Source organism: Streptomyces nitrosporeus (assembly GCF_008704555.1).
Classification (GTDB): Bacteria; Actinomycetota; Actinomycetes; order Streptomycetales; family Streptomycetaceae; genus Streptomyces; species Streptomyces nitrosporeus.
The window spans coordinates 1,772,062-1,829,732 of sequence record NZ_CP023702.1; the positions used below are offsets into that span (position 1 = coordinate 1,772,062).

Consider the following 57,671-nt stretch of genomic DNA (forward strand, 5'->3'; position numbering starts at 1 on the left):
ACGCGTCACGGTCGTCTTGGCCGCGACGGTCTTGGTGGCGGTGCGCTTGACCGGGCTCTTCGCTGCGACGCTCTTGCGGGCGCGCTTCGGCGACTCCGCGGCACTGACCATCAGCGTCACACCCTCTTCCTCGAGGATCTGGTTGAGGCTGCGCAGAACGTTCTTCCACTGGGTTGGCGGAATCTGGTCAGCCTCGAAGGCCCGACGCACGTCGTCGCCGGCGATCTGCCCATCAGCCTTTCCCCGCTCGATGAGCGCCATCACAGACTCGGACTCGACGATCTCCGGCGGGAGCGTACGGGATGTGCTGGCCGACACGAACAACCTCTCGGAACGATGGAAACGGCTTCCGGCCCGGCCCCGGAGGGCTCGGACCGACGACCGGCGGCTGGGGATGTCGCCGACGGCGCGGGTTTGGCCTCAGAACTGCACAGCGCACTGCTCGGCTGCTGTATTCCTTCCGCGGCGGTCACCTCTTAAGTCATCGCACTGTTTCGAGGAGTGTTACGGCCAATTCGCGTGGCCCGAGTCACACCCCATACGCGACAAACTCAACCATGTGTCAGGTATCCGCACAATTGTGCCGCCGGGCAGGCAGCCCGGCGGCACATGATCCGCGCTCCCCGGCCGTACTGCGTCTCAGTGCTCGCGCGGCGCCGGAACGACGTGCTCCACTTCCAGGTGCCCGACGAGCAGCTGGCGCATGGCGGACTCCGCGCCGGTGGCGTCACCCACGGCGAGGGCGTCGACGATGCGGGCGTGGTGCCCGAGCGCCGCTTCCCCCGTCCGGTCGCAGCCCGTCACGGGGCCGCCGGAGACGTGCAGGGCCGCGGACACGATCCCGGAGAGGTGGTCGAGCATGCGGTTGCCCGCGGCCTGGATGAGCAGGGAGTGGAATTCACCGTCGGCGCGGGAGAACGTGATCGCGTCGCCCTGGGCCAGCGCGTGGCTCATGATCTCGATCATGTCGGCGAGACGCTGCTGGATGTCCTCACGCCCGTGGCCGGCGGCCAGCCTGGCCGCCAGGGGCTCGATGGTCCACCGCAGTTCGGTCAGCTCACGGCGCTGGTCATCGCGCTGAGGTCCGAAGGCGCGCCATTCGATGATGTCGGGGTCCAGCAGGTTCCAGTCACTGACCGGGCGCACCCGGGTGCCGACGTTGGGGCGGGCGCTGACGAGGCCCTTGGCCTCGAGGACCCGCAGGGACTCCCTGACAACGGTGCGGGAGACCTCGAACCGCTGGCCGATCTCCTCCGGAACGAGCGGACGGTCCGCCCCGAGGTCCCCGGAAACGATCATCTGGCCCAGCTGCTGGACCAGCTGGCCGTGGAGTCCGCGGCCACGGCCGGCCGCACCGCGCCGGCCCGTCCGTCCCAGTTCGGAATCGGCCCCGCCCCATGGGCGCAGGGCGGCGTGCTCACCGGCCGGCGGCTCCGTGAAGGGGTAGCGGTCGATATCGCCCGGTCCGGTCAGGCCGGAATCGGCGGAGCGGGCGGCGGTCGTCATGGTGTGCGCAAGGGTACTCACGCATCCTTTGTCGGCGCGGCTCGGCCAGCCCTTGAGGTCTTTGGTGAAAAGCACACGAAAGGGTGATCGTCACCCACCTCACAATTGACGCGTTTTCGGCACAAACTGCTTGTTTTCCAGGGAGTTGCGAACAGATGATCCTCTCGTCGCATCGCGGTGTTCACCAACGCGCCCGCCCGCGAAGGCCGGTGTACACGTACGCGCAGACCAGAACCGACAGGGACAGGGAGAGGGCCGCTCCGACGGGGCGAGTGACGATGTGCACGGCGGCCATGACCCACCGGTCCGCCTCATACGGCCATTGCATCCAGGCCAGTTCGCGCATTCTGGACGGCAGTCCGGCGATGGAACGGGCGGACGGCCCGGCAAGCAGCTTCTGCACCAGCGGCACCATGAGCACCGGAACGGCGAGTACCGCCGCCACCCCCGCGCCCGTCACCCGGAACACTCCGGCGGCGAGCAGTCCCGCCCATGCGCAGCCCACCGACAGGCCGGCCCAACTCGCCCCGAGTGTCAGGGCGTCCGGCGGGACACCTCCCAGGCCACCGCCGTACACGAGGCGCAGGACTCCGGCGTCCAGGAGGACGGCGAGCAGGGCGAGCAGCAGGGCGACGGCGCCGGACACCAGGAGTTTGGCCAGCAGGAGGCCGAGGCGGCGCGGCACCGTGCCCCGCCCCGCGGCGAGCGCCGGATAGCGGAACTCCTGGCCGAAGGAGAGCGCGCCGACGAGTCCGGCGCCGAAGGCGGCGGGCGGCAGCGGCAGGATGCCGGGCCAGGCGGCCAGCAGTTCGTGCGCCGGCGCCCGGCCGGAGCGGGCGAGCAGGACGGAGACCACGGCCGACACCAGCAGGACGGCCGCGATGATCAGAGTGGTCGACCTGACCCCGAAGAGGCGGCGCAGTTCGTACCGCAGGGGGCGCAGCGGTCCACGGGCGGGCCGTACGGAGATCGGGGGCGCGAGCTTCGAGACCGCCACCGCCGAGGCGGACCTCGGCAGCGCGCCGCCCGCAGGCGCGGGGTGCGGGCCGGGGTCGGCCGCCGGGCCGAGGTCGCCGGTCTCGTCGGCGAGTTGGTGGACGGGGACGCCGTGCCGGTACGCGGTGTCCCCGATCTCCGCGCAGCTGCTGCCGTAGACCGAGAGCCGGCTGCCGCTCTCGGTGACCACCTCGACGGAGCGCCGGGCGGCGCGGGCCTCCCGGTTGACGACGACGGCCAGGCGGGCGGCGTGCGGGGTCCGCACCACGACCCGGGGCCTCAGCCTCGTGCGGGAGAAGTCGGCGACGGCCTGGTCCGCGATCAGCCGCCCGCCGTCGAGGGTGACCACGCGGTCGGCCGTGGCGGCGGCCTCCTTGGGGTCGCTGGTGGTGTGCAGGACCGTACCGCCCTGTGCGGCATGCGCCCGCAGCAGACCGTGCATCCAGCTCCGCTCGCGCGGGGAGAGCCCGTGCGCCGGCTCGTCGAGCACGAGCGTGTGCGGGTCCCCCAGGAGTGCCGAGGCCAGGCCGAGCCGGCGGTCCATCCCCGCCGAGAGGGTTCTGATGCGCTGGTCCCCCAGCCCGGACAGGCCGACGACTTCGAGCAGTTCGTCCGCCCGCGTGGCGGGAACACCGGCGGCGGCACAGAGCATGCGGAGCTGGCCGCGCACCGTGCGGGCCGGATGGCCCGGTACATCGCCGAGGAGTACGCCGACTTCACGGGCGGGGTGGCCGATACGGTGCAGCGGCCGGCCACGGAAGTAGGTGACGCCCCGGCCGGATTCGAGCTCCAGCATCAGCCGCAGAGCGGTCGACTTGCCTGAGCCGGGGGCGCCCAGGAGTGCGGTGACACGGCCCGGCCGGGCCTCGAAGGTCAAGTCGTCCACGACCGGGGGCCGGTCGCGGCCGGGAGCGCTGGTGAGTCCGATGGCCTGGAGCATCGCTTCTCTCGCGGAGGGTGAGTCCGTTCGGCGGCTGGGCGGGTACCCCAGCAAGATAACTCGACATTTCAGACTTTTCGTGCAGCCGTGACACAGGGGTGTTCCTCTGTCCGGCCCCGGCGGCGGACCTCCCCCGGCCCGACCTGTACCGGCCCGGACAGGGACCCGCCCGTAGGCGGGCACACGGGCAGCCACGTCACCCGCGCGCCCGCAGGCGCGTTCCGCGGGCCGCTGAACGCGGATCACAGGCCGGGGATCGCGGTTCACGGGTCGCGGAACGCGGTTCGCGTACGGAGCCGCCGGGGAGGCGGGGCTTCCGGGACGCGCCCTCAGACCTCGGGCCGCAGCATCGGGGGGTTGAGCACCGTGGCGGAGCCCGCCCGGAACAGCTGGGCGGGCCGGCCGCCCTGCCGTGTGGTGGTGCCTCCCGACGGCACCAGGAAGCCCGGCGTGCCGGTGACCTTGCGGTGGAAGTTCCGGGGGTCCAGGACCACACCCCATACCGCTTCGTACACTCGCCGCAGCTCACCGACGGTGAATTCCGGAGGGCAGAACGCCGTGGCCAGCGAGGAGTATTCGATCTTCGAGCGGGCGCGCTCCACGCCGTCGCCGAGGATGCGGGCATGGTCGAACGCCAGTGAGGCCGACGGCTCGCCCTCGCCCCCGAAGCCGCCCTCCTCCGGACGCAGCAGGTCCTCGACCGGGGCCCAGCGGGCGCTGTTGGCGTCGCCACCGGCCCGGGGGGCGGGCAGATCGGGCGCCAGCGCCAGGTGCGCGACGCTGACCACCCTCATCCTGGGGTCCCGTCCGGGATCGCCGTAGGTCGCCAACTGCTCGAGATGCGCGCCGTTTCCCGCTGCCGGAGTGGTCGGGTCGTGCGCGCAGAGCCCTGTCTCCTCAGCCAGCTCCCGTGCGGCCGCCGCGCCGAGATCCTCGTCGGTACGGACGAATCCGCCCGGCAGCGCCCAACGGCCCTGGAACGGTGTCTCGCCACGGCGCACCACCAGTGCGCACAGGGCGTGGCGGCGCACGGTGAGCACAACCAGATCGACGGTGACGGCAAAGGGCGGGAAGGTCGACGGGTCGTAGGGGGCCATGCCGGAATCATAGTCGTCTTCCTGACGATAAACACTCCCTTCGTGATCTCGGACCCCGGAATCACCCCGGCTGCCCCGGCCACCCCGGCTGCCAGGGTGGCCGGCGGCCCGTCGCAGGACGGACCGCCGCGGCACGGGTCCGCCCTCTGGGGACGGGGCGTCGCGGGCGGGCCGGGCCCGGGGCGGGGCGCTGCGGGGCGGCTCGGCGCGGGGTGCCCAGGGCCCCGGGGTCTGTGGCGCGGTGCCTCGCGCCCTTGTCCGTCAGCGGTCGCTCCGGGTGCCGGGCCGCCGCGCCCGCCGCACCCGCATCCGGTGCCGGTCGCCGGTCGCGGCGGGGCCGGGCGTGCCGTACTCCTGTCGCCGGGCCGTCCCCCTCCGTGTGCCGCCCCGCGCCGGTACCGGGTGCCCGTCCGCCCGGTGGGGCGCGCGCCGCCGGGGCCCTGCGGCCCTCATGGGCCGGCCGGCCTCCGCCTGTCCGCCGCGTGGCTCCTCCCGCCCGTCACCGGGTTCCCCCGGCCGATCCCGCAGATCGCGTTCCTCACGGAGGCAGCGGCGCAGCGTCTCCGGGTCGAGTCCCCGGTTGCACGCCTGGTGCAGCAACTGCGCGAACGTGTATCCGGGATCGGCCCGGAGGGCGAGCCCCAGGGCGACCCTGGCACCGGCTTCGTCGCCGGTGGACCAGGACACCCAGCCCGCGAGGGTGAGCGGCGCGGCGGAGTGCTCCGCGTACGGGCCGGCGCAGCGGCGGGCCAGCGCCCGCCAGAGACGCAGTGCGGCGCCCGCGTCGCGGCCCTCCATCCACTCGGCCGCCCGGTCCCTGGTCTCCCTGTCCTGCAGGCCGAGAATCAGCGCCGCGGCCTCGTCGTGGCCGATCAGCCGGTCGTCCTCGGCGTCCGCCTCCCCCGGCCGGGAGGCCGGTGTCCGGCCGAGGCGTTCGATGAGCGATCCGGCGAGGGCGAGGGTCTCCGCGGACACCTGCCGCCGTCCTTCCGGATCGAGGATCCGGGACACCAGTGACGCCCCCGCGGCATCCAGGGCACGCTCCTGCCCGGCGGTGACGGACGGGTCCCCGGGCAGGTACCGCGTCTCCATGTCCCGCAGCGTTCCGCGCACCTGGATGCCCGCGTAGGCGGCCGCCGCGGCCATGACCGTCGTGCCCGGCAGGGCCAGCTGGTTGCCCTCGGCCGGGCAGCAGCGCGGGTCGGGACAGCAGTAGGACCAGTAGCGGCCGCCGGAGATGCAGAGCGCCTCCAGCACGGGGACGTCGTGCGCTCCACAGGCCGTGCGCAGATGCTGCGCGAAGGGCCTCAGCCGCTCCATCACCTGGTTGGCGCTCTCCCCTTCGGCGGGGTCCTGGCAGAGGAAGACGACGATCGCGTCGGGGCGCGAGTCCCGGAGTTCGCTGCCCTCGATCAGGCTCCGCGCGAGACGGCGGGCCACCGGGGCCCACTCCCCGGGTACCGGTGGGATCCCCATCCTCAGCCGCCCCCCGAAGCGGCCCCGGCCACCGTGGAGGGCCACCATCACGACGCTGTCGTCCGGATGAAAACCCATCAGGTAGGGCAGTGCGTCGGCCAGTTCGGCGGGTCCGCGCAGGGTGATCTGCTGCTCGTCGGAAGGCCCGGTGGATTCGGTCGATTCGGGGTGCTTGTTCATGGGACGACCGTCCCGCAGTCCGCTGTTTTCCGCGACCCCTGTGGATAACCGCCTTTATCCACAGGGGGACGCTGTCCACGGCACGGCCTCCGGGCCCGCCCGGCACGCCCGTTCCCGGGGCTTTCCGGGCTCTACGGCCCTGGCCGGGGCGGCCGTCCGGCCAGGACGGCCGCCCCCGCTCAGCCGGCCACCGCGAGCACCAGCGGGAGGACAGGCCCGGCTCCGGCCCGGCGGAGCAGCCGGGCCGCGACCGCGAGGGTCCAGCCGGAGTCCGTGAAGTCGTCCACCAGGAGCACGGGGCCGGCCGTGGCCGCCAGGGCGTCGGCCAGGTCCTCGGGGACCGTGAAGCTGCCCGACAGGGCCGCGAGGCGCTGGGCCGAGTTGCTGCGGCGAACGGCGTGCGTCCCGTCCGGCCCGGTGCAGGAGAGGGACCCCAGGAAGGGGAGCCGCCCGATGTCCGCGATGCCCCGGGCCAGGGAGCCCACCAGCTGCGGACGGACCGTGGACGGTACGGCGACGACTCCCACCGGCCGGCCCGTGGCGTCCGGGGCTCCTGTGCCGCCCGGGGTCTTTGCGCTCTCCGGGGCTCCTGGCGCCCAGCCCCCCGGAGAGCGCGACCAGTCGGCGAGGACCGCCACCGCCGCCCGCAGGACGTCGTCCGGGACCGGGCCGTCGGGCGCGTTCCCGGTGAGAAGCGGGCGCAGCCGGTTGCCCCAGCCGATGTCCGAGAGCCGCCCCAGGGCCCGCCCGGCGGAGCACTGCTCCTTGACCGGGATCCGCCCCTTGAGGTCGATGCCCAGCGCGGGCATCCCCGTCGGCCACATCCGGCGCGGCTCGACCTCCGCTCCGGGGCGGTCCAGTTCCTTCACCGCTCCCGTCAGCGTCTCCCGCGAGACCGAGGAGTCCGCCCACGCCCCCGCGCAGTTGTCGCACCGGCCGCACGGGGCGGCCCCCTCGTCGTCCAGCTGCCGGCGCAGGAACTCCATACGGCAGCCGGCCGTGCTCACGTAGTCCCGCATGGCCTGCTGCTCGGCGGCCCGCTGCCGGGCGACCCAGGCGTAGCGTTCGGCGTCGTACAGCCACTCGGCCCCGGTCGCCGTCCAGCCGCCCTTCACGCGCTTGACCGCCCCGTCCACGTCGAGCACCTTGAGCATGGTCTCCAGACGGGTGCGCCTCAGGTCCACCACGGCCTCCAGGGCGGGCACGGAGAGCGGCCGCCCCGCGCCGGCGAGCGCGGAGAGGGTCTGCCGGACCTGCTCCTCGGGCGGGAAGGCGGTGTCGGCGAAGTAGCGCCAGATCGCCTCGTCCTCCTTGCCCGGCAGCAGCAGTACATCGGCGTGCTCGACGCCGCGGCCGGCCCGGCCCACCTGCTGGTAGTAGGCGATCGGGGAGGACGGGGAACCGAGGTGGACCACGAAGCCCAGGTCCGGCTTGTCGAAGCCCATGCCCAGCGCCGAGGTCGCGACCAGCGCCTTGACCCGGTTCTCCTGGAGGTCGGTCTCGGCCTGGAGCCGGTCGGCGTTCTCCGTGCGTCCTGTGTAGGAGGCCACCGGGAAGCCGCGCTGCCGCAGGAACGCGGTGGCCTCCTCGGCGGCGGCGACGGTGAGCGTGTAGATGATGCCGGAGCCCGTCAGTCCGTCGAGGTGCTCGGCGAGCCAGGCCAGCCGGTGCGCCGCGTCCGGGAGCCGGACGACTCCCAGCCGCAGGCTCTCCCGCTCCAGCGGGCCGCGCAGCACCAGGGCCTCGCCCGCACCGGTGCCCAGCTGCTCGGCCACGTCGGCCGTCACCCGGGCGTTGGCGGTCGCCGTCGTGGCCAGCACCGGCACCCCGGGGGCGAGATCGGTGAGCATCGACCGCAGCCGGCGGTAGTCGGGGCGGAAGTCATGGCCCCAGTCGGAGATGCAGTGGGCCTCGTCGACCACCAGGAGTCCGGTCGTGGCGGCCAGCCGGGGCAGCACCTGGTCACGGAAATCGACGGAGTTGAGCCGCTCCGGGCTCACCAGGAGGACATCGGTCGCGCCCCGCTCGATCTCCTCGTAGACGGTGCCCCATTCCTCCGGGTTGGCCGAGTTGACGGTGCGCGCCTGGATACCGGCGCGCGCCGCGGCCTCGACCTGGTTGCGCATCAGGGCCAGGAGCGGTGAGACGATCACCGTCGGTCCGCAACCGCGCCTGCGGAGCAGGGCGGTGGCGACGAAGTAGACCGCCGACTTGCCCCAGCCGGTGCGCTGCACCACCAGCGCGCGCCGGCGCTCCTTCACCAGGGCCGCCACCGCCTGCCACTGGTCCTCCCGCAGCCGTGCCTCGCCCCGGGGCGCGCCCACGAGCTCGGCGAGAATCGTGTCGGCCTCACTGCGCAGCTCCACATCGTCCATGCCCCCATGCAACCCGATGACGAGGACGATCAGCCACTTTCCCCGCGTGACGACGGACTCATCCTCGTGCGCCGGGCCGGATCCGAGCCTGCTCCGGCCCGGTCCCGGGGTGCGTCCGCGGGCCGGCGCGGAGCGGAGCGGACGGACGGACTCCCCCGCCGGGAAACGGATGGACCCTCCCGCCGGGAATACGCGTCCGTCCCACCGGGAGTACGCGTCCGCCGCGCCGGGAGTACGTGTCCGCCGCGCCGGGAGGTAGGCGTCCGCCCCCGCCCCGCCCTCCGGCCGGGCCCGTCGGCGGCGGCCACACGAACGGGCAGGACTATTCATGCCATTCGGTCCGATACCAGTCAGCGGCCTCAATTGCTCGTTGCCGCCCGCCGGTACGCCAGGAAGAATTGGAGACGCTCCCCGCACGGTCTTTTCGCGGGCCCGAAAAGGGCTGTGCCGCGGCGCGCCCTCACTCGACCCTGCCCGCACCGTGGGCGCGTAGCGAAGGGAGGACCATGACCTTCGGATTCGCTCCGTCCGCGGCCACGTCACTGTCCGCGTCCCCGGTTCCCGCGGGCTCCGTCGGCAATCTCGCCCGGACGCTCGAACCGGCCGAGTGGGCAGCCGCCGGGATACCCCTGCTCCGCAGCCCGCGCGAGGTGGTCAGCGGCCTGCACGCCAGGCACCGGCCGGCTCCCGCCACGGCCGTCGTGGCCGTCCTCGACCACGAGGAGCGGCTCATCGCCAGTGCCTCGTTCGCCCGGCGCGCCACCGTGGCCGCCGACGGCTGGGAGTTCCGCAATGCCCTGCTGGCCCACCTGCGGCGGGTCGTCCCGCACGATCTGCGCCGCCGCACCCCGGTGCGTACCGCCGTCCTCGTCTACTGCCGGGAGGGCGACGAGCGGTGGACGGAGGAGGACGGGGCGTGGATGTGGGGGCTGCGGGACGCCTGCACCCTGCACGGTCTGCGCTGCGGCGCCTACATCACCCTGACGCGCGGTGGCTGGAACGTGCTCGGTGAGGGCCGGGGCGGCCGCAGGCCCAGCTCGATGTCCCAGCCGCTGGAGCTCGCCGACACGGCGGCGGACAGCGATCCCGTCCCGCTGCGGACCGGCGGCGGGGCGGCGGAGGCCCTGCGCCGGACCGCCGCCCGGTGAGAGCGGCGGACCGGCGGGCACGGCCGGTGGGGGCACCGGTCCGAAGGCCCGTCCGGGTCCCGGCCGCCCTGGACGGCCGGGACCCGGACGGATGCCTCAGACGCCCGCGCCGAGCGCGGAGTTGACGGTCTGAGGGTCCCCGCACACGATCAGCAGAGCGTCGGCGCGCTCCCGCGCGGCCGTCAGCGCGCGCGAGGTGGCGTCGCTCTCGCCTCCGTCGACGGCGACGACGATCACCGGGCGCCGCGCGCAGCGCCCGGCGTCGGACGCGTGCGCGAAGAAGACGTCGTCACCGGCGTCGTGCTGGGCCCAGTACGCGCTCTCGCCGAACGAGAGCTCGTGGGCGGCCCAGGGGTGCCGGCCGCCCGTGGTCACCACCAGGATGTCGCCGGGGGCGCGGCCGGAGTCGAGCAGCAGGTCCACCGCCTCGTCGGCGGCGTCGAGGGCGCCGTCGGCAGAGGCCGGGATCAGCTGGAGCTGCGCCGCGGAACGGTTTTCCGGGCGGCCCGGCCGGGCGGCCGGACGGGCCGCGGCGGCAGGGGCGGGTACGGGACGCGGGCGCGGCGCGGCGGGCACGGGACGCGCGGGGCCGGAACCGGGGTTTCCGGGTCGCGGGGTGGCCGCGGAACGCGGTCCGGGTACGGGGCGGGGGGTCGGCGCGGTACGGCCGGCGGCCGGAGTGACGCGGGGACCCTGGGCGCTCTCGGGAATCGGAGGCTCCTCGGGGATAAGAGGCAGGAATGGTTGTCGGTCGGACACCGGCGCTTCGGGCCGGGTGGGATACGCCTTGCGATCAGAAGTCGAAGCCGAGCTGGCCCCCGCTTTCCAGTGCAGCCGCCTCGGCGGAGAAACGGACCTTCTTCAGGTGCTGCCACCGGGGCAGCGCGTCGAGGTAGGACCAGCTGAGGCGGTGGTGGGGCGTCGGCCCCCACCGCTCCAGCGCGGCCCGGTGGACCGGCGAGGGGTAGCCGGCGTTGGCGTCGAAGGCGAAGTCCGCGTACCGGTCCGCTTCCGCGCCGAGTCCGGCCATCATCGTGTCCCTGCGGACCTTGGCGATCACCGAGGCGGCGGCGACGGCGATACAGGACTGGTCGCCCTTGATCACCGTGCGCACGGTCCAGGGGTCCCCGAGGTAGTCGTGCTTGCCGTCGAGGATCACGGCGTCCGGCCTCACGGGCAGCTCTTCGAGCGCCCGGACCGCCGCCAGGCGCAGCGCGGCCGTCATACCGAGCTCGTCGATCTCGCCCGGCGAGGCGTGGCCCAGCCCGAAGGCGGTGACCCATGCCTCCAGCAGCGGCGCGAGTGCGGCGCGGCGCCTGGGGCTGATCAGCTTGGAGTCGGTGAGGCCCTCGGGGGGCCGGCGGAGGCCGGTGACGGCCGCGCACACGGTCACGGGGCCCGCCCACGCTCCGCGTCCGACCTCGTCGACACCGGCGACGATCCTGGCGCCGGAAGTGGCGCGCAGCGAGCGCTCGACGGTATGCGTGGGTGGTTCGTACGGCATGGCGCCAGCCAGAGTACGCCGACGGCCACGGCAAGAACACCCCGGGGCACCCCTCGGCCACACGTTCCACGCCGCGTCGCGCCGGGAGCCGGTACCGGCAGCCGTCCACGCCGGTCCCACGCCGCCCGCACGGCGGCGTTCCGGCCGCGTCCGGGCCCCGCCGGCACGGGCGGCCGGCGGGGCCCGGAAGGGGCTGCGGGGGCGCTGCCGTACGGCGGCCGGGCGGGGCGGCCGCCGTACGGACCGCTCCGCCCGCCCGGCCCGGTGACGGTGTTTCAGCTGTGCGCGTCCGGCCGGCGCACCGCGATCGGGGCTCAGTACGGGTCGTAGGCGTCCGGGTCCTCGCGGGAGTCCCCGTCGGCGTCCCGCTCGCCGAACCCCGGGACCGCGCCGTAGCACCAGGAGCCGTGCTCCTTCGCCGGCCTCTTCTCCAGGATGTCCCGGGCCCGCGCCTCGCCCAGGCTCGTCGCGTACCAGGGTTCGCCGGACGCGGCGAGGATGCGCTCGATCCGCTCCAGCGAACAGGAGCGCAGCGGTTCCGGCAGCTTGTCCAGGGCGGGTACCGCGTCGGCCGAGAGGTCGCGGAGGTAGCCGATGTCGATCGGCTTCCCGTCCTCGTACCGCTGGACGTTCTGGCCGGCGATGACCCCGTCGGGCGAGGCCAGCCCGAAGGCGAGCACCCCCGCGGCGGCGCTCACCGCGACGGCCCTCGGCAGCAGCCTGGCTCCGAGGACGCCCGCCAGGAGGATCAGCAGGACCACCACGCCGAGCCAGAGCTCCACCGCCGCCACGGAGATCCGCAGCCGCGTCAGGCCGAAGGCGTCCACGTACAGATCCATGCGGCGCAGCGCGGACGCCACCACGACGAGGGTGAGGACGCCGAGGACGCCGAGGACGCTTCGGACCAGGACGCGGTCGCCGGGACGGCCGCGGGGCGCCCAGCGCAGGGCGAGCACGATGACCGCCAGGGTGAGCAGCGTGACCCACAGCAGCTGCCAGAACCCCTGCCTGGCGTACTCGGCGCGCAGGAGGCCGGTCTCCTTCAGCACCTTGTCGTACCCGCCGAGCAGGACGACGAGCTGGAGCGCGACGAAGACCGCGAAGAGCAGGTCGAGCACGATCAGCGGAATGGCCCACTCCGCCCTCTTGCGGGCCCGCCCCGGAGCGACGGTGACGCGGTCCCAGCGCACCGGCGCCGCGGCGGTGTACGCGGCGGCGAGCGCGCCGAGGATCCCGAGGAGGAACAGCAGGACGCGCCAGGGGCTGTCGCCGAGGGTCACGTCCGGCGTCAGCCGGCCCAGGAGGTCCGCGAAGGCCGCGTCGGCGGCGGCGAACAGGGCTCCGAAGACGATGAGGAGCACGAGGGCGACGGCCGTGCTGCGCACCACCGCGCGGACGCGTCCACGGGAGTCGCCGGCCCTCTCGCGTACGCCGCGCAGGCCCCAGCGGGCCCCGGGGACCACCGAGGTGAGCAGGCCCCAGGAGCCGTGGAGCACGCCGGGCCACCGGCGTCCGCCGTGCAGGGCGAGCGATCCGAGCGCGAGGGCCGACACGACGGCGAGGAAGGTCGGCCAGCCGGCGTCCCTCAGCGCCGGGACCGCGAGCAGGCCGAGTCCTCCGGCAGCCCAGACGGCGGTCCACGGCCTGAGCCGGCGGCCGGCGGCCCTGGCCGCGAAGTACGCGGCCAGGGCCGCGGGCACCGCCACGATCAGCAGGTTGACGCCCAGGCCGTCGCCGAGCAGCAGTGCGCAGGCCAGACCGGTGGCGAGCACCGACAGGAGCGTCGCGCCCCCGACGGGCGACGGCGCCGGGGGCCGCAGCCGGGTCAGGAGGCCCGGCTCCGGCTGCCGCGGCGCCGGGCGCCGCCAGGGGTCGGCGGAGGGCCGGGAGCCCTGGAGGCGGGCCGGTGCCGCGGGTGCGTCCGGGCCGGTGCCCTGGGCGGGGACGGCCGGTCCCGCCTTCTCCGCGCCGGTGCCGTCCGCCCCGCCCCGGCCCGCGCGGTCCGCCCCGGCGTCCTCCGCCCCGGCCCGGTCGGCTCCGTCCGCCGCCGCCGGGTCCGCACCCTCCGCCCGGACCTCCCCACCGGGGCTTCCCGGACCGGCGGCCTCCTGCCGTGACGGCGCGCCGGGGGCGTCCGGTGCGGCAGGCTCGCCGGGCGTGCCGGGTGCTCCGGCGGTTCCGGACACGTGATCGGACATGGGCCCTCCCCCCACCGGGTCCCGTCCGTACGGCCATGTCGCGGCACGGCGGCCCCGGCGTCTCATGAACACGCGCCTTCAAGATCGATGAGGGCGGTGTGGCCGAAAGAGTAGCCGCGCCACGGGGGTACGGGCGGTCCGTGGAGCCGCTGTGGCGGGACCGTGACACAGAAGCCCCGCAATCAGGGCGTCCGCCGTACGGCCCGTCCCCGTCCCGCCGGGCCTCCCGGCACCGGAGACGGCACAGGACCGCGGCCGGACGGCCGGATGTCAGCCGGCCGCCGCGGGGAGCCAGGCCGGCAGCGCCTCGGTCCTGTCGGCCCAGCCGGCGGGCGGGGCGCCCGCCGCGGCGGAAGCGACCACACCGCCGACGATCGCGCAGGTGGTGTCCACGTCCCCGCCGGCCTGGGCCGTCACCCAGAACGCCTCTTCGAAGTCACCGAGCGCCCGCGCCGCCGACCAGAGGGAGAACGGCACGGTGTCGTGGGCACTCGTACGGCGCCCGTTGCCCAGGACCGCGGCGACCGTCCCGGCGTCCTGGTAGTCCAGCATGTCCCGCGCCCTGCGCAGCCCCTGTCCGACCGCGCTGCGCGGCACGAGCGCCACGACGCCGTCGAGCAGTTCCCCGGGCGCCGGCGGCCCGCCGGGCGCGGCGACCAGCGCGGCGGCCGCCGCCACGGCCATGGCCCCCACGACGGCTTCGCGGTGCTGGTGGGTGGTGTAGGAGGAGATCTCGGCCTGGTGCGTGGCCTGCTCCGGGTCGTCGGCGTACCAGGCCCCCAGCGGGGCGATACGCATGGCGGAACCGTTTCCCCAGGAGCCCTGGCCCTGGAAGAGGCCGGAAGCCAGCTTCCGCCAGTCGTCGCCCTCCCTGACCAGTCGCAGCAGGCGGTTCACCGCGGGGCCGTAGCCCCGGTCGAAGTCGTGGTGCCGGGCGAACGACTCGGCGAGCGCGTCCTGGTCGATGCGGTGGTGGGCGGCGAGCACGGCGAGTACGGAGCACGCCATCTCGGTGTCGTCGGTCCACTGCCAGTCGCCGGGCGGCAGGGAGCGGTCCTGGAGGAGGGGGTAGTTGGCCGGGACGAAGAACTGGGAGCCGAGGGCGTCACCCACGGACAGTCCGCGCAGGCTGGCCAGAGCGCGTTCGAAGCGTTTGTCGGAAGCGGAGTCAGCGGTCATCGCCACGCCACTCTATCCGGTGCGGCCGTACGGCTCGGGTGTACGCCACCGTTCGAATGGCCTGTCGAGCACATACCGTCCGTCCGGGCCGAGCAGCAGCATCCTCGTCTCGCCGTTCCCGGGGTTGGACAGCGACTCGAATTCGGCCACCGACCAGTGGAACCAGCGCATGCAGAACAGCCTCATGGTCAGCCCGTGGGTGACCAGCAGGACGTTCTGCGGGTGGTCCGGGGCCTCGAAGCTCCGGTGCAGGCTCTCCAGGAACGCGTCGACCCTGTCGTACACGTCGGCGCCGGACTCGCCCTGGGCGAAGCGGTAGAAGAAGTGCCCGTAGGCGTCCCGGTATGCCTTCTGCAGCCGGACGTCGTCCCGGTCCTGCCAGTTACCCCAGTCCTGTTCCCGCAGCCGGGGCTCCTCGCGGATCCGGACGCGCTCCGGATCGAGGGCGAAGGCGTCCAGCGTCTCGTGGGTGCGCCGGTAGGGGGACACGTAGACGCTGACCTGCTCGTCCCCGAACACCGCGCGCAGTCCGTCGCCGGTCCTCCGGGCCTGTTCACGCCCCCGCCCTGTCAGGCTCAGGGCATGGTCGGGCACCCGTTCGTACACCGTGTCGTCGGCGTTTCCCTCGGACTCGCCGTGCCGGACGAGGACGATGCGCTGCGGTCGTGCCATGTACCGACCCTAAAGGCTGCCCCGCCGTCCCCGCCGGGGCGGCCCCGGCCACCGGGTGCGTACGGGGTCAGCGGCGGCCGCCGCCGTCCGGCCGGACCGTCCAGGCGTCCTCGATCCGCACCGCGTCGCCGTCCAGCCTCTCGACGTCGCGTTCGGTCTCCGCGCGTTCGGCGAGCCGGGCCGCGCTGCGGGGCCGGTACTTCCCCCGCTCGGCCTCGGACCGCCACATGGAGAGCACCAGGAACTCCGGCCCCGGGGCCTGCCCGAAGAGCCCGCGCAGCATCCCGGGGGAACCCGCCATGGCCGGATTCCAGACCTTCTGCTGCATGAGGGCGAAGTGGTCGGCCCGGTCCTCGCGCACCCGGCTGTGGGCCACTCTGACCACGTCGGCGTCGGTGAAGTCCGGCTCGAAGCCGGTCTTCACGTCGAAGCGGTGCTCGAACAGCTTGACCTGGACCTCCGCACAGGTGCCGGACTGCGCACCGGCCAGCCGGTCGTGGCCGTCGGCCATGAACGAGTCGTAGAAGACCCGGTTCTCCCAGAACGCGAAGACATGGGCGACATCGGGGAGCACCCGGCTCCACCCGCCTCCCTGTCCCTGGAAGCCGGGCCGGCCGAGCAGCTCGGTCCACCTGCGCTGCCCCCGTTCGAATCCAGGACGGTCGACCACGGTGCAGCGAATCCACTTGACCAGCACCGCGCCATCGTACGGCGCGGCGGCGTGGTGGCGGTCACGCTTGCCGAGGTCCGCCCCACGGCGGGCGGCCCGCCGTCCGGGGGGCGGCCGCCGATGGCCCGAATCAGCCGCTGGTCCCCAACGTGGTTGGATCCCCGCAAAGTTACCGACATCATCGAGGTGGGCCGGGGTCTTCCGGCCGGTCCGGCCCCGGCTCCGGTCCGGCCGGAACGCCCCGGCCGGCAGCCCGGCGGCGCCGTACCACGGCACCGACAAGCAGCGAGGAGGGACGTCCCGATGAGCACGCCCAACAAGGACATCGACAAGGCCGAGGTACGGGTCAAGTGGGATCCCAGCCCGGCCGGTGAGCCCGCCAACGACCTCGACGTCATCGCGGCCACCTACGCCGCCGACGCACCGCACGGGGCCCCCGTCTACCTGGTCCACTTCGACAGCCGCTCCCCCGACGGCACGATCACGCTGAACCGGGACAGCAGGACCGGCCAGGGTTTCGGTTTCGACGAGGTGATGACGCTGGAGCTGAACCGGCTGTCGGCGGCGTACGCCAGGGTCGTCGTCGGTGTCGCCATCCAGCAGCGTGACGGGCACAAGACCTTCGGCCGGATAGAGCACACGGCCGTACAGATCCGTGAGGGGTACACCGTCCTGGCCGAGGACGATTTCGCGGGCGTCCCGGCCGCGACGGCCGCCGTCGTCGGCGAGTTCGCCCGGGACGCCTCGGGGGCCTGGGGGTTCAGGGGCATGGTCCGCGGGTTCGACGGCGATCCCGACGCGTTCACCGCGGCGATGGGAGACCTCGCCGGCCCCTGACCGCCCGGGGCGGCGGAACGGGAGAAGGGGAGGGGCACCGGCCTGGACGGCCGGTGCCCCTCCCCTCACCTCATCCGGGGATCAGCTGCAACCGCTGGTGGAGCCGCAGCCCTCGCAGATGTAGCAGGATCCGGCGCGCTGCATCTTCGTGCCGCAGGAGAAGCAGAGCGGCGCGTCGGCGCTGATACCGAGCTGCATCTCGACCAGTTCGGCCGAGGTGTGCGCCGTCCGGGGGGCGGCCTTCTCCGCGACGGGCCCGGCGGGGTCGGCGACGGCCTTCAGCGGCTCGGTCTGCACGGGGGCGGACTGGGCCAGGCTCTCGACGTCCATCTCGTCGTCCGCGTAGGACGGCTCGTAGGAACCGGTGTCGAGGTGGCGCTGGCGCTCCTCGGCGGAGTGGATGCCGAGGGCGGAACGCGTCTCGAAGGGCAGGAAGTCGAGCGCCAGGCGGCGGAAGATGTAGTCGACGATCGACTGCGCCATCCGCACGTCCGGGTCGTCCGTCATGCCGGCCGGCTCGAAGCGCATGTTGGTGAACTTGGAGACGTACGTCTCCAGGGGCACGCCGTACTGCAGACCGACCGAGACGGCGATCGAGAAGGCGTCCATCATTCCGGCGAGGGTCGATCCCTGCTTGGACATCTTCAGGAAGACCTCGCCGAGACCGTCGTCCGGGTAGGAGTTGGCGGTCATGTACCCCTCGGCGCCGCCCACCGTGAAGCTGGTGGTGATGCCGGGACGCCCCTTGGGCAGGCGCTTGCGGACCGGACGGTACTCGACGACCTTCTCGACCGCGGCGCGGATGGTGCCCTCGGCCTTGGCGGTCACCTCGGCCTTCTCCTGCTCCTTCTTCTTGGCGGAGAGGGGCTGGCCGACCTTGCAGTTGTCGCGGTAGATGGCGAGCGCCTTGACGCCCATCTTCCACGCCTCGAAGTAGACCTCCTCGACGTCCTCGACGGTGGCCGTCTCCGGCAGGTTCACCGTCTTGGACAGCGCGCCGGAGATCCACGGCTGGATCGCCGCCATCATCCGGACGTGGCCCATGGCCGAGATGGAGCGCTCGCCCATGGCGCAGTCGAAGACCTCGTAGTGGTCGGTCTTCAGGCCGGGGGCGTCGACGACGTTGCCGTTCTCGGCGATGTGGGCGACGATCGCCTCGATCTGCTCGGGCTGGTAGCCGAGGCGGCGCAGGGCCTGCGGGACGGTGCCGTTGACGATCTGCATCGAGCCGCCGCCGACCAGCTTCTTGAACTTGACCAGGGCGAGGTCGGGCTCCAGGCCGGTGGTGTCGCAGGACATCGCGAGACCGATGGTGCCGGTGGGGGCGATGACCGAGGCCTGGGCGTTGCGGAAGCCGTTCCTTGCGCCGAGCCGGATCACGTCCTGCCAGGCCTCCGTCGCGGCGGCCCAGACCGGCGAGTCCAGGTCGTCCATGCGGACGGCCTTGGTGTTGGCGTCGGCGTGCTGCCTCATGACGCGCTGGTGCGGCTCGGCGTTGCGGGCGTAGCCGTCGTACGGGCCGACGACCGCGGCGAGTTCGGCGGAGCGCCGGTAGGAGGTGCCGGTCATCAGCGAGGTGATGGCGCCGGCGAGCGCGCGGCCGCCGTCGCTGTCGTACGCGTGGCCGGTCGCCATCAGCAGGGCGCCGAGGTTGGCGTAGCCGATGCCCAGCTGGCGGTAGGCGCGGGTGTTCTCACCGATCTTCCGGGTCGGGAAGTCCGCGAAGCAGATCGAGATGTCCATCGCGGTGATGACCAGCTCGACGACCTTGGCGAAGCGCTCCGACTCGAAGGACTGGTGGCCCTCGCCGTCGTCCTTGAGGAACTTCATCAGGTTCAGCGAGGCCAGGTTGCACGAGGTGTTGTCCAGGTGCATGTACTCGCTGCAGGGGTTCGAGCCGTTGATCCGGCCGGACTCCGGGCAGGTGTGCCAGGCGTTGATGGTGTCGTCGTACTGGATGCCCGGGTCGGCGCAGGCCCAGGCGGCCTCGGCCATCTTACGGAAGAGGGACTTGGCCTCGACCTCTTCGATGACCTCGCCGGTCATGCGGGCGCGCAGGCCGAACTTGCCGCCGGACTCCACGGCCTTCATGAACTCGTCGTTCACGCGGACCGAGTTGTTGGCGTTCTGGTACTGGACGGACGTGATGTCGTCGCCGCCCAGGTCCATGTCGAAGCCCGCGTCGCGCAGGGCGCGGATCTTCTCCTCCTCCTTCACCTTGGTCTCGATGAAGTTCTCGATGTCCGGGTGGTCGACGTCGAGGATGACCATCTTGGCGGCGCGGCGGGTGGCGCCACCGGACTTGATCGTTCCCGCGGACGCGTCGGCACCGCGCATGAAGGAGACCGGACCCGAGGCGTTGCCGCCGGAGGAGAGGAGTTCCTTGGAGGAGCGGATGCGGGAGAGGTTCAGGCCGGCGCCGGAGCCGCCCTTGAAGATCATCCCCTCTTCCTTGTACCAGTCGAGGATCGACTCCATGGAGTCGTCGACGGACAGGATGAAGCACGCCGAGACCTGCTGCGGCTGCGGCGTGCCGACGTTGAACCAGACCGGCGAGTTGAAGCTGAAGATCTGGTGCAGGAGGGCGTAGGCCAGCTCGTGCTCGAAGATCTCGGCGTCGGCGGGAGAGGCGAAGTAGCCGTGCTCCTCGCCGGCCTTCCGGTACGTCTTCACGATCCGGTCGATCAGCTGACGCAGACCGGTCTCGCGCTGGGGGGTGCCGACGGCCCCCCGGAAGTACTTGCTGGTGACGATGTTGACCGCGTTCACCGACCAGAAGCCGGGGAACTCGACGCCACGCTGCTCGAAGTTGATCGAGCCGTCGCGCCAGTTGGTCATGACGACGTCACGGCGCTCCCACTCCACCTCGTCGTACGGGTGCACGCCGGGAGTGGTGTGGATGCGCTCGATGCGCAGGCCCTGCTTGGTCGCAGTCGACTTGGCTCCCTTGGTACGGGAACCTCGTGCCGGGCCGCTCGCCGTCTCTGTCATGCCGCCTCCCATATGTGGGCAAAAACGCCCTGAAGTGCCCAGTTCTTCCCAGGGCACAGTGTGTGTCTGATACTCCGGGCGCCACGCACAGCGCCGCGGAGCAGGTCTTCTGCCGTCTGCCGCCGGCCTCGCCGCCCCGTAGGCGGCCCGTGCTCAATCGGCGGCGACAGTGACGGGGGCGGGGACCTCGGGGGGCTCCTCGCTCCCCCGCTCCCCGGTGAGAGGCCGCTGCCGGCGGAGTTCCGCGATGGCGGCCTCGAAGTCGTCGAGCGAATTGAACGCCCGGTACACCGACGCGAAACGCAGGTAGGCCACGAGGTCGAGTTCCTGCAGGGGGCCGAGTATGGCGAGCCCCACGTCGTGCGTGGTCAGTTCGGCGCTCCCGGTCGCCCGCACCGCCTCCTCGACCCGCTGCCCCAGCTTCGCCAGCGCGTCCTCGGTGACGGGACGCCCCTGGCACGCCTTGCGGACGCCCGAGATGACCTTGGTCCGGCTGAAGGGCTCGGTCACGCCGCTGCGCTTGACCACCATCAGCGAGCAGGTCTCCACCGTGGTGAAGCGCCGCGCGCAGTCGGGGCACTGGCGCCGCCGCCGGATCGACGTGCCGTCGTCCGTGGTCCGACTGTCCACGACCCGGCTGTCGGGGTGCCTGCAGAAGGGGCAGTGCATATCTCCGAACCCTCCTTCACAGCACGACTGAATAGCCTTGTCAGGCCCGGTCACGGACCTTCGAGGCAGCAGTAAGCATAGGCGATGGAGCCGGCCCGGAAGACCCGGGACCACTACTTCTGGGTGCCGACAGCGGCCCAACCACTAGATCTAGGGTTTTACTCCACCGGCACACCAGGGCGTGTCGCGCCCTTCGGGGTGCCGGGGAGGCGGCGTACGGCCCCGCACGAGGGTACGGGAAAGGGCCGGGCGGCCGGATCGCGGGGGCGGGGAATGGCAGACTGTCGCGGGTCGCGGAAGGCCGCGCACGGGACGGCGGGACGACTTCCGCCCCTCTCCCCCACCGGTTTTCGCATACACCTGAGGGCGTTCCCGCGACAGGCCTTTATTCGTTTTTCACTCGAACGTGTGTTTGGCGCAACCTTTCGAAAGCTACTACCGTTGCCTAACCAGGGAGAACACTCGAGAGGGGCCGACGTGACCACCACCGCCGACAGCGCCACCATCACCGCCCAGGACCACCGCTCCCAGAGCCGACTTGAGCCGGTGCACACGATGAACGAATCAGTCATGAACCCACAGGGGCCAGAGCCCGCGCGCCCCGCGCGGTCCTTGCCCGGAAGGCCCCCGGGCATCCGTGCGGACAGCTCGGGGCTCACGGACCGCCAGCGACGCGTCATCGAGGTCATCCGGGATTCGGTGCAGCGGAGGGGCTACCCCCCGTCGATGCGGGAGATCGGCCAGGCGGTGGGGCTCTCCAGCACCTCGTCCGTCGCCCACCAGCTGATGGCCCTGGAGCGCAAGGGGTTCCTGCGCCGCGATCCGCACCGCCCGCGCGCGTACGAGGTGCGCGGTTCGGATCAGCCCAGCACCCAGCCGACGGACACCACCGGCAAGCCCGCCGCTTCGTACGTCCCCCTGGTCGGCCGGATCGCAGCCGGCGGCCCGATCCTCGCCGAGGAGTCCGTCGAGGACGTGTTCCCGCTGCCCCGGCAACTCGTGGGCGACGGTGAGCTGTTCGTGCTGAAGGTGGTCGGCGACTCGATGATCGAGGCCGCGATCATGGACGGTGACTGGGTCACCGTGCGCCGCCAGCCCGTCGCGGAGAACGGCGACATCGTGGCCGCCATGCTGGACGGCGAGGCCACCGTGAAGCGCTTCAAGCGGGAGGACGGCCATGTGTGGCTGCTCCCGCACAACTCCGCGTACCAGCCCATTCCCGGGGACGAGGCGACCATCCTCGGCAAGGTGGTGGCGGTGCTCCGGCGCGTGTGACGGCAGCCGGTCCGCAATCGGGCCCCGGGACCCCTGCGCCGGTCCCGGGGCTCTCTGTGTGCCGTCGGCGGCTTCTCCGGCCCCCGCGAGGGCCGGGCCCGCGCCGTATCGTGCCGGTTCCGTGCCGCCCGTGACGGCCCGTGCCGCCCCGCGTCGCCCCGTACCGGCCCGTCTCCGCGGGCCCCGCCTATGGGGCCGCCTTCGCCGCGGCGTCGATGGCCGCGAGCGAGCGGCGCACCTGGTTACGGTCCGTGGTGTACCAGAAGTCGGGCAACGAGGCCCGCAGATAGCTGCCGTACCGGGCGTTCGCCAGCCTGGGGTCGAGGACCGCGACCACTCCCTTGTCCCCGGTGGCGCGCACGAGCCGCCCCGCCCCCTGCGCCATCAGCAGCGCGGCATGGGTGGCCGCGACCGCCATGAAGCCGTTGCCCCCCGCCTCCTCGACCGCCTTCTGCCGGGCGCTCATCAGCGGGTCGTCGGGCCGGGGGAAGGGGATCCGGTCCATGACCACGAGCTGGCAGCTCGGCCCGGGTACGTCGACGCCCTGCCAGAGTGACAGCGTGCCGAAGAGGCAGGTCTCCGGGTCCGCAGCGAAGTTCTTGATCAGCTCGCCGAGCGTCTCCTCCCCCTGGAGGAGGATCGTCCGGTCCTGACGGCCCCGGAGCTCCTCCGCGGCGGCCTGCGCCGCCCGCATCGAGGAGAACAGGCCCAGGGTGCGCCCGCCCGCCGCGTCGACCAGCTCGGCGAGCTCGTCCAGCATGTCGGTGCGGGAGCCCTCGCGGCCGGGGGTGGCCAGGTGCCGGGCGACGTACAGGATGCCCTGCTTCGGGTAGTCGAACGGCGACCCGACGTCCAGCCCCTTCCACTGCGGGACGTCCTCGCCGGCGGTGCCCTCGGGGGCGAGCCCCAGGGACGCCCCCACCCCGTTGAAGTCCCCGCCCAGCTTGAGCGTGGCCGAGGTCAGCACCACCGACCGCTCGGAGAACAGCTTCTCCCGCAGCAGCCCGGACACGGACAGCGGCGCGACCCGCAGCGACGCGCCGAAGCGGTCGTGGCGTTCGTACCACACGACGTCGTACTCGGAGCCCTGGGTGATGCGCTCGGCGACGCTGTGGACCGACTCGACCGAGGCCATCGCCTGCTTGCGGACCACGTCCTCGTCCTGCACGGACTTGTCCCGGGTGGCCCCGAGAGCGGAGATGACCGTGCGAGCGGCGTCACGCAGCGCCGTCAGGGCGTAGCCGAGGTCCTCGGGGATCTCCTCCAGGCGGCCCGGGAGTGCCAGCTCCATGACGCGCTCGAACCCCTCCGAGGCGGTCTGCAGGGCGTCCGCGGCCTTCTCGTTGACCAGCTTGGCCGCGCGGCGCACCGCCCGGTTCACCTGGCCGGGGGTGAGCTCCCCGGTGGCCACACCGGTGACCCGCGAGACCAGCTCATGGGCCTCGTCAACGATCAGCACCTCGTGCTGCGGGAGCACCGGCGCGCCCTCGATGGCGTCGATGGCGAGCAGCGCGTGGTTGGTGACGACGACATCGGCCAGCTTGGCCCGCTCACGGGCCGTCTCGGCGAAGCACTCGGCTCCGTACGCGCACTTCGTCGCGCCCAGGCACTCACGCGAGGAGACCGAGACCTGTGCCCAGGCCCGGTCCGAGACGCCCGGGGTGAGGTCGTCCCGGTCCCCGGTCTCGGTCTCGTCCGACCAGTCACGCAGACGCAGCAGGTCCTGTCCCAGCTTGCTCGACGGCGCGGCGGCCTCGAACTGGTCGAACAGGCCGTCCTCCTCGTCCTGCGGGACCCCTTCGTGGAGGCGGTGCAGGCAGAGGTAGTTGGACCGGCCCTTGAGCATCGCGAACCGGGGGGTCCGGCGCAGCAGCGGCCGCAACGACTCGACCGTCCGGGGCAGGTCCCGCTCCACCAGCTGGCGCTGGAGGGCGAGCGTGGCGGTGGCCACCACGACCCGCTCCCCGTGGGCCAGCGCGGGCACCAGGTAGCCGAGGGACTTGCCGGTGCCGGTGCCCGCCTGGACCAGCAGGTGGGCGTTGTCGTCGACGGCTGCGGCGACGGCCTCGGCCATGGCGGCCTGGCCGGGCCGTTCCGTACCGCCGACGGCGGTCACGGCGGCGTGGAGGAGCTCGGGGAGCGATGGCTTCGTCATAGCGTCTCCACCCTACGGCTCACCACCGACACCGATCTCCCTCCCGGCCTCACGCGTAGGGGTGCAGCGGGTTCACGACCTCGCCGTGGACGGCCGCGTGCGGCCTCTCCGGCCGGTCCCGGTAACCGTCCACGTGCAGACGGTTGCGGTTGAGGCAGAGGCGCTCGATGGTCGGCGTCAGCATGTCGAAGATCTCGAAACGCTCCTTGAGTTCGGGGAAGCGCGCGTGGTGGCGGAGGATCTCGGCCCGTACGAGTGACCAGAAATCGCTCTCGGGCACATCCAGTTGCTCCTCGCAGATCGGTGACAGGTAGCGGAAGACCCCCACGAAGAGCCCGGAGTGGATGAACTGGGTGAGGAAGGAGGGGTCCTCCGTCAGCAGGGTGCGGCGCACCTCGTCGGGCATCGAGTCGTGCTCGGGCAGCCGGCGGGCGCTGACGTTCACGTCGTCGACGAAGTCCTTGATCGCCAGCCGGACCGGTACGTCGTGCTCGTCGAACACCACGATGGCGTTCTCGCCGTGCGGGGAGAACACCGTGCCGTACCGGTACAGGAAGTGCAGCAGGGGTGGCAGCAGCGCGGCGAAGAGGCGGGACAGCCAGGCCCGGGGGGTGAGCCCCGAACGGCCGACGAGTTCGGCGGTGAAGGCCCGGCCCTCCGGGTCCGTGTGCAGCAGCGAGGCGAGGGTGCGGGCCCGCTCTCCGGGTGCGAGCCGGGGTTGCAGGGGCTCCCGCCAGATCGTGCCGAGGATCTCCTTGAACTGGTACGGGGTCTCGGGCAGGTGGTCGTACAGAGGGTGCTCGACCGACACCGAGGCGACCTCGCCGAGCAGGATGACCCCGCAGGTGTCCCGCAGGAAGGGGTCGCCGTCGCGCAGGCCGTGGACCCAGGCGGTGACAGCGGGGGCGGCGAGGGTGCGCTCGGTCGGGAGGCCCCGGTAGACGAGGGTGTTCAGGATCGACAGCGGCAGCTTGACCGTGTGCCGGTCCGGGCGGGTGGTGTTGCTGAAGGTGCGGATCGACTGCTGCGGCAGCCGCAGGTCCGTGTCGTGGCCCAGCGGCACGATGTCGCCGGCCGCGATGGCCGGGGCGAAGAGGGGGACGATCCACTCGTCCCACTGCCAGGGGTGCACCGGCAGGAAGAGGTAGGCGCCGGGGTCGGCCCCGCGGGCCAGCAGGGTGCCGGTGAAGGACTCCCGCAGGCCGGGGTCGAGTTCCTGTGCGTAGAGGTCTTCGGGGGCCGCGAGACCGCGTACTCCCCGGTAGCTGGCTATCCGGGTGCTGACGGCGATCCACGGCAGCCTGAGGGCGGTACGCGCCTCGGGGGCGAACCGGGCGGCGTCCGAGTCGGAGAAGCCGAGCCGGCCCTTGCTGGCGACGAGCCAGGGGTGGCCCGTCTGGTGCCCTTCGAGTTCGGCGTAGGGAAGGTCGGCAAGCCGGGCCGCGGGGAGCGCCGTGTGCGCCAGGCGGGCGTCCGCGGCGAGGGTGGCGGTGAGCTCCCGCACGAGGTGGCCGAGGGTGGCGCCGTCCACGCCGAGGAGACCGCGTGCCCGTGCGAGGAACTCCAGCGGGTCCCGGAACGGCACGGTGGCCCCGGGACGGGAAGGGGCGGGCCCCCCGGCCTCGGCCGGGTCCGCCTGCCCGGTGCCCACCCGGATCGAGTCGGGGGCGACCCGCCAGCTGCCGTACACCCCGCGCCGGGCCCGGAAGCGGACGAGGGACCCGTCGTCGAGCGGCAGGGCGTACCGCCCGGTCCCGTCCGGCGCACCGTCCCCGCCGTCCGCCCCGCCCTCCTCCGGTACCGGCTCGACCAGTTCCTCGTAGGCGAACTCGCCGATCATCTTGGCGAGCAGACGTGACGACACCCGGTCCCAGACGGCCCCGTTCAGTTCCGGGGCGTCCCGTGCGGGAAACGTATCGGCCGGGTCGTGGCTCGCAGGGTTTGTCGGCACAAGGACACCTCCGGGTGGGACCGATGGGGATTGGCGGTACGGGCGAGGGGGGTGCGTACGTCACAGCTGGGTACGGTGCGCTCGTTCTCTGATCATCAGCGCGGCCCGCTTGTCGGGCAGCTCCACCTCGGCGGAGAAGCGGAAGCCCGCGCTCAGGAAGGCCGCCACGGAAGGGGTGTTCCGCAGGTCCGGCTCGGCCACGACGCGCGCGCACCGCGGACGGTTGTCGAGCACGAGGTCGCTGACCGCCCGGAGCAGGACACCGCCGAGGCCCCGGCCCCGGTTGGCGACCTGGCCGACGAGGAGGTGTACGCCCATGTCGTGGGGCCGGGCCGGGTAGTGGCGGGCCAGCGGGTCCAGATCGGCGCGGTAGATCTCCCAGTAGCTCATGGGCCGGCCGGCCAGCACGCCCAGGCAGGGGACGCTGCGGCCGTCCCCGTCCAGTTGCGGGCGCAGATGGCCGGCCGTGACGGATTCCGGTCCGGCGAGTTCCCAGAACGCGGCGACGGCCGGATCGTTCATCCAGCGGGTGATCACTCCCAGGTCGCGTTCGAGCCGTACGGGCACCAGCTCGAACTCGCCCGCGGGGGTCGTGACCGGCTGCCAGGCGGCGGGGTCGCCGGCCGGGCCGAAGGCGTCACCGTGCGCGGCGGCTCCCGCCGCCCCGTCGCCGCGCGGGGCGAGGAGTTCCTCGGTGAGCCGCATCTCCAGGGTGTCCTCGGTGCCCGTGGCGCCGGGCGGGCCCGCGTCGGCCCGCCCCTCGATGTGCGTAGCGGCCTGGTGCACCGTGGTGTTCTCCTCTCGTGGTGCGGCCGGTCGGCCGGATCAGGGGACCGGGGACCGGATCAGGGGACCAGGGGGTTGGTGATGGTGACGTACACGGACTGGGTGTCGACGGGGCCGACGAGTTCGTCGAGACCGTGCAGCCGGGTCAGCAGGTTGGCCTTGCAGCGGAGTGCGCGGGTGCCGAGCAGATACCCGGGCAGGGACGACCCCTGGTCCGCGGTCTCCTCCAGGAACCCGCGGAACGCGGTGAGCAGCTCCTGTTCGTCGGCCAGACCCTGCGCGCCGAACGCGCCGATGAGCCCGAACACGTTGTTGATGCCCAGGTAGTAGGCGAGCCGCTCGTCGGTGACGGCGTCGGTGACGAAGGTGTCGCTGACCGCGCCGATGCCCGGCAGACGGCGCTCCAGGCCGGCCCGGTGGGACTCGCGGAAGTAGTACCCCTGGTTGTCCCGGTACCTGCCCCCGGCCGGCCAGCCGTCGGGGTCGAGGAGGACGAGGGTGTTCTGCTGGTGCGCTTCGAGGGCGACGCCTGCCGTGCCATCCAGCCAGAGTACGGGGCGCACCACCGCGTCGAGGTAGCGCTGGAACCACTGGGCGCAGACCTCCCGGGTGGTGCGGCCGGTGCGGGCGCTCAGCCGGGAGACGAGGTCCGCGAGCCGTGAGTGCGTGGTCGTGCGGCCCTGCCAGGGGCGGGGGGCCGTGAGACCGGCGATGCACACCGCGTCGTCGGTGACGCCGAAGGGGTTGTGACGGAGCATCACGTCCAGGCCCTGGACGGGATCGCCCTCCGGGGTGTCGACGGCGAGCCACGCGGGGTCGCGGACGATGTCGAAACCGGGGTGCTCCCGCTGCCATTGGCGGGCCAGGCCGGTTTCCAGCAGCCGGTGCACCTCGGCCCCCCGGTGCAGTTCCTTGCGGAGGTTCTCCCGGCGGGAGTTGGTGATGCGTACGCCGAGGGACAGCTTGAGCATCACGCCCGCGCCTGGCCGGTGCACGGTGCGCACCGAGGAGGTGGGGTGCCAGTGGTCGCCGTGCGGTCCGAGGTCGTGGAGGAGGCCCTTCTCCAGGAGTGCCACCACGTCGGGGCGGCGGGTGAGTTCGGCCGCCTGCCAGGGGTGGAGGGGCAGGGCGGTGGTGTCCTCGGGGAGCCGCAGCCCGGCGGCGTGGGGGGCGAGGAGTTCCTCGGCGGGGACCGTCCGGCCTTCCGGGCTCCAGGTCGATCCGGTGGCCAGGACCGACCGGTCCACCGCCATCCAGTGCAGCGGGAAGGAGCCGTGCAGTTCGGGTGAGTAGAGGAAGGTCTCCGATTCGGAGAGCCCCTCGCGGCTCTTCGGTGTGGGGTGCAGGGGGTGTCCGAGCACGAGTGCCTGCTCACCGGAGAGGAACAGGTCCGCCCCGGCGCCGGCGGCGGGCCCGCGGCGTCGTTCCCTGAGGAAGACCGTGGTCTGCCGGACCGAGTCGGCCACCCGGGCGACGAGATCCACGCAGGCCCCGCGGCCGCTCTCGCGCCCGAGCAGGGCGGCCACGGTGACGGCGTCGGCCCCGGGGGCGGCGGGCGCGTCCTCCAGGACGGGGGTGCCGAAGCGGTGCCATCCGGTCGCCGACCAGTGGCGTACCGGGACGAGCAGCGCGGTGGCGCTGGCGGGCAGCGGGACGCGCAGGACGCCGTCCCCGGGCCGGGGCAGGTCGTTCTCCCGGACCCAGCAGCGCAGCAGGTTCTCGGTGCCCGCGGCGTCCGCGGCGCGGGCGGGGTCCGGGTCGTCGAGCGGGTCCGGTCCCCCGGCGCCGGACGGTGCCGGGTGCGCCGGGGCGCGGAGCGCGGAAGCGGTGCGGGTCTCGGTCACCGGGGTGCGCGGCGTCGCGCCCTGCCCGGACTTCTGCCGCGGCACGGTCGCCGGCTCGACGACGAGGTCACCGTCCGGCAGCTCCGATACGCGCGGGTGGCCGGTGAGAGGGCCGTCGGCCTCGGAGGGGGGGTTGGGGTTCACGGCGGTCTTCCTTGTCAGGGGTCCGGCATCAGCGGGCCGGCCCGGCAGTGGTTCGACGGTACGTGGAATGCTCCGCCGCTCGCAGGGCATCCGCGAGACGGTCCACGACCGCTGTCGCCTGTTCGTCGGTGAGCGTGAGGGGGGGCAGCAGCCGCACCACGGCACTGTGGCGGCCGCCGAGTTCGACGATGAGGCCGCGGCGCAGGCACTCCTGCCGGACCGCGGCGGCGAGCGCGGGGTCGGGCGGCGGGACCGCGCTCTCCGGTGCCCCGCAGGCCGGCGGGGCCTGAGGGTCGACGAGTTCGATCCCCAGCATCAGGCCGCGGCCCCGGACATGCCCGATGCTCGGGTGCTCCGCGCTCAGGGCCTGGAGCCGGGCGAGCATCCGCGCACCGAGCGTCCCGGCCCGTTCGGCGAGCCCGTTCTCCCGTACGTAGGCGAGGGTGGCGGCACCGGCCGCCATGGCGAGCTGGTTGCCCCGGAAGGTCCCGGCGTGGGCGCCGGGTTCCCACAGGTCGAGCCCGGAACGGTAGACGATCACCGCGAGCGGCAGGGAACCGCCGATGGCCTTGGACAGCACCATCACGTCGGGTACCACGCCGCTGTGTTCGACCGCCCAGAACGTTCCGGTCCGTCCCACCCCGGTCTGCACCTCGTCCGCGATCAGCGCGACGGACCGGTCCCGGGTGATCTCCCGCATCCGCCTGAGCCAGCCGTCCGGCGCGGGGTTGACCCCGCCCTCCCCCTGCACCGGCTCCACGATCATGGCGGCGGGAGCGGGCACGCCGCTCTTGGGGTCGTCCAGGAGGTACTCGGTCCAGCGGGCTGCGATGTCCGCGCCGCGTTCCCCGCCGACCCCGAAGGGGCACCGGTAGTCGTGCGGGAAGGGCAGCCGGGTGACGGTCGTGTCCGGGGCGCCCCCGGAGGCCGCCAGCGCCCCGGTGGTCATCCCGTGGTAGGCACCGGTGAACGCCAGCAGGCCGCTGCGCCCGGTCGCCGCGCGCACGAGGGTGAAGGCGGCCTCGACGGCGTCCGTCCCCGCGGGGCCGCAGAACTGGATGCGGGCGTCGTCGGCGAGTTCGCGCGGCAGTGTGGCGAACAGCTCCGTGACGAAAGCGTCCTTGACGGGGGTGGCGAGGTCCAGCACGTGCAGCGGGGCGCCGGAGTCGATGACCTTCTTGACGGCTTCCAGCACCACCGGGTGGTTGTGGCCGAGGGCCAGGGTCCCCGCCCCCGACAGGCAGTCCAGATAGCGCCGCCCGTCCGCCCCCTCGATGGTCATGCCCCTGGCCCGCACCGGCACGATGGGCAGGGAGCGGGCGTACGTACGGGCCGCCGACTCACGCAGGGCCTGGCGCCGCAGGATCCCCTCGTGGGCGGGGGGAGGTACCACCGGAGCTGGTTCGGTCACGGCCACGGCTGTTCGCTCTCCCTGCTGTCACGGTTGCGCTGCGTTTCCGCACGGTCTGCCGGAAGGACGGTGTCCGGAAGGACGGAGGGGACGGACCGGTCCGGTGGGCACTGTGCGGGTGTCCTTCGCACGTACCAACGACGCCGGGCACGAAGGATCACGGGTAAATCGGAAGATCCCTGCGGAGGCGGACACCCGCGGGGACGGAACCGCGGCCCTGCCGCGTACCGTCCCCCACGGCAACGGCATAGTGGGGGCCGGCACACGGGTACCGGACGGGTGCGCGCGCAGCCGTGTCAGGCGCTGCCGCCGCCCCGCACAGGCAACTCCGCAGTGCGGTAAGGAAGTCAGTGACGAAGTCCCAGGGGGATCACCAGATGCGACCCATCCGTCCGACCGGCACGGCACGGCGTGGGAGGGGTGCGCGGCGGCCCGCCCTCGCCGCGGCGGCCCTCGCCGCCGTCCTGACGTTCACCGCCACCGCCTGCGGTCCCGAGGAGGACGTGCCGAGCGACAAGGCGAGCGACTCCGCGGCCGGCGCGTCCGACGGGAAGATCACGATTCCGGAGGACCTGAAGGACCGTCTGAAGGAACACGGGATCGACGTCGAGAAGTGGCGCGACGGCGCGTGGAAGAACTGGGACCAGGACAAGTGGCTGCGTGAGGCCAAGGACTACATCAACCCGATCATCGAGGACCTCTGGAACCCGGACCGGATGCGGGAGGCCGAGAAGCCGCCGGAGAACCCCGTCGACAACGACATCCCGGGGGACGAGGGCGTGACGGACCCGACGCCCGCCCCGGTCGAGGCCGCCGCTCTGGGAACGCCGTACCACGACGACGCGCCCGCCTCGGGGAAGCTGCTCTTCGACGGCCCCAAGGGCCCGATGGTCTGCTCGGCGACCGTGGTCCAGGACCCGGCCAACCCCGGCAGGTCCAACATGGTGTGGACCGCGGGGCACTGCGTGCACGCGGGCAAGGACGGCGGCTGGTACCGCAACATCGTCTTCGTCCCGTCGTACAACGACGCGGGCCTGTCGGCGGCGGAGCTGGAGACGGCGTCGAAGGAGCAGATCGCGCCGTACGGCCTGTGGTGGGGGCAGTGGGCCCAGACGTCCGACCAGTGGATCGCCCAGGGGGCGGCGACCGGCGGGCAGGGAGCGCCGTACGACTTCGCGGTGCTCCAGGTCACCCCGGAGAAGGGCGCGTCGGGCGCATCGCTGGAGGAGACGGTCGGTGCGGCCCTCCCCGTCGAGTTCGACGCCCCCGCGGTCCCGGAGATCGAGAGCATGACGGCCACCGGCTACCCGGCGGCTCCGCCGTTCGACGGCCAGAGGGCTCTGCGGTGCACGGACCGGCCGGGCCGGCTCTCGCTGTCCGAGAACGAGCCGACGATGTACCGCATCGGGTGCACGATGACCGGCGGTTCCTCCGGCGGCGGCTGGGTGGCGAAGGGCCGGGACGGCGAGCCGGCCCTGGTCTCCAACACCTCCATCGGCCCGGTGACGGCCGGCTGGCTGGCCGGCCCGCGTCTCGGCCCCGAGGCCGAGGGCGTCTACGAGGCGGTCAGCGAGAAGTACGCCGGACGGTAGCCCGGCGCACCGGAGGCCCGGCCCCCGCCTTCACGGGCGGTGGCCGGGCCTCCGGTGTGTCCGCGGGTGCCGGGGCGCGCCGGGCGGGCGCCGCCGTGCGGTGCGGTCAGTGCGCCGCCGGTACGAAGACCGAGAGCTCCGCGCCGAGTTCCTCGTGCACCCGGGCCTTGAGCAGGGTGCCCTCCGGGGTGTGCTCCTCGGAGACCACCTCGCCCTCGGCGTGCACCCGGGAAACGAGGGCGCCCTGCGTGTACGGCACCAGGGCCTCGATCTCGACGGACGGGCGGGGCAGCTCGTCGTCGATCAGCGCGAGCAGTTCGTCGATCCCCGCGCCGGTACGCGCCGACACCGCAATCGCGTGCTTCTCGTTGCGCAGGAGCCGCTGGAGCACCAGCGGGTCCGCCGCGTCCGCCTTGTTGACGACGACGATCTCGGGGACGTCGACGGCGCCGACGTCCCGGATCACCTCGCGCACGGCGGCGAGCTGCTCCTCCGGCACCGGGTGGGCACCGTCCACCACGTGCAGGATCAGGTCGGCCTCGCCGACCTCCTCCATGGTGGAGCGGAACGCCTCCACGAGGTGGTGCGGGAGATGGCGCACGAAGCCGACGGTGTCGGCCAGGGTGTAGACGCGGCCGCTCGGCGTCTCGGCCCGGCGCACGGTCGGGTCGAGGGTGGCGAACAGGGCGTTCTCCACCAGCACGCCCGCGCCGGTGAGCCGGTTGAGGAGCGAGGACTTGCCGGCGTTGGTGTATCCGGCGATGGCCACCGAGGGCACCTTGTTGCGCTTGCGCTCCTGGCGCTTGATCTCGCGCCCGGTCTTCATCTCCGCGATCTCCCGGCGCATCTTCGCCATCTTCTCGCGGATCCTGCGCCGGTCCGTCTCGATCTTGGTCTCACCGGGACCACGCGTGGCCATGCCACCGCCGCCGCTGGAACCGCCGCCGCCCATCTGACGCGAGAGCGACTGGCCCCAGCCCCGCAGCCTCGGCAGCATGTACTGCATCTGCGCGAGCGAGACCTGCGCCTTGCCCTCCCGGGACTTGGCGTGCTGGGCGAAGATGTCGAGGATCAGCGCGGTCCGGTCGACCACCTTGACCTTGACGACGTCTTCGAGGTGGATCAGCTGGCCGGGGCTCAGCTCACCGTCGCAGACGACGGTGTCGGCCCCCGACTCCAGCACGATGTCCCGGAGCTCCAGGGCCTTGCCGGAGCCGATGTAGGTGGCGGGGTCGGGCTTGTCGCGCCGCTGGAAGACGGCGTCGAGCACGAGTGCGCCGGCCGTCTCCGCCAGGGCCGCCAGCTCGGCGAGGGAGTTCCGCGCGTCCTCGGCCGTCCCGGAGGTCCAGACGCCCACCAGCACCACGCGCTCCAGGCGCAGCTGGCGGTACTCGACCTCGGTGACGTCCTCGAGCTCGGTGGAGAGCCCGGCCACGCGGCGCAGCGCCGCGCGTTCGGAGCGGTCGAACTGGTCGCCGTCCCGCTCCGTGTCGATTTCGTGGCTCCAGGCGACGTCCTCTTCCATCAGGGCGTCGGCCCGGAGGCCCTCGGTGAGGCTTTCGGACGCGGGGTCCGTGGCGCTCTGCACGTGCTGCGCGTCCTGGGGAAGGGAAGAAGAGGAGGTCATTGGATCCTTACGTCGATGGAAGTCGTTACACCGGTCACAACGTGTGACGCGGCCCGAAGATTCCCCCCGGGGGCATCCGGTCCGCCGGCGGTCCGGGAGATCTCCCCCGGTGCCTCCGGCTGTCCTCGGTCCGTCGATAGTGACATGCCCCCGCCGGGCCCGTCACGCAGGTTTCGGGGCGTGCGGGCCCGCCTGCGGCTCCGCGGCCGCCCGGGGGGTCTCGCTCCGCCAGTCGGGGTGGCCCGGCATGGGCGGGGTCTTCTCCCCGTACAGCCAGCCGTCGAAGAAGGCCGTCAGGTCCCGCCCGGCGTACCGGGAGGCGAGCCGGGTGAAGTCGGAGGTCGTCGCGGACCCGTTCCGGTGGATCCGGGGCCATGCCTTCTCCAGGCGGCCGAAGGCCCGCTCGCCGATCTCCCCGCGCAGTGCGTAGAGGACGAGGGCGCTGCCGTCGTACACCACGGGCCGGAAGAGGCTGATCTTGTGGTCCGGGGAGGGGACGTCCGGGCGGGCCGGCGGGCCGCCCGCCGCACGCCAGGCGTCGGACCGGGCGTACGCCTGGCGCATGCGCTGTTCGAGCGGCTTGTCCGCGTGCTCCTCGGCGTACCGGGCCTCGTACCAGGTGGCGTGCCCTTCGCTCAGCCAGAGGTCGGACCAGGTCCGGGGGGAGACGCTGTTGCCGAACCACTGGTGGGCGAGCTCGTGCACCATGATCGACTCGATGTACCAGGCGGGGAGCCCCGGTTCGGTGAACAGGGAGCGTTCGAAGAGCGAGAGGGTCTGGGTCTCCAGCTCGAAGCCGGTCTCGGTGTCCGCGACCAGCAGGCCGTACGTCTCGAACGGGTAGGGGCCGGCCTGCTCCTGCATCCACTCCATCTGCCGCGGTGTCCTGGCCAGCCAGTGCTCCAGTTCCTTCCGGTCTGCCGCCGGCACCACGTCGCGCAGCGGCAGCCCGCCCGGTCCGGCGCGGTGCACGACGGTGGAGCGGCCGATGGAGACCTGGGCCAGTTCGGTGGCCATGGGATGCGTGGTGCGGTAGGTCCAGGTGGTGGTCCTCCCGTGCCGTTCCCGTCCGGCGGGCAGTCCGCCCGCGACGACCGTGAGGTCCTCGGGCGCGGTGACCCGGAAGGTGAAGCGGGCCTTGTCGGCGGGGTGGTCGTTGCCGGGGAAGACCCGGTGCGCGGCGTCCGCCTGGTTGGCCATGGCGAGGCCGTCCGAGGTGCGGACCCAGCCGCCGCGGGCCGGGTCCCCCGTGGGGTCGCTGGTGTGCCGGACGGTGATGCGTACCGACGCTCCGGCCGGCAGCCGGTCCGGGGCCCTGATGACGAGGTCCTCCCCGGCGGTGGCGAACTCGCTGTCCCGGCCGTCGACTTCGACGCCCTGGACGGTGCCCTGCGAGAAGTCGAGGTTGATGCGGTCCAGGGGGGCGGTGGTGCGCGCGTCGATCCGCGTGACGGCGTCGAGGGGGCGGGTGCTGCTGCCGTGGTAGGTGAGCGAGATGTCGTACGCGAGGACGTCGTACCCCGGGTTCCCGAGGTGGGGGAAGAGCCGGTCGCCGATACCGAGCGGTTCGGGGGCGGGCAGGGTCGCGGCGACGAGGGCGGCCGACGCGGTGGCCAGCAGGGCGGCACGCAGTCGGCGGGAGGTGTGCGGCATGGACTACCGCTACCAGCGCGGGCGCCCTCCACGGGGGCGGCGCGCGCCGTGCCACCCGAACGGGGACCTCAGGACTCCGTCCGGAGCCGTGGGCCGCCGCCGGGCGGGCCCGGCCGGCTCAGCCCGTCGGGGCGGGTCGCTGGGCGCGGCTGACGTCGTACACGCCCGGCACGTCGCGCATCGCTCTCATCAGGCCGGGCAGCCGTGCGGCGTCGGGGAGTTGGACGGTGTAGGTGTGCCGGACCCGCTGCTCGCTCGGCGGTTCCACGGTGGCCGAGACGATGGCCGCGTCGGCGGTGGCGATGGCCTCGGTGAGGTCGGCGAGCAGCCGGGGGCGTCCGAACGACTCGGCGACCAGGGTGACCCGGAAGTCGGCGGCTCCGTCCCGGTCCGCGGCGTCGTCCCAGCGTGCCCCGACGGCCGCCCTGCTGACCTCCCGCATCCGCGAGACGGCCGCGCATTCCCGGCGGTGCACGGTGACGGCCCCGCCGCGCACGGCGAAGCCGGTGATCGCGTCGGGCGGCACGGGCGTGCAGCAGCCGGCGAGCCTGACCGGCGCGCCCGGGATGTCGACACGGACTCCCACCGCGCGCCCCGGGCCGCGCGGGTGGCCGGCCGCCGGGCCCTCCGGGGGCCTCCCCCGTCTGCCGGGCCCCGCGGGGCCGCTGCCCGGGGAGCCGGGGGCGCCGTCCGGGTGGGTTTCGAGCCATCCGGCGATCGCGATCCTGGCGGCGGGGGTACGGGCGTGGTCGAGCCACTGCGGCGAGGGCCCGGAGGACGCGTCCTGCGCGAGCAGCGGGCGTACGGTGTCGCCGTCGTTCAGGACGGTGCTGAGGGTGACCAGACGGCCGTTGACGTGTGCGCCGATACAGCCGTGGGCCGCTTCGCCGTACCGGGCGTACGCCGCGTCGACACAGCTGGCGCCGGCGGGCAGCGGGAGCGTCGTCCCGTCGGGGCCGAAGACGGTGATCTCCCGGTTCTGGGCGAGGTCGTCGCGCAGGGTGGTCCAGAACGTGTCGGGGTCGGTGGCGGACTCCTGCCAGGTGAGGAGGCGTGAGAGCCAGCCCGGCCGGGTCGGGTCGGCCCGCTCGCCGTCGGCGGGTTCGGCCTGGGCGGGCGCGCCGCCGTCGTGGGCGTAGGGGTTTCCGAGCGCGACGACTCCGGCTTCGGCGACCTTGTGCATCCGGTGCGTGCGGATGAGGACTTCGGCGACGGCGCCCTCGGGTCCGACGACCGCGGTGTGCAGGGACTGGTAGAGGTTGAACTTCGGGGCGGCGATGAAATCCTTGAACTCGGAGACGACCGGGGTGAAGCAGGTGTGCAGTTCACCCAGCACCGCGTAGCAGTCGGCGTCCTCCCCGACCAGGACCAGCAGCCGCCCGAAGTCGGTCCCGCGCAGGTCGCCGCGTTTGCCGCGCACCCGGTGGACGGAGACGAAGTGGCGCGGCCTGATGAGGACTTCGGCACCGATCCCGGCCTCGCGCAGGGTGGTCCCGACGGCCTCCGCGATCTCGGCGAGCGGGTCCCGCCCGCCGCCCGCCGCGGCGATCAGCGCACGGGTGCCCTCGTACTCCGCCGGATGGAGGATGGCGAAGACCAGGTCCTCCAGCTCGGTCTTGAGCGCCTGCACGCCCAGGCGTTCGGCGAGCGGGATGAGGACGTCCCGGGTGACCTTGGCGATCCTGGCCTGCTTCTCGGGCCTCATGACACCGAGGGTGCGCATGTTGTGCAGCCGGTCGGCCAGCTTGATGGACATGACGCGTACGTCGTTGCCGGTGGCGACGAGCATCTTGCGGAAGGTCTCGGGTTCGGCGGCGGCGCCGTAGTCGACCTTCTCCAGTTTGGTGACCCCGTCGACCAGATAGGCGACCTCGTCGCCGAACCGCTCCCGGACCTGATCCAGCGTCACCTCGGTGTCCTCCACGGTGTCGTGGAGGAGGGAGGCCGTCAGAGTCGTGGTCTCGGCGCCGAGTTCGGCCAGGATCAGGGTCACGGCGAGCGGGTGGGTGATGTAGGGCTCGCCGCTCTTGCGTGTCTGGCCGCGGTGGGAGGACTCGGCGAGGACGTAGGCCTTGTGCAGGACCGACAGGTCCGCGTCCGGATGGTGCGCCCGGTGGGCCTCCGCCACGTGTCCGATGGCGTCGGGCAGGCGGTCGCGGGCCACCGGGCCGAGCACGGCGACCCTGCCGAGCCTGCGCAGATCGATCCGCGGGCGGCTGCGCTTGCGGGGGGGAGCACCTGGGTCGGTGGCCTCTGCGCTCATGGGGCACCTCCGGCGACGTCGACCGGCGGTGAGGGGGAGGCGGCTGTGCCTCCGGGCCGGTGCTTGATGCTACCGAGCCCACCACGCGGAGCAGTCCACCTCTCGCCCAGCGTGAAACGGATCACCCATTCGAGCGAAGCTCTATCCGGCCATCGTTTCGATCCGGTCCATGTCGGCCACGCCCTCGGCGACGATCACCGCGGGGCCCGTCATCTCGACGGCGCCGTCCGGGTGTTCGGTGATCACCAGCGTGCCCCCGGGGAGGTCCACGGTGTATGTGACCGGCTCCCCGGTCAGCGCGGGGTCCGCGCCGTCACGGCGGGCGGCGGCGACGGCCACGGCGCAGGCGCCGGTACCGCAGGAGCGGGTCTCGCCGGAGCCGCGCTCGTGGACGCGCATCGCGACGTGACGGGGTCCCCGGTCCACCACGAACTCGATGTTGACCCCGTCCGGGTAGACGGACTCCGGGCTGAACCGCGGTACGGACCGCAGGTCCCCGGCGTGCGCCAGGTCGTCCACGAACGCGACGGCGTGCGGGTTGCCCATGCTGACGTTGCGGGCGTCCCAGGCGCGGCCGTCCACGGTCACGCGCACCCCTTCGTCCAGGAGCGCGGCGCGCCCCATGGAAACGGTGACGTCGCCGTCCCCGGAGAGGCGCACCCGCTTGACGCCGCCCCGGGTCGCGACGGCCAGGCCGCCGTCCCCGGCGAGGCCGGCGCGCTGGAGGTAACGGGCGAAGACGCGCACGCCGTTGCCGCACATCTCGGCGACCGAGCCGTCGGCGTTGCGGTAGTCCATGAACCACTCGGCCGTGTCCGCCATGTGCCGGGCGTCCGGGTGGGCGGCGGACCGCACGACGTGCAGCAGGCCGTCGCCGCCGATGCCCGCCCGCCGGTCGCAGAGCCGGGCGACGGCGGAGGCCGGCAGGTCCACGGTGTTGTCGGGGTCGGGAACGATCACGAAGTCGTTCTCGGTGCCGTGGCCCTTGAGGAAGGCGATCTGTGCGGTGCTCACGGTCCCACTGTACGAGGTGGCGGTGACGGCCCGTGGTCCCGGGCGCCCCGGGGCCGGACGGCCGGAGGTCCGTGCCGCGGGCAGGCCGCGCTCGGTGCTTCCGTGCCGTGGTCAGGCCGCGCGCCGCCGTGCTCGGTGCTTCCGTGCCGCGGGCAGACCGCGCGCCGCCGTGCTCAGTGCTGGAGCCGGGCCACGCGCCAGACCGCGAGGGCGACCAGCACGGCGCCCAGCGCCACGTACAGGGCGACCATGCGCCAGTCGGGGCGCTCGGCCGATCCCCTGGCCGGCAGGCCGGGCCAGGTGTGCCCCACCCGCCGCGCCGCCATCATGCCCCAGCCGGCCGCGCAGCCGCTGATCAGCAGGCCCAGCATCGCCACGATGGCACCGCCGTCGCCGACCTCGAAGGCGAGGGGGAAGGCGAACATCAGGGAGCCGAGCGCGGACAGCACCACGATGGGCGCGAGCTGCCAGATCCGGAGCCGGCGGGCGGGCCGGAGCTCGACCTCGACCTCGGGGGCCACGTCATGGGCCTCGGGGGTCGCCTCGTGCTCCTCGGTCCCGGGCCCGTCAGGGCTCAGGTGCCCTGTCCGGTGCTCCGTACCCGGTGCGTCCCGGTCTGTGTCGCGAGGGCCGGCCTCCATCGCCACACGCCCTCCCCACTCGGACTCCACTGGTCGATCGATGCTCGATGATGGCACGCTCGCGGGCGCCGATATGACAGGCGGGGCTTCCCGATGCCATCACGTGATCAGGCTGTAACCGCTCGTTCGACCAACGTCATGGCCAGCTCCGGGAGTTCCCGGCGCCGGTCCTCACCGCCGTCCAGCCACCGCACGCGCGGGTCGCGGCGGAACCAGGAATCCTGACGGCGCGCGAAGCGTTTGGTGGCGCGCACGGTTTCGGCGCGCGCCTCCTGTTCGGTGCACTCCCCCGCCAGCGCGGCGAGGACCTGCTGGTAGCCGAGCGCCCGGGACGCGGTCCGCCCCTCCCGCAGGCCCAGGGCCTCCAGCCTGCGCACCTCGTCCACCAGCCCGGCCTCCCACATCCGGTCCACCCGGGCGCTGATCCGGGCGTCCAGTTCGGGACGCCCGACGTCCACCCCGATCTGCACGGCGTCGTACACCGGCTTCTCGCCCGGCAGGTTGGCGGTGAAGGGCTTGCCGGTGATCTCGATGACCTCCAGCGCGCGGACGATCCGCCGCCCGTTGCCGGCCAGGATGGCGCGGGCCGCGGGCGGGTCCACCTCCGCCAGCCGCGCGTGCAGGGCGCCGGGGCCGCCGAGGGCCAGTTCCTGTTCGAGCCGGGCGCGCACCTCCGGGTCGGTACCGGGGAAATCGAGGGCGTCGACGGCGCCCTTCACGTAGAGCCCGGAACCGCCCACGAGGATCGGCGTGCGGCCCTCGGCGAGCAGCCGGTCGATCTCGGCGCGTGCCCGTCTCTGGTACTCGGCGACGCTGGCGGCCTCGGTGACGTCCCAGATGTCCAGCAGATGGTGCGGGACGTCCCCGCGCTCGGCCGGTGTCAGTTTGGCCGTGCCGATGTCCATGCCGCGGTAGAGCTGCATGGAGTCCGCGTTGACCACTTCCCCGCCGAGCCGCTGGGCGAGGAACACCCCGAGGTCGGACTTCCCGGCTGCGGTGGGGCCGACGACGGTGATGACGCGCGGGGCGGGGGCTGGTGTGCTCACCGGGACAGTGTCCCAAACTCCGGGAGGCCGCCGGACGCGCGGGAGGCGGACCGCGGCTGCGGGGCGGGGGACGCGCGTTTCGCCCGCTCACGGGTAAAATGTGATCACATCCCACCAGCACGGAAGGTGACCCATGGGTTTCCTGGACAGCCTGAAGGCCAAGCTGGACCCGGCCAGGGACAAGGTCGGTGACCTCGCGCAGCAGCACGGGTCCAAGATCGACCAGGGTCTCGACAAGGCCGCGCGCACGGTCGATCAGCGGACCAAGGGCAAATACAGCGACAGGATCGTGTCCGGCACCCAGAAGGCCAAGGACGCGATCGACCGCCTGGGGCAGAAGAAGGACGGCGGGTCTCCCCCGGCCGCCTGATCCGGGCGGCGGTACGGCCGAGGGCCGTGGAGCGGAGGGCTCCACGGCCCTCCGCCGTGTCACGGCCACCCGGGCCGCTCCGTCAGGACCAGGCCGCGACGAGGTATCCCACGCCGTAGGGGGCGTCCTCGTGGAGCAGCCGTCCGCCGAGCCCGGCCCCCTCGGCCGCGCCCGCCAGCACCTGCCAGGGCGCACGGCCCGCGGCCTTGACCTCCCGGGCCGAGGCCGCGTCCAGCGCGGCCAGCGCCGGGAGGTCTGCGGCGCCCAGGGCGCGGGCCGCCTCCGCGTCGAAATCCAGCGCCCGCGGGTGGAGGTAGCCGGGCGACTTGACCGTGCGGCAGGCGCTTCCGTCCCCCATCACCAGCATGGCCACCCGGTCCGCCCGCGCCCCCAGCTCCCGCCCGGCCCGGGCGCAGTCGCCGGGGGCCAGCGACTCCTCGATCCCGAGGCCCTCCACCGGGGCGCCGTTCCACCCGGTGTGCTCCAGCAGCCAGGCGCCGACGGCCAGGGACGCCGGGAGCGGCCGGGGCCGGGCGGCCGCTGTGCCGGGAGCGCCTTCGCCCAGCCGTACGGTCAGCCCGACACCGAACCCGGCGAACGAGCCGGGCGACCCGGCCGGGAACGGGCCGCGCCCGTCCGGGCCCGCGGGCCCGGCCACGATCAGCAGGTCGGGCCGCGCCGCGGCCAGCACCCCCACCGCGTCGGTGCACGCGTCACGCGCGGCGTCGAGTTCGGGGGCGGCTCCGGCGGCCACCTGGGGCACCAGGAGCGGCGGGCAGGGGCAGACGGCGGCGGCGACAAGCATGCCGGTCAGCGTACTGCCGGCGGGCCGGGGGAAGGCTGCCCGGGACCCGGTCCCCGCGCCCGCCGGCCGTACGGGGCGGGCGGCGGGTCAGTCGCAGCCGCACCCCGGGGCGGCCGCGGCGGGCAGCGGCGCCGGGGCCCCGATGCCGGGGAGGCCCAGCATCACTCCGGCGGGCTTGGCCCCGGCGGCCCCGGCGCGCTTCTCCCAGGCGTCGCCCGACCGGGTGCGGCGCACTCCCGCCGGCTCGCCCTCGGCGAGCAGGTGGTGCGGGGCGGCGTAGGTGACCTCGACGGTCACCACGTCGCCGGGGCGCGCGTCCTGGGCGGGCTTGGTGAAGTGGACCAGGCGGTTGTCCGGGGCGCGCCCGGAGAGGCGGTGGGTGGCGCCGTCCTTGCGTCCCTCGCCCTCGGCGACCATGACGTCCAGGGTGCGGCCGACCTGCTTCTTGTTCTCCTCCCAGGAGATCGCCTCCTGGAGGGCGGACAGGCGCATGTAGCGCTCCTGGACGACCTCCTTGGGGATCTGCCCCTCCATGCCGGCCGCCGGTGTCCCGGGGCGCTTGGAGTACTGGAAGGTGAAGGCGTTGGCGAACCGCGCCTCACGCACCGTGTGCATCGTCTGCTCGAAGTCCTCCTCGGTCTCCCCGGGGAAGCCGACGATGATGTCGGTGGAGATGGCGGCGTCGGGCATGGCCGCCCGCACCTTCTCGATGATCCCGAGGAAGCGTTCCTGTCGGTAGGAGCGGCGCATGGCCCTGAGGATCCGGTCCGAGCCGGACTGGAGCGGCATGTGGAGCTGGGGCATGACGTTGGGCGTCTCGGCCATCGCCGCGATCACGTCGTCGGTGAAGTCGCGCGGGTGGGGCGAGGTGAAGCGGACCCGCTCCAGGCCCTCGACGGCGCCGCAGGCGCGCAGCAGCTTCGAGAATGCCTCGCGGTCGCCGATGTCCGACCCGTAGGCGTTCACGTTCTGGCCGAGGAGTGTGATCTCGCTGACACCCTCGGCGACGAGGGCCTCGACCTCGGCGAGGATGTCGCCGGTGCGCCGGTCCTTCTCCTTGCCGCGCAGCGCCGGGACGATGCAGAAGGTGCAGGTGTTGTTGCAGCCCACCGAGATCGAGACCCACGCCGCGTACGCGGACTCGCGGCGGGTCGGCAGCGTGGAGGGGAATGCCTCCAGGGACTCGGCGATCTCGACCTGCGCCTCCTCCTGGACCCGGGCGCGCTCCAGGAGCACCGGCAGCTTGCCGATGTTGTGGGTGCCGAAGACGACGTCGACCCAGGGGGCGCGCTGGACGATGGTGTCGCGGTCCTTCTGCGCCAGGCAGCCGCCGACGGCGATCTGCATCCCGGGGCGCTTCGTCTTCATCGGGGCGAGCCGTCCGAGGTTGCCGTACAGCTTGTTGTCGGCGTTCTCGCGTACGGCGCAGGTGTTGAAGACGACGACGTCGGCGTCGCCGTCGGAGCCCTCGGGGGCGCGGACGTATCCGGCGTCCTCCAGCAGCCCCGACAAGCGTTCGGAGTCGTGGACGTTCATCTGGCACCCGTAGGTGCGCACTTCGTAGCTCTTCTGGACGTCCACTGCTTCGCTCCGGTTGCCGCTGGTCATGGGACAAGGGTAGGCGGTGGCGGGGGCCTTCCCGTCTCCGGAGCCCCGGGCGGCCTCCGGCCTGGTCAGGACGGGTCCCGGGCTGGCAGGATCGCCCCATGCTGCCCGCGCTGTCCCGTCCGGCCCGCCGGCGCGCCGCCCAGGGGGGCGCCGCGGCGGCTCTCGTGCTCGGGCTGCTGCTGTGGTGGGTGCTCCCGCTCGGGGAGCCCGAGCCGAGCGGCTCCCTCACCTTCTCCACCGGGGTGCCGAGCGGGGTGTACCAGCGGTACGGGCAGCGGCTCGAAGGAGCGCTGGCCAAGGACATGCCGAAGGTGTCCATACAGCTGCGGACCAGCGAGGGCTCGCAGGAGAACCTCGAACGGGTGGCGACCGGTGAGGCCGACTTCACCATCGCCACCGCCGACGCCGTGGCGACCTATCTGCAGAGCGGCCGGCCCGGCGGCGCGCGCCTGCGCGGCTGCGTGCGCCTGTACGACGACTACATACAGCTGGTCGTGCCGAAGGACTCCGGCGTCCGGGAGGTCGCCGACCTGCGGGGGAAGCGGGTCGGGGTCGGCCAGAAGGGTTCGGGGGTCCTGCTCGTCGCGGACCGGCTGATGAAGGCGGCGGGCATCGATCCGGTGGCGGACATCCGCCCGGTCGAGGCGGGCATCGACACGATGCCCCAGCGGCTGGCGGACGGGGAGCTGGACGCCTTCTTCTGGTCCGGGGGGCTGCCGACCGGTGCGGTGGAGGACCTCTCGCAGCGGTTCGCCGTGCGTCTGGTGCCGCTGGCCGACGAGCTGGTCGGCAAGCTCCAGGCGGCCGGCGGATCGACGCGCCACTACCGTTCGGCCGTGATGCCGGCGGACGCCTACCACCACGCCCAGCAGGGGCAGGCGGTGCGTACGGTGGCCGTCGCCAACCTGCTGATCACCACCGACCGCACCGATCCGCTGATGACCGAGGCGTTCACCCGGACCGTGATCGACAGCCGTGACCGCATCGGGCGCGAGGTGCACGCGGCACAGCTGGTGGACCTGCGTACGGCCATCTACACCGATCCGCTGCCGCTGCACGAAGGGGCCAGGCGCTACTACCGCTCGGCCAAGCCCTGACCCGCCCGCCCGAAGCCCCGGACGGCAGGGGCCCGGCTGGCGGTGCCCGGGTCTTCGGAGCACGCCCTCTCAGTGGTGCGGGGCGTCGCGCGGGACGGTGACGGTCACGCGCAGGCCGTGGGGTTCGTGCGGGGCGTAGCCGATCGATCCGCCGCCCGCGGTGAGGAGCGCGCGTGAGATGGACAGGCCCAGGCCCGATCCCTTGACGTTCTGGTGCCGGCCGCTGCGCCAGAACCGGTCGCCGACGCGTTCCATCTCCTGCTCCGTCAGCCCGGGGCCGCGGTCGGCGACGACCACCGTCGCCCCGGTGCCGTCACTGCCCGCGGCGACCTCGACCTCCTCACCGGGGGGCGTGAACTTCAGGGCGTTGTCGATGACCGCGTCCAGTGCGCTGGAGAGGGCGACCGGGTCGGCCCAGCCGGTCACGGCGGGCACGCCGCCCTGGGTGAGCCGTACGCCCTTCTCCTCGGCCAGCGGGCGCCAGGAGGCGACGCGTTCCGCGGCGAGTGCCGCGATGTCGACGAGCTGGAGGTCGGCCGCGGTGTGTTCGGCCAGCGCCAGGTCCAGCAGGTCGTCCAGGACCTGGGCGAGCCGCTTGCCCTCCGTGCGCACGGAGGCGATCTCCTCGTTCCCCTCGGGCAGTTCCAGGGCGAGCAGTTCGATCCGCAGCAGCAGTGCGGCCAGCGGGTTGCGCAGCTGGTGGGAGGCGTCGGCGACGAAGGCCCGCTGCTGTTCCAGCACGTCCTCGACGTTGTCGGCCATCTCGTTGAAGGAGCGGGCCAGCCGCCGGAGTTCCGGGGGGCCGCCGGAGGCCACGACGCGTGAGCGCATCCGCCCGCTGGCGATGTCGTGGGCGGCCGCGTCCAGGGTCCGCACGGGCAGCAGGACCCATCCGGTGAGGCGGAACGCGGCGCCCAGGGCGACCAGCATCGCGGCGCTCTCGCCGAGGGCGATGAGCAGCCATCCGCGCAGGGTCCGCGCACGCATCCCGCCGGTGGGCGAGTCGGTCACCACGACCGCCACCACGTCGCCGTCCCGTACCACCGGGGAGGCGACGACGATCCGCCCGTCCTGCCAGGGCCAGACCTGGGGCGGGTCGTGCGAACGGCGCCCGAGCAGTGCTTCCTTGAACGCCTCGCGCCCCTCCCCCTCGGCCGGTACGGACCAGGAGGCGGGTGCCTTGGCGAGGGCCTCGTCGTCCCGGTAGAAGACGCCGGCCCTGATCCCGTACACCGACGCGTAGGCCTCTAGTTCGGTCTGGAGGATGCGCTGCCGTTCGTCGGTGCCCTCCAGCGGTTCGCTGACGAACTGGGCGAGCGCGGCGAAGCGCGCGGTGTCGTCGATCCGGTCGATGACCACGCGCTGCTGTTCCGCCGCGGCGACCCGCACGGCGAGCGGGAAACCGAGCGCGAGCAGGACGGCGGCCATCAGGACGATGAGCAGGGGCAGCAGACGGGTACGCACCGGTGCCGGGGGCCTCAGAGGGAGGACGGGACGAGCCGGTAGCCGACGCCCCGTACGGTCTCGATCAGGGCGGGCAGGCGCAGCTTCGACCGCAGGGACGCCACGTGCACCTCCAGGGTGCGCCCGGTCCCCTCCCAGCTGGTGCGCCACACCTCGCTGATGATCTGCTCGCGCCGGAAGACCACGCCGGGGCGCTGGGCGAGCAGGGCGAGCAGGTCGAACTCCTTGCGCGTGAGCTGGACCTCCTGACCGTCGACGCTCACCTTCCGGGTGGGCAGCTCGATACGGACCGGGCCGAAGGCGAGGGCCGCGAGGGGGTTCGGCCCGGTCTCCTCGCCGGCCGTCCTGCGCCGGGCCACGGCGTGGATCCGGGCGAGGAGTTCACCGGTGTCGTAGGGCTTGACGACGTAGTCGTCGGCGCCGAGGTTCAGGCCGTGGATGCGCGAACGGACGTCGGCCCGCGCGGTCACCATGATCACGGGGGTGCTGGAGCGCTTGCGGATCTTCCCGCACACCTCGTAGCCGTCCTGGTCGGGCAGCCCGAGGTCCAGGAGCACCACACCGAAGGGGTCCTGTCCGGCGGGCAGCAGCGCCTGCAGCGCCTCCTCGCCGTTGCGGGCGTGCACGACCTGGAAACCGTGCCGTGCCAGTACGGCGGAGAGGGCCGCCGCGACGTGGTCGTCGTCCTCGACGAGCAGCAGTCTCATGTCCCCTCCTCTCCACCTCGCGTACGCACGGACGTCGAGATTACGCGGGACGATGCGTACAGGGCATCCACGCCGATGACGGCGCCCGAGTCAAGCCCCTCCCGGTTACCACCGGGTTTCCGTTATCCACCCGGTACGCCGGATCGCGGGCCGTGGCGTCCCGTTCACGCGGTGTGTCCGGCTGAGGCCGGATCGTTATGCTCAATTTCCGCTCAGATGTAATGACGCTGGTAGCACTGCGTCACTAGGGTCCTTGCCTAACCGAGGAGGACGGAGCAAGAAGCCGATGAGCGGAGTTTCAGTGACCAAGGCCGCCCACGACGCCGCGCCCGCGGGAGACGACCTTGTCGTACTGAGCAACGTCAACAAGCACTTCGGCGCGCTGCATGTGCTCCAGGACATCGATCTGACCATCGCCCGTGGCGAGGTCGTCGTCGTCATCGGGCCCTCCGGGTCCGGGAAGTCCACGCTGTGCCGCACGATCAACCGCTTGGAGACGATCGACTCGGGCGCGATCACGATCGACGGCAGGCCGCTGCCCCAGGAGGGCAGGGAGCTGGCCAGGCTGCGTGCCGATGTCGGCATGGTCTTCCAGTCGTTCAATCTCTTCGCGCACAAGACGGTGCTCGAGAACGTGATGCTGGGCCAGGTCAAGGTCCGCAGGACGGACAAGGCGACCGCCGAGTCGAAGTCCCGGGCGCTGCTCGACCGGGTGGGCGTCGGGGCCCAGGCCGACAAGTACCCGGCGCAGCTCTCCGGCGGCCAGCAGCAGCGTGTCGCGATCGCGCGCGCGCTGGCGATGGACCCCAAGGTGATGCTCTTCGACGAGCCCACGTCGGCGCTCGACCCGGAGATGATCAACGAGGTGCTCGAGGTCATGCAGCAGCTGGCCCGGGAGGGGATGACGATGGTCGTCGTCACCCACGAGATGGGCTTCGCCCGCTCGGCCGCCAACCGCGTCGTCTTCATGGCGGACGGAAAGATCGTCGAAGAGGCCGTGCCGGACCAGTTCTTCAGCGCCCCGCGCAGCGACCGGGCCAAGGACTTCCTGTCGAAGATCCTTCACCACTGACGGCCCGTGCCCTGATGGTGCGTCAGTTCTGACCACAACGACCCACGACACGAGGATTGTTCACATGAAGCTCCGTAAGTCGGCCGCGCTCGCGGCCATCGCCGTCCTCGCCCTGACCGCGACCGCGTGCGGCGGCAAGGAGGGCTCGGCCGGCGACAAGCCGTCCGGCGTGAAGCCCGGCTCCTCCCAGGCTCCCGAACTCCCCACCTACACCGTCGCCACCGGTGTCGACCTGGACTCGCCGGTCTTCAAGGAGGCGAAGGAGCGCGGCAAGCTGATCATCGGCGCCAAGGCCGACCAGCCGTACCTGGGCTTCGAGGACCAGTCGACCAAGGAGCGGTCGGGCTTCGACGTCGAGATCGCCAAGATGATCGCGGCGGACCTCGGCTTCTCCGAGAAGCAGATCGAGTGGAAGACCGTCGACTCCGGCATCCGCGAGACGGCGATCTCCAAGGGCCAGGTCGACTACTTCGTCGGCACGTACACGATCAACGACGAGCGCAAGAAGCAGGTCGGCTTCGCGGGCCCGTACTACAAGGCGGGTGCCGACCTGCTGGTCCGCAAGGACGAGACGGCCATCACCGGCAAGGACGCGGTGAAGGGCAAGAAGGTCTGCTCGATCGTCGGCTCCACGCCGCTCCAGGAGATCAAGAAGCCCGAGTACGGTGCCGAGGTCGTCGAGCTGGCGAAGTACTCGGACTGCGTGCAGCAGCTCCTGACCAAGCAGGTCGACGCCGTCACCACGGACGACTCGATCCTCAAGGGCTACGCCGCCGCCAACTCCGGCAAGCTCAAGGTCGTCGGCAAGCCGTTCACCGAGGAGCCCTACGGTGTCGGCCTGAGCAAGGACGACAAGGAGCTCCGCGAGGCGATCAACACCTCGCTGGAGAACCACGTCAAGGACGGCACGTACAAGAAGATCTACGAGGCGACGCTGGGCCTGTCCGGTTCGGAGTACACCGAGCCGCCGGCCATCGAGCGCTACTGATCCGCACGGCCGACGCCGATCCCCGCCACCGCCGCCCCGCGCGCCGGTGAGGCGTCCCGTACGCCGCCGTCCCTGAGGGCGGCGGGGTACGGGGCGCCCCTTCCCCTGCCCTGATGCCGCTGACCGCCGACGCGGAGACCTCATGAACGTATTGCTCGACAACTTCCCAGAGTTCCGCGACGGCTTCATAGGAACCGTGTCGATCACCGCCGTCAGCTCGGTTATCGCTCTGGTCCTGGGCGTCGTCATCGCCGGCTTCCGGGTTTCGCCCGTACCGCCGCTGCGAGTGTTCGGCACCGCCTGGGTGACCCTGCTGCGCAACACCCCGCTGACCCTGCTCTTCCTGATCTTCTTCTTCGTCGTACCGGAGATCCTCTTCCCGGGCATGAGCCCCTTCCTGCTCGGCTCGCTCGCGCTCGGCTTCTACACCTCCTCCTTCGTGTGCGAGGCGGTCCGTTCGGGCATCAACACGGTCCCGCTGGGGCAGGCCGAGGCCGCGCGTTCCATCGGTATGACCTTCGCCCAGACGCTGCGGATGGTGGTGCTCCCCCAGGCGACCCGCACCGTGATCCCGCCGCTGAGCAGCATCTTCATCGCGCTGACCAAGAACTCGGCGATCGCCGGGGCCTTCAGCGTCACCGAACTCTTCGGCTGGCAGAAGCTGATGAGTGACAGGGGTTACGAGATCACCCCCGTCTTCATCTGGGTGGCCCTCGGCTACCTGGTCGTCACCTTTGTCATCAGCGGTCTGTTCCGGCTGCTCGAACGCCGTATGGAGGTCGCCCGATGAGTGCCAGCGTTCTCTACGACGCCCCCGGCCCCAAGGCCGTCGTCCGCAACCGCGTCTACGCGGTCGTCGGGAGCCTCGCGATCCTCGCCCTGATCGGCGTCAGCGTCATGCGGCTGGCCGACAAGGGGCACCTCGCCCCCGAGATGTGGGACATCTTCAACTACGCGGGCATCCGGCAGAACATCGCCGACGCCGTCCTCGCCACGCTCAAGGTGTTCGCCCTGGCGGCGGTCGGTTCCCTGGTGCTCGGTGTGGTGCTCGCGATCGCCCGGCTCTCCGAGCACCGGCCGGTCCGCTGGCTGGCCACCGCGTTCATCGAGGTGTTCCGGTCCATCCCGCTGCTGATCACGATCTACGCCGTCTGGGTCGGCTTCCTGACCGACTACTCGATGTGGGCGCTGGCCGCGGGCCTGTCGGTCTACAACGGCTGTGTCCAGGCCGAGGTGCTGCGTGCCGGCATCAACTCGGTGCCCAAGGGGCAGGGTGAGGCCGCTTACGCCCTGGGGATGAGCAAGACCCAGGTGATGGCGGGGGTGCTGATCCCGCAGGCCGTCCGCGCGATGCTGCCGACGATCATCAGCCAGCTCGTGGTGACCCTCAAGGACACCTCGCTCGGCTTCATCATCCTGTACCCGGAGCTGCTGCAGACCGCGCGTCTGATCGCCTCCAACACCCAGGTCAACGGCCAGTACCCGTACGTCTCGACGATCGCGGTCATCGGCACCATCTACGTCGCGATGTGTCTGCTGCTGTCGGCGCTCGCCACCTGGATCGAGAAGCGCGGCAGGCGTGCCAAAACGGGCATCGTGACGGCCTCGACCGCCGGCCCCACGGAGGCGCCGGGCGCCCTCGGTACCCCGGGCGGGCCGGCCGGCGCACCGGGTCCGGCCTCCAAGGACTAGGAACCGCGCTCTGCGCACCGTCTGACGGCCCGTCGGCTCACCGGCGGGCCGTCCAGCTGCCCGGCTGTCCGGCTGTCCGGCTGTCCGGCTGTCCGGAGCCACGCTCCGCCGCCCGGGTCCCCGCCGCGCGCCCTTTCCGCCCGGGCGGAGGGGGCGCGCACCCGGCGCACGGGATGCTCCCGGGCCGGTCCGGCCGGTCCTTGCCGGGCCGCTCCTCCCGCCCGGGAACCGCGGGCCGGAGCACGACGCCCCGGCCCGGGGCCGACTGTCACTTGACGCAAGCACCGGCAGTGAGTTGCATACGTTCTGTGACCGCGCCCCGAGCATCCGACCCAGCACCTGTGACGGCCTTCCCGTCCCCGCCGGCCGCACCGCACCGGGGGGTCGCGCCGTGGACCCGGTGATCGTCGTCGGGGCCGGTCCGGTCGGGCTGGCGCTGGCGCTCTCCCTCGCGGATCAGGGGGTTCCCACCGTGCTCCTCGACGAGGGGCCGGGGAAGGACGAACCGCGTCCGGCCCGCACCGTCGTACTGCGTGAGGACACCGCGGACATGGTGCGGCGGCTCGGCTGCCCGTCGCTGGGCGAGGAGGGGCTGCGCTGGGCCGGCTGGAGGTCGGTCCGGCGCAAGCAGGTGGTACGCGCCGTCCCGCTGGGCGGGGAGGAGGGCGCCGTACAGCTGCCGGCTCCCCTCCATGTGCCCCAGCACGCCCTGGCGCAGGGCCTGCGCGCAGCGGCCGGGACGCACGAGCTGGTGCGGATAGTGCCCTTCAGCCGCGTCGACACGCTGGAGCAGGACCGGCACGGCGTCACCGTGCACACCAGGGAGCCCGGATCGACCTGGTGGCGCGGAAGCTATCTGGTGGGCTGCGACGGCGCGCGTTCCACGGTCCGCAAGCTGCTGGACATCAGGTTCCCCGGCCGTACGGCGGTGGAACGGCACGCCGTCGCCGCGCTCCGGGCCGAACTCCCCTGGCCGGGCGAGGCCGTGCTGCACCGGTCACCGCCCTGGCGTTCGGGCGGTGCCGAGATCACGGCGCGCCCGCTGCCCGACGGTGTCTGGCGTCTGGACTGGCTGCTGCCGCCGCGGGGCGAACTCGTCACCCCGGACGCCCTGATCACCCGGATCCGCGACACGCTGGAAGGCTGGTGCGGCGACACCCCCGCCTACGAACTGCTCGACACCGGCGTCTACACCCTGCACCACCGGCTGGCCCGGCGGTGGCGCTCCGAACGGGCCTTCCTGGCCGGGGACGCCGCCCACCTGCTGGGCGCGCTCGGCACCCAGGGGCTGGACGAAGGGCTCCGGGACGCCGGGAACCTGGCCTGGAAGCTGGCGCACGCCTGGCACCAGGGCGCCTCGGAACTGCTCCTCGACAGTTATCAGGCCGAACGGCGGGCCGCGGTCGCCTCCCGGCTGCGCGCCGCCGACCAGTCGCTGCCGATACTGCGCGGCGGGGCGGGACTGCGGGCCCTGCTGCCGGGCAGCGCGCGCGGGCAGGACACCCTGCTGGCCGACGGTCACCTGGGGTGCGGGCCGCTGGGTGCGCCCCCCTCGTACGCGCACTCCCCTCTTTCGCCCCCGCCCGCCGGGGCGCACACTTCGGTGTCCACGCCCCCCGGTGCGCCGGTCACCGATGTGAGGGTGACGGCGCCCGACGGGAAGGCCGTACAGCTGCGTGACCGGCTGGACCGCGGACGGCTGCTGGTGGTCCTGATCGCGCCGGGGACCGGTGTGTGGGACCGCCGTCACTGGCTGACCGCGGGTGTCATGCCGCGGCTCGTCGAGGCCGTGGACGCCTTGCCCGTGCGGGCGGAACTCCTGGTCGCCGAGAGCTACCCCGGGGCGACCGCCCACACCGTGCTGCTGGTCCGGCCCGACGGACACCTGGTGGCCGCTCTCAACGGGGTGCGCCCCGCGGAACTGCTCGCCGCCGCCGACGCGGTGCGCGGTGGCGCCCCCGGGGCGGGCGGGGCACCCGGCACACCGGGGGAGAAGGCCGCCCAGGAAAGCGACGAGCCGGGCGGCGCGGCCCCGGACGGCACGGGCCAGGAGGGCAGGCGCCCGGAGGGCACGGGTCCGGAAGGCTCAGGTCCGGAGGGCACGGGCCCTGGTACAGAGGCCGGTTGACGGTACAGAGGCCGATTGACCGCCGCAGGCGCACATGGTGTACTCCAGACCATGACCGACACCGATGTGCGCCTGTGGCGGCGGGTCCATATGGACCTCGTCCGCTATGCGGGCTGCGTGTGTCGTCCGTCCCGCTGAATCGCCTTCCCCGCGCACCGTGCCGCCTCGGTACCGGCCGCGCCTCCACGCGAACTCACCGGACGGTTCCTGTGTCTGCACCCACCCCTGCCACGCCCCCGCCTGCCGCGTCCGCTCCCGTCACGCCGGCTCCCCTCACATCCGCGTCCGCCTCCGCCCCGGTGTCCGCACCCGGCCGCGTCGGCTCCTTCGGCCCGACCGCCGCGGAACTCCTGGACTTCGTCCGCCGGACGGCCGGTGATCCCGCTCTCGTGGCATCCCTGCCCCTCGACCCCGAAGGCCGTACCTGGCTGCGTCTGGACGGTCCCGGTGGCAGTGAGGCCTGGCTGATCGGCTGGCCGCCCGGCACCGGAACCGGCTGGCACGACCACGCCGAGTCGTCGGGCGCCTTCACCGTCGCCGCGGGCGCCCTGCGTGAACACTCCCTGGCGGCCCGGCTGCCCACCGACGGCTGGAAGACCCTGGAGCTCACCGAAGGCATCGACCGCACACGTCAGCTGGCGACCGGTCAGGGCAGAGCCTTCGGGAGGCACCACGTCCACGAGGTGCTGAACGAGTCCGCACGGGAGCACGCCGTGTCCGTGCACGCCTACTACCCGCCCCTGCCGCAGATCCGCCGCTACTCCCGCGCAGGTGCGGTCCTCCGTCTGGAACAGACCGAGCGGCCGGAGGACTGGCAGTGAGCGGCGGCCACGAGGACCCCGCCCCACCGGTGGGCATCGACGAACTGCTGGACCGCGTCCGCTCGGGTTACGAGCGGATCGGACCGTCCGCCGCCGCTGCCGCCGCGGAGCAGGGCGCCGTACTGGTGGACATCCGCTACGCGGCGCTGCGGGAGAGGGACGGGCTGGTGCCGGGGGCCCTGGTCGTCGAACGCAACGAGCTGGAGTGGCGCCTCGACCCGCGGGGAAGTCATCGCCTGCCCCAGGCGGTCGGCCACGGTCTGCGGATCGTGGTGATCTGCGACGAGGGTTACGCGTCGAGCCTGGCGGTCGCCTCCCTGCACCAGCTGGGCCTGCACCGGGCCACCGACCTCGTCGGCGGCTTCCAGGCCTGGCGCGCGGCGGGCCTCCCCGTCCTCCCTCCCCCGCCCTCTTCCCGGCGTCCCCCCGGCCCGGCGACCCCCTGAGACCACAGCCGCCCGCCCCGGTGGCCCTCCGGCACCTCAGCCGCCCGATCGATCCGGCAGCCGCCCGGCCGGCTCGGCCCCCGCGCCCCTGTGGCCCCGCGCTCCGGGGAGGCGGGGGCGGGGCGGGCCAGGGGCGGAGGCTGGGCGGGACAGGGGCACGCGGGCCTTCGCCGGTCATCGCGCCCGGCCCGCAACCGGCCCGATCTCCCCGCCCCGACACACCCGAACGCCGCTCCCCGGTGGAGCGATCGCCGCGCGCGACGGACATTCGCCTCAGCAATGAGCCGATATGTACGGAGATGGCGCGCCGATGGACACTGTTCACCTCACCCCCGACCAGCTCGACGCCCAGGTCGCCCGGCTGCACGACACGGACGCGTGGCAACAGATCGTCACCGGCTGGGACCGCACCGGCGCGAAACCGGTCCTCCCGGACCCGGCTCCGCAGCCCGTCCTCCCCGAGCCGGTTCGCCCGGAGCCGGTCCTGCCGGAGAGGACGCCGCCGGAACGAGTGCCGCCCGGCTCCCCCGGACCGGCCGGACAGCCGGCCGACTGGCGGAGGCTGCTGTCCGTGCCGGTGAGCAGCCTTGTCGAGGAGTCCCTGCGGGCGCTTCCCCCCGCGCCCGCACACGAGCGCCCGCTGCCGGGCCGGCTCGGCGCGCTGCTGCCCGATCGCCTCCACATGTGGCGCCGGATCGGCCGGCCCGATGTGCGTCCCTCCGTCCACCTCGGCCATGCGCGCCGGATCCTCACGGAGTGGGGCTGGCAGAACAGGCCGTACCGGCTCCGTGACGCCCGCGGCGCACGCTGTCTGTGCGGAGCGATGCTGACGGCGCACCGGCTGGGCTACGGCTCGCTGGAAACGGTGGACCGCGCGGGCGCCTGGCTGATCACCGAGCTCCGCTCCCAGGGCTGGACCGGCCTGATCGGACCGTGGAACCGCGCACCCGGGCGCACGGCCGCCGATGCCCTGTCCCTGCTCGACGCCACCATCCGCCGGGCATCGGCTGCCGGTCACTGAGACCGCCCGCCCCAGCGTCAGAACGGGCGGCAGCGGCCCCGCCCGGCTTCCGAAGTCCGCGCGTCCGGGGCCCGCTCGCCCGGGTCCCGAAGTCCGCTCGTCCGGCTTCCGAAGTCCGCGCGTTCGGATTCTGGGGTCCGCGCGTCCGGGTTCGCGGAGCCCGCCCGGGGCGCCCCGTCCTGCCGGCCCCCACCACCCCGGGCCCCCACAATCTCGGGCCGGCCGTGCCCCGAGCGCCCGGACCCTGGCTCCGCGCCCCTCCCCTTCTGCGCTCCTCCGCAGCCGGCCCGTGCGCACCGTGCCGCGTGGCACAGCCCGGCCGGGCACCCGAACCGTTCCGGTTCCGCTCCCCGCTACGCCCCCGCCCCTCCGCTCCGGTCCCGCTCCGCCCTGCCCGTCGTTCGCGCATGCGCGGCTCGTTCAGAAGGGCTCGTCCAGGCCCTCGGTCTCCTCGCCCTCCTCCTCGAGTGCCTGCCGCACCACGCGCAGGGCCATCCCTTCGCCGTATCCCTTGCGGGCGAGCATGCCCGCCAGCCGGCGCAGCCGCTTGTCGCGTTCCAGACCCCGGGTGGAGCGGAGTTTGCGCGCCACGAGCTCTCTGGCCGTCTCCTCCTCGCGTTCCGGGTCGAGCTGCCCGACCGCTTCGTCGACCACCGCCGGGTCGACGCCTTTGGTACGCAGCTCCCGCGCGAGGGCCCGCCTGGCCAGGCCCCTGCCGTGGTGCCGCGATTCCACCCAGGCGTCGGCGAAGGCCGCGTCGTCGATCAGCCCGACGGCCTCGAACCGCGACAGCACCTCCTCGGCCGCCTCGTCGGGGATCTCCCGCTTGCGCAGGGCGTCGGCAAGCTGTTTACGGGTCCGCGGAGTCCCGGTCAGCAGCCTGAGGCAGATGGCGCGCGCCTGGTCGGCCGGGTTCAGCGGCTCCCCCTTCCCGGCCCTCGACGGGAGGGGGGAACCGCCGTCCTCCGAGCGGGAACGGGATCGTCGGCCCGCCCCCTCGCCGAACCCGGTCCCCTCACCGGGCCCGGAGGCATCGTCGGCCGCTTCCCCGGCGGCCTCGGGACCAGGGCCCCCGTAGGCACCCGGCCACTCCGTACGACGTGTCACGGCCTAGCTCTTGGCCGCCGCGGCCTTCGCGGGCTTGGTCTTGGCCGCGGAAGCGGGCACCGGCTTCGCCGCCGGGTCGGCCGCACCGGCAGCCGTGTCCGCCGCACCGGCCGCGGGGTCCGCCGCCGGGTCCTCCGGCCGGACACCGACACCGAGCTTCTCGAGGATCTTCTTCTCGATCTCGTCGGCGAGGTCCGGGTTGTCCTTGAGGAAGTTGCGGGCGTTCTCCTTGCCCTGGCCGAGCTGGTCGCCCTCGTACGTGTACCAGGCGCCGGCCTTGCGGACGAAGCCGTGCTCCACGCCCATGTCGATCAGGCCGCCCTCGCGGCTGATCCCCTGGCCGTAGAGGATGTCGAACTCGGCCTGCTTGAACGGCGGCGCGACCTTGTTCTTGACGACCTTGACCCGGGTGCGGTTGCCCACCGCGTCGGTGCCGTCCTTGAGGGTCTCGATCCGCCGGATGTCCAGACGCACCGAGGCGTAGAACTTCAGGGCCCGGCCACCGGTCGTGGTCTCCGGCGAACCGAACATCACACCGATCTTCTCGCGGAGCTGGTTGATGAAGATCGCGGTGGTCTTGGACTGGTTGAGCGCACTGGTGATCTTACGGAGCGCCTGGCTCATCAGACGGGCCTGCAGACCCACGTGCGAGTCACCCATCTCGCCCTCGATCTCCGCACGGGGCACCAGGGCCGCGACGGAGTCGATGACGATGAGGTCCAGCGCGCCGGAGCGGACCAGCATGTCCACGATCTCCAGCGCCTGCTCACCGTTGTCCGGCTGGGACAGGATGAGGTTGTCGATGTCGACGCCGAGCTTCTTCGCGTACTCCGGGTCGAGGGCGTGCTCCGCGTCGATGAACGCCACCGAGCCGCCGAGCTTCTGCGCGTTCGCCACCGCGTGCAGCGTCAGCGTCGTCTTACCGGAGGACTCCGGTCCGTACACCTCGACCACACGGCCGCGCGGCAGACCGCCGACGCCGAGTGCGACGTCGAGCGCGGTGGATCCGGTCGGGATCACCTCGACCGGCTCGTTCGGCCGCTCGCCGAGGCGCATCACCGCGCCCTTGCCGAATTGGCGCTCAATCTGTGCGAGTGCGGCGTCCAGCGCCTTCTCGCGGTCGGTTCCTGCCATGGGTTCCACCCGATTTGCTTGTGTCGATCGCTTCACGTCAAAGACGCTAACCCCTGCCACTGACAATGGGCCTCGACGTCTCTCCGGCCTGTGGAAAACTCCGTGGCCGAGGGCCCGGGAAACAGCGGCCGGAACCTCCATATGAATGGATGTTCGATTTTAGTGTCAAGTGCGTCACACCCCCGCGGACCTCGGTGACCGTCCGGCGGACGACGACGGGCCGGGCGGGCGCAGCGGTGCAGACGGGCGGCGGGGCGGCACGGGTCCAGCGGGGGGCCGGGGGCGCGGGCGGAGGCGGAGGCGGAGGCGGAGGCGGAGGCGGAGAGGGTGGTACGCGACGGGCGGCGGCCGGCGGCCCGGGTCACCCGTCCCGGCGGCCGCCGGCCTCCCCGCCACCGGTGCCGCCGTTCCGGCCGCTCCTCCCCCGCAGCAGGGCCCGATGGACCCGCGACAGCACCGGTTCGCCACGGGGCCCCCGGCCTCCCCCGCCCACCCTCGGATCGTCCGTGACGGCGTAGCGCTTCACATAGGCGCCGAGGAACGCCTGGAGCGTCGCCACGGCCGGGATGGCGATCAGCGCGCCGACCGCCCCCATCAGCGCCGTCCCGGCGATGACCGAGCCGAAGGCGACCGCGGGGTGGATGTCGACCGTCCTGGAGGTGAGTTTCGGCTGGAGGACGTAGTTCTCGAACTGCTGGTAGACCACGACGAACGCCAGTACCCACAGCGCGTACCACGGGTCGACCGTGAAGGCGATCAGCATCGGCAGCGCACCGGCCAGATAGGTGCCGATGGTGGGGATGAACTGGGACACCAGCCCGACCCAGACCGCGAGGGCCGGCGCGTACGGCACGTCCAGGACCACCAGCAGGATGTAGTGGGCGACACCCGAGACCAGGGCCATCAGACCGCGTGAGTAGAGGTAGCCGCCGGTCTTGTCGACCGCGATCTCCCAGGCCCGCAGCACCTCCGCCTGCCGGGCCGGCGGCAGCACGGAGCACAGCCCGCGCCGCAGCCGTGGCCCGTCGGCCGCGAAGTAGAACGAGAAGAGGAAGACCGTCAGCAGCCGGAACAGCCCGCCGAGCACCGTGGTGGAGATGTCGAGCACGCCGGTGGCACTGTTCTGGACGTACTTCTGGAGCCAGTCGGAGTGCAGCAGGCTGTCCTGGACGCCGACCCGGGAGAGCTCGGTGTGGAAGGTCTGGTTGACCCACTTGATCACCGAGTCGAGGTACTCGGGGAAGTCCTCGATCATGGTGGCGATCTGCCCGGCGAGCATCGAGCCGAGCAGCACGACGAAGCCGGCGCCGGCGACCAGCACGGCCAGGAAGACCAGGAAGGTGGCGAGCCCACGCCGTATGCCCCGGGCGG

47 protein-coding genes (2 of these 47 only partly in view) are annotated in these 57,671 nt (G+C 72.9%); 15 read left to right on the forward strand and 32 right to left on the reverse strand.

Features of this window, described 5'->3' with window-relative positions; translation table 11 throughout:
* From CP967_RS07520 to CP967_RS07545, 6 genes are all read right to left on the reverse strand, one after another.
* Positions 1–318, reverse strand: partial view of an RNA polymerase sigma factor gene (locus tag CP967_RS07520; RefSeq protein WP_150487208.1) — the beginning only. Its footprint begins 1,227 nt before the window's first position; 318 of the gene's 1,545 nt are visible here — the first part of the coding sequence; it begins with the start codon at positions 316–318; its stop codon lies off the left edge, out of view.
* A 321-nt stretch (positions 319–639) separates the two neighbouring features.
* Entirely contained in the window at positions 640–1,506 is an 867-nt protein-coding gene (locus CP967_RS07525) for a FadR/GntR family transcriptional regulator (protein ID WP_280116543.1), read from the reverse strand.
* Between the two features lie 181 nt (positions 1,507–1,687).
* On the reverse strand, positions 1,688–3,442 hold the full coding sequence (locus CP967_RS07530) for an ABC transporter ATP-binding protein (protein ID WP_150487210.1): 1,755 nt from the start codon (positions 3,440–3,442) through the stop codon (positions 1,688–1,690).
* 329 nt (positions 3,443–3,771) lie between these two features.
* Positions 3,772–4,539 carry an NUDIX hydrolase gene (locus tag CP967_RS07535; RefSeq protein WP_150487211.1) on the reverse strand — a complete coding sequence of 256 codons (768 nt, stop codon included), beginning with the start codon at positions 4,537–4,539 and terminating at the stop codon, positions 3,772–3,774.
* Positions 4,540–4,800: 261 nt separating this feature from the next.
* Positions 4,801–6,195: a DUF4192 domain-containing protein gene (locus CP967_RS07540; protein WP_150487212.1), complete on the reverse strand. Its 1,395-nt coding sequence runs from the start codon at positions 6,193–6,195 to the stop codon at positions 4,801–4,803.
* 179 nt (positions 6,196–6,374) lie between these two features.
* Entirely contained in the window at positions 6,375–8,570 is a 2,196-nt protein-coding gene (locus CP967_RS07545) for a RecQ family ATP-dependent DNA helicase (protein WP_150487213.1), read from the reverse strand.
* A gap of 506 nt (positions 8,571–9,076) precedes the next feature.
* Between CP967_RS07545 and CP967_RS07550 the strand changes: the two genes are divergently transcribed.
* On the forward strand, positions 9,077–9,718 hold the full coding sequence (locus CP967_RS07550) for a hypothetical protein (RefSeq protein ID WP_150487214.1): 642 nt from the start codon (positions 9,077–9,079) through the stop codon (positions 9,716–9,718).
* Positions 9,719–9,814: 96 nt separating this feature from the next.
* On the opposite strand, the gene CP967_RS07555 is transcribed toward CP967_RS07550, so the two are convergent.
* The 6 genes from CP967_RS07555 to CP967_RS07580 form a co-directional block, all read right to left on the reverse strand.
* On the reverse strand, positions 9,815–10,456 hold the full coding sequence (locus CP967_RS07555; RefSeq protein ID WP_150491748.1) for a hypothetical protein: 642 nt from the start codon (positions 10,454–10,456) through the stop codon (positions 9,815–9,817).
* Between the two features lie 55 nt (positions 10,457–10,511).
* Positions 10,512–11,222, reverse strand: a complete 711-nt coding sequence (locus tag CP967_RS07560; protein WP_150487215.1) for a ribonuclease HII — start codon at positions 11,220–11,222, stop codon at positions 10,512–10,514.
* A 314-nt stretch (positions 11,223–11,536) separates the two neighbouring features.
* A complete protein-coding gene (locus tag CP967_RS07565; RefSeq protein ID WP_150487216.1) occupies positions 11,537–13,420 on the reverse strand; it encodes a DUF4153 domain-containing protein in 1,884 nt (627 codons plus the stop codon).
* A gap of 270 nt (positions 13,421–13,690) precedes the next feature.
* Positions 13,691–14,599 carry an ADP-ribosylglycohydrolase family protein gene (locus CP967_RS07570; protein ID WP_150487217.1) on the reverse strand — a complete coding sequence of 303 codons (909 nt, stop codon included), beginning with the start codon at positions 14,597–14,599 and terminating at the stop codon, positions 13,691–13,693.
* A gap of 12 nt (positions 14,600–14,611) precedes the next feature.
* Positions 14,612–15,271, reverse strand: a complete 660-nt coding sequence (locus tag CP967_RS07575; protein WP_150487218.1) for a histidine phosphatase family protein — start codon at positions 15,269–15,271, stop codon at positions 14,612–14,614.
* A 67-nt stretch (positions 15,272–15,338) separates the two neighbouring features.
* Positions 15,339–15,968 carry a YdbC family protein gene (locus CP967_RS07580; RefSeq protein WP_150487219.1) on the reverse strand — a complete coding sequence of 210 codons (630 nt, stop codon included), beginning with the start codon at positions 15,966–15,968 and terminating at the stop codon, positions 15,339–15,341.
* A gap of 276 nt (positions 15,969–16,244) precedes the next feature.
* On the opposite strand from CP967_RS07580, the gene CP967_RS07585 reads away from it, so the two are divergent.
* A complete protein-coding gene (locus tag CP967_RS07585) occupies positions 16,245–16,778 on the forward strand; it encodes a TerD family protein (RefSeq protein WP_150487220.1) in 534 nt (177 codons plus the stop codon).
* A gap of 81 nt (positions 16,779–16,859) precedes the next feature.
* On the opposite strand, the gene CP967_RS07590 is transcribed toward CP967_RS07585, so the two are convergent.
* Both CP967_RS07590 and nrdR read right to left on the reverse strand, forming a co-directional pair.
* Complete coding sequence (locus tag CP967_RS07590; RefSeq protein WP_150487221.1) at positions 16,860–19,769, reverse strand: vitamin B12-dependent ribonucleotide reductase; 2,910 nt, start codon at positions 19,767–19,769, stop codon at positions 16,860–16,862.
* 153 nt (positions 19,770–19,922) lie between these two features.
* Positions 19,923–20,438 carry a transcriptional regulator NrdR gene (nrdR, locus tag CP967_RS07595; RefSeq protein WP_150487222.1) on the reverse strand — a complete coding sequence of 172 codons (516 nt, stop codon included), beginning with the start codon at positions 20,436–20,438 and terminating at the stop codon, positions 19,923–19,925.
* Positions 20,439–20,915: 477 nt separating this feature from the next.
* Here nrdR and lexA point away from each other — a divergent pair, with 477 nt between their 5' ends.
* Positions 20,916–21,713 carry a transcriptional repressor LexA gene (gene lexA, locus CP967_RS07600; RefSeq protein ID WP_150487223.1) on the forward strand — a complete coding sequence of 266 codons (798 nt, stop codon included), beginning with the start codon at positions 20,916–20,918 and terminating at the stop codon, positions 21,711–21,713.
* 187 nt (positions 21,714–21,900) lie between these two features.
* On the opposite strand, the gene CP967_RS07605 is transcribed toward lexA, so the two are convergent.
* Genes CP967_RS07605 through CP967_RS07625 form a run of 5 tightly spaced genes read right to left on the reverse strand, consistent with a single transcriptional unit; the run spans position 21,901 to position 30,010 of the window.
* Positions 21,901–23,868 carry an ATP-dependent DNA helicase gene (locus tag CP967_RS07605; RefSeq protein ID WP_150487224.1) on the reverse strand — a complete coding sequence of 656 codons (1,968 nt, stop codon included), beginning with the start codon at positions 23,866–23,868 and terminating at the stop codon, positions 21,901–21,903.
* 49 nt (positions 23,869–23,917) lie between these two features.
* Entirely contained in the window at positions 23,918–25,819 is a 1,902-nt protein-coding gene (locus tag CP967_RS07610; protein WP_150487225.1) for an IucA/IucC family protein, read from the reverse strand.
* A 60-nt stretch (positions 25,820–25,879) separates the two neighbouring features.
* A complete protein-coding gene (locus CP967_RS07615; protein WP_229888333.1) occupies positions 25,880–26,605 on the reverse strand; it encodes a GNAT family N-acetyltransferase in 726 nt (241 codons plus the stop codon).
* 59 nt (positions 26,606–26,664) lie between these two features.
* The gene (locus tag CP967_RS07620; RefSeq protein WP_150487226.1) at positions 26,665–28,593 is read right to left on the reverse strand and encodes an IucA/IucC family protein; all 1,929 of its coding nucleotides are present in this window, start codon (positions 28,591–28,593) and stop codon (positions 26,665–26,667) included.
* Positions 28,594–28,621: 28 nt separating this feature from the next.
* Positions 28,622–30,010: a diaminobutyrate--2-oxoglutarate transaminase family protein gene (locus CP967_RS07625; protein ID WP_150487227.1), complete on the reverse strand. Its 1,389-nt coding sequence runs from the start codon at positions 30,008–30,010 to the stop codon at positions 28,622–28,624.
* 371 nt (positions 30,011–30,381) lie between these two features.
* Here CP967_RS07625 and CP967_RS07630 point away from each other — a divergent pair, with 371 nt between their 5' ends.
* The gene (locus tag CP967_RS07630; protein ID WP_150487228.1) at positions 30,382–31,596 is read left to right on the forward strand and encodes a trypsin-like serine peptidase; all 1,215 of its coding nucleotides are present in this window, start codon (positions 30,382–30,384) and stop codon (positions 31,594–31,596) included.
* Between the two features lie 106 nt (positions 31,597–31,702).
* Here CP967_RS07630 and hflX read toward each other — a convergent pair whose 3' ends face one another.
* From hflX to miaA, 6 genes are all read right to left on the reverse strand, one after another.
* Complete coding sequence (gene hflX, locus CP967_RS07635; protein WP_150487229.1) at positions 31,703–33,223, reverse strand: GTPase HflX; 1,521 nt, start codon at positions 33,221–33,223, stop codon at positions 31,703–31,705.
* A 162-nt stretch (positions 33,224–33,385) separates the two neighbouring features.
* The gene (locus CP967_RS07640) at positions 33,386–34,876 is read right to left on the reverse strand and encodes a M1 family metallopeptidase (RefSeq protein ID WP_150487230.1); all 1,491 of its coding nucleotides are present in this window, start codon (positions 34,874–34,876) and stop codon (positions 33,386–33,388) included.
* Positions 34,877–34,994: 118 nt separating this feature from the next.
* Positions 34,995–37,139, reverse strand: coding sequence for a RelA/SpoT family protein (locus CP967_RS07645; protein WP_150487231.1), 2,145 nt, complete (start codon positions 37,137–37,139; stop codon positions 34,995–34,997).
* 141 nt (positions 37,140–37,280) lie between these two features.
* Entirely contained in the window at positions 37,281–38,153 is an 873-nt protein-coding gene (gene dapF / locus CP967_RS07650; RefSeq protein WP_150487232.1) for a diaminopimelate epimerase, read from the reverse strand.
* Between the two features lie 173 nt (positions 38,154–38,326).
* Positions 38,327–38,794, reverse strand: coding sequence for a hypothetical protein (locus tag CP967_RS07655; RefSeq protein ID WP_150491750.1), 468 nt, complete (start codon positions 38,792–38,794; stop codon positions 38,327–38,329).
* A gap of 107 nt (positions 38,795–38,901) precedes the next feature.
* Positions 38,902–39,840, reverse strand: coding sequence for a tRNA (adenosine(37)-N6)-dimethylallyltransferase MiaA (gene miaA / locus CP967_RS07660; protein ID WP_150487233.1), 939 nt, complete (start codon positions 39,838–39,840; stop codon positions 38,902–38,904).
* Positions 39,841–39,973: 133 nt separating this feature from the next.
* On the opposite strand from miaA, the gene CP967_RS07665 reads away from it, so the two are divergent.
* Entirely contained in the window at positions 39,974–40,210 is a 237-nt protein-coding gene (locus CP967_RS07665) for an antitoxin (protein ID WP_150487234.1), read from the forward strand.
* Between the two features lie 82 nt (positions 40,211–40,292).
* Here the strand turns inward: CP967_RS07665 and CP967_RS07670 are convergent, their stop codons facing one another.
* Both CP967_RS07670 and miaB read right to left on the reverse strand, forming a co-directional pair.
* Positions 40,293–41,015 carry a class III extradiol dioxygenase subunit B-like domain-containing protein gene (locus tag CP967_RS07670; RefSeq protein ID WP_150487235.1) on the reverse strand — a complete coding sequence of 241 codons (723 nt, stop codon included), beginning with the start codon at positions 41,013–41,015 and terminating at the stop codon, positions 40,293–40,295.
* 87 nt (positions 41,016–41,102) lie between these two features.
* Positions 41,103–42,623, reverse strand: coding sequence for a tRNA (N6-isopentenyl adenosine(37)-C2)-methylthiotransferase MiaB (miaB, locus tag CP967_RS07675; protein WP_150487236.1), 1,521 nt, complete (start codon positions 42,621–42,623; stop codon positions 41,103–41,105).
* A 98-nt stretch (positions 42,624–42,721) separates the two neighbouring features.
* Here miaB and CP967_RS07680 point away from each other — a divergent pair, with 98 nt between their 5' ends.
* On the forward strand, positions 42,722–43,720 hold the full coding sequence (locus CP967_RS07680; RefSeq protein WP_150487237.1) for a TAXI family TRAP transporter solute-binding subunit: 999 nt from the start codon (positions 42,722–42,724) through the stop codon (positions 43,718–43,720).
* Between the two features lie 69 nt (positions 43,721–43,789).
* Here the strand turns inward: CP967_RS07680 and CP967_RS07685 are convergent, their stop codons facing one another.
* Both CP967_RS07685 and CP967_RS07690 read right to left on the reverse strand, forming a co-directional pair.
* Positions 43,790–45,184 carry a sensor histidine kinase gene (locus tag CP967_RS07685; RefSeq protein WP_150487238.1) on the reverse strand — a complete coding sequence of 465 codons (1,395 nt, stop codon included), beginning with the start codon at positions 45,182–45,184 and terminating at the stop codon, positions 43,790–43,792.
* A 14-nt stretch (positions 45,185–45,198) separates the two neighbouring features.
* Complete coding sequence (locus CP967_RS07690; RefSeq protein WP_150487239.1) at positions 45,199–45,891, reverse strand: response regulator transcription factor; 693 nt, start codon at positions 45,889–45,891, stop codon at positions 45,199–45,201.
* A gap of 286 nt (positions 45,892–46,177) precedes the next feature.
* Between CP967_RS07690 and CP967_RS07695 the strand changes: the two genes are divergently transcribed.
* The 9 genes from CP967_RS07695 (at position 46,178) to CP967_RS07730 (ending at position 54,059) form a co-directional block, all read left to right on the forward strand.
* Positions 46,178–46,963, forward strand: a complete 786-nt coding sequence (locus CP967_RS07695) for an amino acid ABC transporter ATP-binding protein (protein ID WP_150487240.1) — start codon at positions 46,178–46,180, stop codon at positions 46,961–46,963.
* A gap of 64 nt (positions 46,964–47,027) precedes the next feature.
* Complete coding sequence (locus tag CP967_RS07700) at positions 47,028–47,951, forward strand: glutamate ABC transporter substrate-binding protein (RefSeq protein ID WP_150487241.1); 924 nt, start codon at positions 47,028–47,030, stop codon at positions 47,949–47,951.
* 142 nt (positions 47,952–48,093) lie between these two features.
* Entirely contained in the window at positions 48,094–48,741 is a 648-nt protein-coding gene (locus tag CP967_RS07705; RefSeq protein ID WP_150487242.1) for an amino acid ABC transporter permease, read from the forward strand.
* Positions 48,738–49,643, forward strand: a complete 906-nt coding sequence (locus CP967_RS07710; RefSeq protein ID WP_150487243.1) for an amino acid ABC transporter permease — start codon at positions 48,738–48,740, stop codon at positions 49,641–49,643. Before CP967_RS07705 ends, CP967_RS07710 begins: the two co-directional genes overlap by 4 nt.
* A gap of 391 nt (positions 49,644–50,034) precedes the next feature.
* Entirely contained in the window at positions 50,035–51,771 is a 1,737-nt protein-coding gene (locus CP967_RS07715; RefSeq protein WP_229888332.1) for an FAD-dependent monooxygenase, read from the forward strand.
* Positions 51,772–51,822: 51 nt separating this feature from the next.
* The gene (locus tag CP967_RS35195) at positions 51,823–51,909 is read left to right on the forward strand and encodes a putative leader peptide (protein ID WP_341874680.1); all 87 of its coding nucleotides are present in this window, start codon (positions 51,823–51,825) and stop codon (positions 51,907–51,909) included.
* 71 nt (positions 51,910–51,980) lie between these two features.
* On the forward strand, positions 51,981–52,592 hold the full coding sequence (locus CP967_RS07720) for a cupin domain-containing protein (protein WP_150487244.1): 612 nt from the start codon (positions 51,981–51,983) through the stop codon (positions 52,590–52,592).
* Positions 52,589–53,038 carry a rhodanese-like domain-containing protein gene (locus CP967_RS07725; protein ID WP_190175061.1) on the forward strand — a complete coding sequence of 150 codons (450 nt, stop codon included), beginning with the start codon at positions 52,589–52,591 and terminating at the stop codon, positions 53,036–53,038. The genes CP967_RS07720 and CP967_RS07725 overlap by 4 nt, the downstream gene beginning before the upstream one ends.
* Before the next feature lie 310 nt (positions 53,039–53,348).
* Positions 53,349–54,059 (forward strand): DUF6197 family protein, encoded by a 711-nt coding sequence (locus CP967_RS07730; RefSeq protein WP_150487246.1) that lies wholly within the window; start codon positions 53,349–53,351, stop codon positions 54,057–54,059.
* Between the two features lie 420 nt (positions 54,060–54,479).
* Here CP967_RS07730 and recX read toward each other — a convergent pair whose 3' ends face one another.
* The 3 genes from recX to CP967_RS07750 form a co-directional block, all read right to left on the reverse strand.
* A complete protein-coding gene (recX, locus tag CP967_RS07735) occupies positions 54,480–55,166 on the reverse strand; it encodes a recombination regulator RecX (RefSeq protein WP_150487247.1) in 687 nt (228 codons plus the stop codon).
* Between the two features lie 3 nt (positions 55,167–55,169).
* Positions 55,170–56,300, reverse strand: coding sequence for a recombinase RecA (gene recA, locus CP967_RS07740; protein ID WP_150487248.1), 1,131 nt, complete (start codon positions 56,298–56,300; stop codon positions 55,170–55,172).
* 361 nt (positions 56,301–56,661) lie between these two features.
* A protein-coding gene (locus tag CP967_RS07750; protein WP_150491751.1) for an AI-2E family transporter crosses the window boundary here: on the reverse strand, positions 56,662–57,671 show its 3' portion. Its footprint extends 160 nt past the window's final position; only the last 1,010 of its 1,170 coding nucleotides appear in the window; the start codon falls outside the window, past its right edge; it ends in the stop codon at positions 56,662–56,664.

Excerpts from the sequence above, each read along its gene's own strand:
- CP967_RS07525 (WP_280116543.1), bottom strand. The coding sequence starts at position 1,506 with ATGACGACCGCCGCCCGCTCCGCCGATTCCGGCCTGACCGGACCGGGC.
- CP967_RS07530 (WP_150487210.1), bottom strand. The coding sequence starts at position 3,442 with ATGCTCCAGGCCATCGGACTCACCAGCGCTCCCGGCCGCGACCGGCCC.
- CP967_RS07535 (WP_150487211.1), bottom strand. The coding sequence starts at position 4,539 with ATGGCCCCCTACGACCCGTCGACCTTCCCGCCCTTTGCCGTCACCGTC.
- CP967_RS07540 (WP_150487212.1), bottom strand. The coding sequence starts at position 6,195 with ATGAACAAGCACCCCGAATCGACCGAATCCACCGGGCCTTCCGACGAG.
- CP967_RS07545 (WP_150487213.1), bottom strand. The coding sequence starts at position 8,570 with ATGGACGATGTGGAGCTGCGCAGTGAGGCCGACACGATTCTCGCCGAG.
- CP967_RS07550 (WP_150487214.1), top strand. The coding sequence starts at position 9,077 with ATGACCTTCGGATTCGCTCCGTCCGCGGCCACGTCACTGTCCGCGTCC.
- CP967_RS07560 (WP_150487215.1), bottom strand. The coding sequence starts at position 11,222 with ATGCCGTACGAACCACCCACGCATACCGTCGAGCGCTCGCTGCGCGCC.
- CP967_RS07565 (WP_150487216.1), bottom strand. The coding sequence starts at position 13,420 with ATGTCCGATCACGTGTCCGGAACCGCCGGAGCACCCGGCACGCCCGGC.
- CP967_RS07570 (WP_150487217.1), bottom strand. The coding sequence starts at position 14,599 with ATGACCGCTGACTCCGCTTCCGACAAACGCTTCGAACGCGCTCTGGCC.
- CP967_RS07575 (WP_150487218.1), bottom strand. The coding sequence starts at position 15,271 with ATGGCACGACCGCAGCGCATCGTCCTCGTCCGGCACGGCGAGTCCGAG.
- CP967_RS07585 (WP_150487220.1), top strand. The coding sequence starts at position 16,245 with ATGAGCACGCCCAACAAGGACATCGACAAGGCCGAGGTACGGGTCAAG.
- CP967_RS07590 (WP_150487221.1), bottom strand. The coding sequence starts at position 19,769 with ATGACAGAGACGGCGAGCGGCCCGGCACGAGGTTCCCGTACCAAGGGA.
- nrdR (WP_150487222.1), bottom strand. The coding sequence starts at position 20,438 with ATGCACTGCCCCTTCTGCAGGCACCCCGACAGCCGGGTCGTGGACAGT.
- CP967_RS07605 (WP_150487224.1), bottom strand. The coding sequence starts at position 23,868 with ATGACGAAGCCATCGCTCCCCGAGCTCCTCCACGCCGCCGTGACCGCC.
- CP967_RS07630 (WP_150487228.1), top strand. The coding sequence starts at position 30,382 with ATGCGACCCATCCGTCCGACCGGCACGGCACGGCGTGGGAGGGGTGCG.
- hflX (WP_150487229.1), bottom strand. The coding sequence starts at position 33,223 with ATGACCTCCTCTTCTTCCCTTCCCCAGGACGCGCAGCACGTGCAGAGC.
- CP967_RS07640 (WP_150487230.1), bottom strand. The coding sequence starts at position 34,876 with ATGCCGCACACCTCCCGCCGACTGCGTGCCGCCCTGCTGGCCACCGCG.
- CP967_RS07645 (WP_150487231.1), bottom strand. The coding sequence starts at position 37,139 with ATGAGCGCAGAGGCCACCGACCCAGGTGCTCCCCCCCGCAAGCGCAGC.
- CP967_RS07655 (WP_150491750.1), bottom strand. The coding sequence starts at position 38,794 with ATGGAGGCCGGCCCTCGCGACACAGACCGGGACGCACCGGGTACGGAG.
- CP967_RS07665 (WP_150487234.1), top strand. The coding sequence starts at position 39,974 with ATGGGTTTCCTGGACAGCCTGAAGGCCAAGCTGGACCCGGCCAGGGAC.
- CP967_RS07670 (WP_150487235.1), bottom strand. The coding sequence starts at position 41,015 with ATGCTTGTCGCCGCCGCCGTCTGCCCCTGCCCGCCGCTCCTGGTGCCC.
- miaB (WP_150487236.1), bottom strand. The coding sequence starts at position 42,623 with ATGACCAGCGGCAACCGGAGCGAAGCAGTGGACGTCCAGAAGAGCTAC.
- CP967_RS07680 (WP_150487237.1), top strand. The coding sequence starts at position 42,722 with ATGCTGCCCGCGCTGTCCCGTCCGGCCCGCCGGCGCGCCGCCCAGGGG.
- CP967_RS07690 (WP_150487239.1), bottom strand. The coding sequence starts at position 45,891 with ATGAGACTGCTGCTCGTCGAGGACGACGACCACGTCGCGGCGGCCCTC.
- CP967_RS07695 (WP_150487240.1), top strand. The coding sequence starts at position 46,178 with ATGAGCGGAGTTTCAGTGACCAAGGCCGCCCACGACGCCGCGCCCGCG.
- CP967_RS07700 (WP_150487241.1), top strand. The coding sequence starts at position 47,028 with ATGAAGCTCCGTAAGTCGGCCGCGCTCGCGGCCATCGCCGTCCTCGCC.
- CP967_RS07705 (WP_150487242.1), top strand. The coding sequence starts at position 48,094 with ATGAACGTATTGCTCGACAACTTCCCAGAGTTCCGCGACGGCTTCATA.
- CP967_RS07710 (WP_150487243.1), top strand. The coding sequence starts at position 48,738 with ATGAGTGCCAGCGTTCTCTACGACGCCCCCGGCCCCAAGGCCGTCGTC.
- CP967_RS35195 (WP_341874680.1), top strand. The coding sequence starts at position 51,823 with ATGACCGACACCGATGTGCGCCTGTGGCGGCGGGTCCATATGGACCTC.
- CP967_RS07730 (WP_150487246.1), top strand. The coding sequence starts at position 53,349 with ATGGACACTGTTCACCTCACCCCCGACCAGCTCGACGCCCAGGTCGCC.
- recA (WP_150487248.1), bottom strand. The coding sequence starts at position 56,300 with ATGGCAGGAACCGACCGCGAGAAGGCGCTGGACGCCGCACTCGCACAG.